The 57,671-nt window shown below is 63.7% G+C and carries 45 protein-coding genes, 1 tRNA gene, 1 pseudogene and 1 riboswitch (1 of these 48 running past the window's edge); of the genes and pseudogenes, 32 read left to right on the top strand and 15 right to left on the bottom strand.

Annotated features, from left to right (window positions below; genetic code table 11):
• Nucleotides 1–185: 185 nt before the first annotated feature.
• The 7 genes from AB5Y89_RS13080 (at nt 186) to cbl (ending at nt 6,328) form a co-directional block, all read left to right on the top strand.
• Nucleotides 186–262: transfer RNA gene (locus AB5Y89_RS13080), tRNA-Asp, on the top strand.
• A gap of 287 nt (nt 263–549) precedes the next feature.
• A complete protein-coding gene (locus tag AB5Y89_RS13085) occupies nt 550–1,551 on the top strand; it encodes a sulfate ABC transporter substrate-binding protein (protein WP_124245036.1) in 1,002 nt (333 codons plus the stop codon).
• Between the two features lie 39 nt (nt 1,552–1,590).
• Entirely contained in the window at nt 1,591–2,166 is a 576-nt protein-coding gene (locus tag AB5Y89_RS13090) for an alpha/beta hydrolase (RefSeq protein ID WP_124245035.1), read from the top strand.
• A 269-nt stretch (nt 2,167–2,435) separates the two neighbouring features.
• Nucleotides 2,436–3,275, top strand: coding sequence for a sulfate ABC transporter permease subunit CysT (gene cysT / locus AB5Y89_RS13095; RefSeq protein ID WP_039039454.1), 840 nt, complete (start codon nt 2,436–2,438; stop codon nt 3,273–3,275).
• On the top strand, nt 3,272–4,165 hold the full coding sequence (gene cysW / locus AB5Y89_RS13100; RefSeq protein ID WP_010672826.1) for a sulfate ABC transporter permease subunit CysW: 894 nt from the start codon (nt 3,272–3,274) through the stop codon (nt 4,163–4,165). Before cysT ends, cysW begins: the two co-directional genes overlap by 4 nt.
• Nucleotides 4,166–4,196: 31 nt before the next feature.
• Nucleotides 4,197–5,264, top strand: coding sequence for a sulfate/molybdate ABC transporter ATP-binding protein (locus AB5Y89_RS13105; protein ID WP_010672827.1), 1,068 nt, complete (start codon nt 4,197–4,199; stop codon nt 5,262–5,264).
• A gap of 116 nt (nt 5,265–5,380) precedes the next feature.
• Nucleotides 5,381–6,328 carry an HTH-type transcriptional regulator Cbl gene (cbl, locus tag AB5Y89_RS13110; protein ID WP_043156146.1) on the top strand — a complete coding sequence of 316 codons (948 nt, stop codon included), beginning with the start codon at nt 5,381–5,383 and terminating at the stop codon, nt 6,326–6,328.
• Between the two features lie 73 nt (nt 6,329–6,401).
• Here the strand turns inward: cbl and gbpA are convergent, their stop codons facing one another.
• Nucleotides 6,402–7,826 (bottom strand): N-acetylglucosamine-binding protein GbpA, encoded by a 1,425-nt coding sequence (gene gbpA, locus AB5Y89_RS13115; RefSeq protein WP_368223953.1) that lies wholly within the window; start codon nt 7,824–7,826, stop codon nt 6,402–6,404.
• A 60-nt stretch (nt 7,827–7,886) separates the two neighbouring features.
• Nucleotides 7,887–7,972: riboswitch (cyclic di-GMP riboswitch) on the bottom strand.
• A gap of 229 nt (nt 7,973–8,201) precedes the next feature.
• Nucleotides 8,202–9,881, bottom strand: a complete 1,680-nt coding sequence (locus AB5Y89_RS13120) for a methyl-accepting chemotaxis protein (RefSeq protein WP_171865518.1) — start codon at nt 9,879–9,881, stop codon at nt 8,202–8,204.
• A 295-nt stretch (nt 9,882–10,176) separates the two neighbouring features.
• Here AB5Y89_RS13120 and AB5Y89_RS13125 point away from each other — a divergent pair, with 295 nt between their 5' ends.
• The 7 genes from AB5Y89_RS13125 to AB5Y89_RS13155 all read left to right on the top strand — a co-directional run bounded on the left by AB5Y89_RS13125 (nt 10,177) and on the right by AB5Y89_RS13155 (nt 17,053).
• Nucleotides 10,177–12,027 (top strand): M3 family metallopeptidase, encoded by a 1,851-nt coding sequence (locus AB5Y89_RS13125; protein ID WP_323951563.1) that lies wholly within the window; start codon nt 10,177–10,179, stop codon nt 12,025–12,027.
• Nucleotides 12,028–12,427: 400 nt separating this feature from the next.
• Entirely contained in the window at nt 12,428–12,904 is a 477-nt protein-coding gene (locus AB5Y89_RS13130; RefSeq protein ID WP_029313677.1) for a murein L,D-transpeptidase family protein, read from the top strand.
• Nucleotides 12,905–13,025: 121 nt separating this feature from the next.
• On the top strand, nt 13,026–13,739 hold the full coding sequence (locus AB5Y89_RS13135) for an AzlC family ABC transporter permease (protein ID WP_319873414.1): 714 nt from the start codon (nt 13,026–13,028) through the stop codon (nt 13,737–13,739).
• Nucleotides 13,740–13,741: 2 nt separating this feature from the next.
• Entirely contained in the window at nt 13,742–14,077 is a 336-nt protein-coding gene (locus AB5Y89_RS13140; RefSeq protein WP_261998820.1) for an AzlD domain-containing protein, read from the top strand.
• Nucleotides 14,078–14,199: 122 nt separating this feature from the next.
• Nucleotides 14,200–15,726, top strand: coding sequence for a YjjI family glycine radical enzyme (locus AB5Y89_RS13145; protein ID WP_368223955.1), 1,527 nt, complete (start codon nt 14,200–14,202; stop codon nt 15,724–15,726).
• 37 nt (nt 15,727–15,763) lie between these two features.
• Nucleotides 15,764–16,612, top strand: a complete 849-nt coding sequence (locus AB5Y89_RS13150) for a YjjW family glycine radical enzyme activase (protein ID WP_221366623.1) — start codon at nt 15,764–15,766, stop codon at nt 16,610–16,612.
• Nucleotides 16,613–16,729: 117 nt separating this feature from the next.
• Nucleotides 16,730–17,053 carry a DUF1820 family protein gene (locus AB5Y89_RS13155; RefSeq protein WP_010672837.1) on the top strand — a complete coding sequence of 108 codons (324 nt, stop codon included), beginning with the start codon at nt 16,730–16,732 and terminating at the stop codon, nt 17,051–17,053.
• Between the two features lie 16 nt (nt 17,054–17,069).
• Here the strand turns inward: AB5Y89_RS13155 and AB5Y89_RS13160 are convergent, their stop codons facing one another.
• Together AB5Y89_RS13160 and AB5Y89_RS13165 are read right to left on the bottom strand one after the other, a co-directional pair.
• On the bottom strand, nt 17,070–18,002 hold the full coding sequence (locus AB5Y89_RS13160) for a LysR family transcriptional regulator (protein WP_221365844.1): 933 nt from the start codon (nt 18,000–18,002) through the stop codon (nt 17,070–17,072).
• A 58-nt stretch (nt 18,003–18,060) separates the two neighbouring features.
• Entirely contained in the window at nt 18,061–19,257 is a 1,197-nt protein-coding gene (locus AB5Y89_RS13165; protein ID WP_102949194.1) for an amino acid aminotransferase, read from the bottom strand.
• Nucleotides 19,258–19,649: 392 nt separating this feature from the next.
• Between AB5Y89_RS13165 and bcsG the strand changes: the two are divergent.
• The 7 genes and pseudogenes from bcsG (at nt 19,650) to bcsC (ending at nt 31,518) form a co-directional block, all read left to right on the top strand.
• Nucleotides 19,650–21,296, top strand: a pseudogene (gene bcsG / locus AB5Y89_RS13170) (cellulose biosynthesis protein BcsG).
• A gap of 14 nt (nt 21,297–21,310) precedes the next feature.
• Nucleotides 21,311–21,535 (top strand): cellulose biosynthesis protein BcsR, encoded by a 225-nt coding sequence (bcsR, locus tag AB5Y89_RS13175; RefSeq protein WP_010672842.1) that lies wholly within the window; start codon nt 21,311–21,313, stop codon nt 21,533–21,535.
• Nucleotides 21,532–22,194: a cellulose biosynthesis protein BcsQ gene (gene bcsQ, locus AB5Y89_RS13180; RefSeq protein ID WP_368223956.1), complete on the top strand. Its 663-nt coding sequence runs from the start codon at nt 21,532–21,534 to the stop codon at nt 22,192–22,194. The genes bcsR and bcsQ overlap by 4 nt, the downstream gene beginning before the upstream one ends.
• Nucleotides 22,191–24,758, top strand: coding sequence for a UDP-forming cellulose synthase catalytic subunit (bcsA, locus tag AB5Y89_RS13185; protein WP_368223957.1), 2,568 nt, complete (start codon nt 22,191–22,193; stop codon nt 24,756–24,758). Before bcsQ ends, bcsA begins: the two co-directional genes overlap by 4 nt.
• Nucleotides 24,755–26,980: a cellulose biosynthesis cyclic di-GMP-binding regulatory protein BcsB gene (bcsB, locus tag AB5Y89_RS13190; RefSeq protein ID WP_368223958.1), complete on the top strand. Its 2,226-nt coding sequence runs from the start codon at nt 24,755–24,757 to the stop codon at nt 26,978–26,980. Before bcsA ends, bcsB begins: the two co-directional genes overlap by 4 nt.
• 3 nt (nt 26,981–26,983) lie before the next feature.
• A complete protein-coding gene (gene bcsZ / locus AB5Y89_RS13195; RefSeq protein WP_232092733.1) occupies nt 26,984–28,093 on the top strand; it encodes a cellulose synthase complex periplasmic endoglucanase BcsZ in 1,110 nt (369 codons plus the stop codon).
• Nucleotides 28,078–31,518: a cellulose synthase complex outer membrane protein BcsC gene (bcsC, locus tag AB5Y89_RS13200; RefSeq protein ID WP_103260818.1), complete on the top strand. Its 3,441-nt coding sequence runs from the start codon at nt 28,078–28,080 to the stop codon at nt 31,516–31,518. Before bcsZ ends, bcsC begins: the two co-directional genes overlap by 16 nt.
• 28 nt (nt 31,519–31,546) lie before the next feature.
• Here bcsC and AB5Y89_RS13205 read toward each other — a convergent pair whose 3' ends face one another.
• The gene (locus tag AB5Y89_RS13205) at nt 31,547–31,822 is read right to left on the bottom strand and encodes a metal/formaldehyde-sensitive transcriptional repressor (protein ID WP_052814969.1); all 276 of its coding nucleotides are present in this window, start codon (nt 31,820–31,822) and stop codon (nt 31,547–31,549) included.
• 71 nt (nt 31,823–31,893) lie between these two features.
• Between AB5Y89_RS13205 and dmeF the strand changes: the two genes are divergently transcribed.
• Nucleotides 31,894–32,835 (top strand): CDF family Co(II)/Ni(II) efflux transporter DmeF, encoded by a 942-nt coding sequence (dmeF, locus tag AB5Y89_RS13210; RefSeq protein WP_103260817.1) that lies wholly within the window; start codon nt 31,894–31,896, stop codon nt 32,833–32,835.
• A gap of 15 nt (nt 32,836–32,850) precedes the next feature.
• Here dmeF and AB5Y89_RS13215 read toward each other — a convergent pair whose 3' ends face one another.
• Nucleotides 32,851–33,252, bottom strand: a complete 402-nt coding sequence (locus tag AB5Y89_RS13215) for a hypothetical protein (RefSeq protein ID WP_041211001.1) — start codon at nt 33,250–33,252, stop codon at nt 32,851–32,853.
• A 261-nt stretch (nt 33,253–33,513) separates the two neighbouring features.
• Here AB5Y89_RS13215 and pulA point away from each other — a divergent pair, with 261 nt between their 5' ends.
• Nucleotides 33,514–37,566, top strand: a complete 4,053-nt coding sequence (pulA, locus tag AB5Y89_RS13220; protein ID WP_263309278.1) for a pullulanase-type alpha-1,6-glucosidase — start codon at nt 33,514–33,516, stop codon at nt 37,564–37,566.
• Between the two features lie 194 nt (nt 37,567–37,760).
• Here pulA and AB5Y89_RS13225 read toward each other — a convergent pair whose 3' ends face one another.
• Nucleotides 37,761–40,202 (bottom strand): zinc/cadmium/mercury/lead-transporting ATPase, encoded by a 2,442-nt coding sequence (locus AB5Y89_RS13225; RefSeq protein ID WP_368223959.1) that lies wholly within the window; start codon nt 40,200–40,202, stop codon nt 37,761–37,763.
• A 254-nt stretch (nt 40,203–40,456) separates the two neighbouring features.
• On the opposite strand from AB5Y89_RS13225, the gene tpx reads away from it, so the two are divergent.
• Both tpx and AB5Y89_RS13235 read left to right on the top strand, forming a co-directional pair.
• Entirely contained in the window at nt 40,457–40,957 is a 501-nt protein-coding gene (gene tpx, locus AB5Y89_RS13230; protein WP_010672853.1) for a thiol peroxidase, read from the top strand.
• A 146-nt stretch (nt 40,958–41,103) separates the two neighbouring features.
• Nucleotides 41,104–42,324, top strand: coding sequence for a DEAD/DEAH box helicase (locus tag AB5Y89_RS13235; protein ID WP_368223960.1), 1,221 nt, complete (start codon nt 41,104–41,106; stop codon nt 42,322–42,324).
• Between the two features lie 96 nt (nt 42,325–42,420).
• Here AB5Y89_RS13235 and AB5Y89_RS13240 read toward each other — a convergent pair whose 3' ends face one another.
• From AB5Y89_RS13240 to AB5Y89_RS13250, 3 genes are all read right to left on the bottom strand, one after another.
• A complete protein-coding gene (locus tag AB5Y89_RS13240) occupies nt 42,421–43,980 on the bottom strand; it encodes a methyl-accepting chemotaxis protein (RefSeq protein WP_368223961.1) in 1,560 nt (519 codons plus the stop codon).
• A 151-nt stretch (nt 43,981–44,131) separates the two neighbouring features.
• Nucleotides 44,132–44,431, bottom strand: a complete 300-nt coding sequence (locus AB5Y89_RS13245; protein ID WP_010672856.1) for a hypothetical protein — start codon at nt 44,429–44,431, stop codon at nt 44,132–44,134.
• Between the two features lie 110 nt (nt 44,432–44,541).
• Nucleotides 44,542–46,146, bottom strand: a complete 1,605-nt coding sequence (locus AB5Y89_RS13250) for an ABC transporter substrate-binding protein (RefSeq protein ID WP_128318329.1) — start codon at nt 46,144–46,146, stop codon at nt 44,542–44,544.
• Nucleotides 46,147–46,320: 174 nt separating this feature from the next.
• On the opposite strand from AB5Y89_RS13250, the gene AB5Y89_RS13255 reads away from it, so the two are divergent.
• Complete coding sequence (locus AB5Y89_RS13255; protein WP_368223962.1) at nt 46,321–47,028, top strand: ParB-like protein; 708 nt, start codon at nt 46,321–46,323, stop codon at nt 47,026–47,028.
• A 48-nt stretch (nt 47,029–47,076) separates the two neighbouring features.
• On the opposite strand, the gene AB5Y89_RS13260 is transcribed toward AB5Y89_RS13255, so the two are convergent.
• A complete protein-coding gene (locus AB5Y89_RS13260; RefSeq protein WP_043155848.1) occupies nt 47,077–47,751 on the bottom strand; it encodes a CatB-related O-acetyltransferase in 675 nt (224 codons plus the stop codon).
• A 285-nt stretch (nt 47,752–48,036) separates the two neighbouring features.
• Here AB5Y89_RS13260 and AB5Y89_RS13265 point away from each other — a divergent pair, with 285 nt between their 5' ends.
• Nucleotides 48,037–48,465, top strand: a complete 429-nt coding sequence (locus AB5Y89_RS13265; RefSeq protein WP_010672859.1) for a DUF2753 family protein — start codon at nt 48,037–48,039, stop codon at nt 48,463–48,465.
• A gap of 2 nt (nt 48,466–48,467) precedes the next feature.
• Here AB5Y89_RS13265 and AB5Y89_RS13270 read toward each other — a convergent pair whose 3' ends face one another.
• The gene (locus tag AB5Y89_RS13270; RefSeq protein ID WP_201970080.1) at nt 48,468–49,217 is read right to left on the bottom strand and encodes an enoyl-CoA hydratase-related protein; all 750 of its coding nucleotides are present in this window, start codon (nt 49,215–49,217) and stop codon (nt 48,468–48,470) included.
• 89 nt (nt 49,218–49,306) lie between these two features.
• Between AB5Y89_RS13270 and AB5Y89_RS13275 the strand changes: the two genes are divergently transcribed.
• The 3 genes from AB5Y89_RS13275 to AB5Y89_RS13285 all read left to right on the top strand — a co-directional run bounded on the left by AB5Y89_RS13275 (nt 49,307) and on the right by AB5Y89_RS13285 (nt 51,168).
• Nucleotides 49,307–49,747 (top strand): copper chaperone PCu(A)C, encoded by a 441-nt coding sequence (locus AB5Y89_RS13275; protein ID WP_134997075.1) that lies wholly within the window; start codon nt 49,307–49,309, stop codon nt 49,745–49,747.
• A 92-nt stretch (nt 49,748–49,839) separates the two neighbouring features.
• Nucleotides 49,840–50,469 carry a TIGR04219 family outer membrane beta-barrel protein gene (locus tag AB5Y89_RS13280; protein WP_368223963.1) on the top strand — a complete coding sequence of 210 codons (630 nt, stop codon included), beginning with the start codon at nt 49,840–49,842 and terminating at the stop codon, nt 50,467–50,469.
• An 18-nt stretch (nt 50,470–50,487) separates the two neighbouring features.
• Nucleotides 50,488–51,168 carry an SDR family oxidoreductase gene (locus tag AB5Y89_RS13285; RefSeq protein WP_043155851.1) on the top strand — a complete coding sequence of 227 codons (681 nt, stop codon included), beginning with the start codon at nt 50,488–50,490 and terminating at the stop codon, nt 51,166–51,168.
• 192 nt (nt 51,169–51,360) lie between these two features.
• On the opposite strand, the gene AB5Y89_RS13290 is transcribed toward AB5Y89_RS13285, so the two are convergent.
• The 3 genes from AB5Y89_RS13290 to AB5Y89_RS13300 all read right to left on the bottom strand — a co-directional run bounded on the left by AB5Y89_RS13290 (nt 51,361) and on the right by AB5Y89_RS13300 (nt 56,056).
• Nucleotides 51,361–51,990 (bottom strand): 3'-5' exonuclease, encoded by a 630-nt coding sequence (locus AB5Y89_RS13290; RefSeq protein ID WP_319896357.1) that lies wholly within the window; start codon nt 51,988–51,990, stop codon nt 51,361–51,363.
• Nucleotides 51,991–52,185: 195 nt separating this feature from the next.
• Entirely contained in the window at nt 52,186–53,910 is a 1,725-nt protein-coding gene (locus AB5Y89_RS13295; RefSeq protein WP_319896356.1) for a proline--tRNA ligase, read from the bottom strand.
• Nucleotides 53,911–54,046: 136 nt separating this feature from the next.
• Nucleotides 54,047–56,056, bottom strand: a complete 2,010-nt coding sequence (locus AB5Y89_RS13300) for a methyl-accepting chemotaxis protein (protein ID WP_319885393.1) — start codon at nt 56,054–56,056, stop codon at nt 54,047–54,049.
• 232 nt (nt 56,057–56,288) lie between these two features.
• Between AB5Y89_RS13300 and ruvA the strand changes: the two genes are divergently transcribed.
• Nucleotides 56,289–56,903 carry a Holliday junction branch migration protein RuvA gene (gene ruvA / locus AB5Y89_RS13305; RefSeq protein ID WP_010672867.1) on the top strand — a complete coding sequence of 205 codons (615 nt, stop codon included), beginning with the start codon at nt 56,289–56,291 and terminating at the stop codon, nt 56,901–56,903.
• An 8-nt stretch (nt 56,904–56,911) separates the two neighbouring features.
• Nucleotides 56,912–57,671, top strand: partial view of a Holliday junction branch migration DNA helicase RuvB gene (gene ruvB, locus AB5Y89_RS13310; RefSeq protein ID WP_045523367.1) — the 5' portion only. 251 nt of this gene lie beyond the right edge of the window; 760 of the gene's 1,011 nt are visible here — the first part of the coding sequence; it begins with the start codon at nt 56,912–56,914; its stop codon lies beyond the right edge, outside the window.

Consider the following 57,671-nt stretch of genomic DNA (forward strand, 5'->3'; position numbering starts at 1 on the left):
CTGACCCCATGCCGAACTCAGAAGTGAAACGCTGTAGCGCCGATGGTAGTGTGGCATTCGCCATGCGAGAGTAGGACACTGCCAGGCACCCAATTAAACGGTGATGTGAAGAATCACATGACTGGCTGCGAGGATGACACCTCACAAACAAGCAGCAAAAGATTTAGCGAAAGCTAACCGAATGCGGAGCGGTAGTTCAGTCGGTTAGAATACCGGCCTGTCACGCCGGGGGTCGCGGGTTCGAGTCCCGTCCGCTCCGCCACTAATTTGAAAGGCCTTCCCTCACGGGAAGGCCTTTTTGCTATGCGCCTTCAGCATGCGAGTCAGCAAGCCCAGTCAACAGACTGGGCTTTTTCGTGCCTGCGATCTGACGGTGATGAGGGGCGAGTTGGGCGAGCAGGGGCATAGAGGGGGTTGAGCGAGGCTGTTAACGTGGGTTGGTGGTTGACCTAATATGCGTAAAAGAGATAAGCAAAGCGCTTTTTCTTTCTTCCTGATATATGTGGGAGGCGGCATTCTGTACTCAACCCAACGATATGGAGTATCACCATGAAACTGCGAATGACCGCTCTCACCGTTCTCTCCCTACTGGCTCTCGGTCAGGTCCAAGCCGCCGAGGTGCGGCTGCTGAATGTCTCCTATGACCCGACGCGGGAGCTGTTCCAGGAGTACAACAGTGCCTTTGCCAAGGAGTGGAAGGCCAAAACCGGCGACGATGTGGTGGTGAGCCAGTCACACGGTGGCTCAGGCAAACAGGCTCGTGCCGTGGTGGACGGACTGGAGGCTGACGTGGTCTCCCTGGCGCTGGCCTATGACGTCGATGCGGTGGCCAAGGCAGGTCTCACCGCCAGCGACTGGGAAGGGCGTTTGGCCAACAATGCCTCTCCCTATACCTCCACCATCGTCTTCCTGGTGCGCAAGGGGAATCCCAAGCAGATCAAGGATTGGGGCGACCTGGTGCGCAAGGATGTCGCCATCATCACCCCCAACCCCAAGACCTCCGGCGGTGCGCGCTGGAATTATCTGGCTGCCTGGGGCTATGCCCTGAAGAACAGCGGCACTGAAGAGGGCGCGAAACAGTTTGTCAGCGATCTGTTCAAGAATGTGAAGGTGCTGGACTCAGGGGCACGTGGCGCCACCACCAGCTTCATCGAACGCGGGCTCGGGGATGTGTTGCTGGCCTGGGAAAATGAAGCGTTGCTGGTGCTCAATCAGCCGGGCACCAGCGACAAGTTCGAACTGGTGGTGCCCTCGGTCTCCATCCTGGCAGAGCCGCCGGTAGCCGTGGTGGACAAGGTAGCCAAGAAGCATGGTACCGAGGCCGTCTCCAAGGCTTACCTCGAGTATCTCTACTCTGACGAAGGGCAGCGCATCATCGCCAAATACCACTATCGTCCGAGCAATCCGGCGATCCTGAAGGAGACAGCGGCCCAGTTCCCCAACCTGACGCTCTTTACTGTCAAGGATTTGGAAGGAGATTGGGACAAGGCACAGAAGAAACACTTCGCCCAGGGCGGATCGTTTGACCAGATTTACCAACCGGGCCGCTAAGAGACGAAGGCCCCTGTGACAACAGATAGGAGTACCACGATGAACAAGATCCTTCTGGTTCCCGGTCTGCACAACAGTGGGCCGGATCACTGGCAGAGCCGCTGGCACCAGCAATTTCCCCAGTGGCAGAGAATGATGGGTCTGCCCTGGGACAAGCCGGATCTCACGGTCTGGAGCGCAAAGTTGGCGAGCAAGCTCAGGAGCCGGCGCAGCCGGGTCCACCTGGTCGCCCACTCCTTCGGCGCTCTGACGGCCATCGCTGCCGCCAGACTGCAACCAGACAAGGTCTCCTCCATCTTCATCGTTGCCCCTGCCGATCCTGCCCGTTTCGGTATCCCGGATGAGGTGTTGGCGGGGTCCATCAAGGTCTCTGCCCAGTTGATCGCCAGCCGCAATGACCCCTGGATGAGTTTCGAGCGGGCAGAGTTCTGGAGCCGGCAGTGGCAGGTGCCCTTGTTCGATGCGGGGGCGGTGGGCCATATCAATGCCCAGTCCGGCCATGGGGAGTGGCACCAGGGGCTCGCTTTGCTCGGCACCCTATACCGCCGTGCCGAAATGGTGGTGGAGCCTGCTCCTGCCGAGTGGGGCAAGCAGGCTGCACTCAGTTTTCGATGAGGGCGCCTCGGATTGTCTCGGCACGATTTCCAGACAGGCTGGCAACTTGGCCAGCGTGACTGACTTTGCATGTTCCCGGTTTTACCGCTCCGTCTTTTAGGTCTTTTATTTATATAAAAGACCTTTTTTTATGCTTATCGCTCTAAAAGCCTTGTTCCACCATTGTTAGATAAAAAAGTGCTTAGCAAAGGCATTATTGGTGTTTGTTGTCCCTGGCCGCCGTGAGCAAAATCGTCACATCCAAAGTATTTATAACAAACGGATGCGTTATGCGATTAAGTTCTTATTCCGTCCTGCCAGGCTTGGGGCCAACGCTGGGCTTCAGTCTGCTCTATCTGGGCATACTGGTGCTGCTGCCGCTCTCGGCACTGGTGCTGTTTGCGGTGAACAACCTGAGCGCCGCCGAGTTCTGGCAGGTGATCGGCTCCCCCCGGGTGCTCGCCTCCTTTCGCCTGAGCTTTGGCGCCGCCTTCATTGCCGCCCTGCTCAACAGTCTGTTCGGTCTGATACTGGCCTGGGTACTGGTGCGCTATACCTTCCCCGGCCGCAGACTGGTGGATGCGCTGATCGACCTGCCCTTTGCCATGCCGACTGCCGTCTCCGGCATCGCCCTGTGCGCCATCTTTGCCCCCAACGGCTGGATTGGCCAATGGGTCGCTCCGCTGGGCATCGAGCTTGCCTACAACCCCATAGGGGTGGTCATTGCCCTGACCTTTATCGGGCTGCCCTTTGTGGTGCGTACCCTGCAGCCGGTGCTGCGGGAAGCGGAGAGCGAGCAAGAGGAGGCGGCCGCGAGCCTGGGTGCCAACCGCTGGCAGACCTTCATCCGGGTACTGTGGCCGACCCTGGTACCTGCGCTGCTCACCGGTTTTGCCCTGGCGTTTGCTCGCGGCGTGGGGGAGTACGGCTCTGTCATCTTCATTGCCGGCAACCTCCCCATGGTGTCCGAGATTGCCCCCCTGATGATCATGAGTCACCTGGAGGAGTATGACTACGCCGGTGCATCGGCCATTGCGTCCGTCATGTTGCTCATTTCCTTTGTGCTGCTGTTGCTCATCAACAAGTTGCAAGCCTGGAGCTGGGCTCGCATCGGAGGAAGCCGTATATGAACGCCTCTACTGCACATCTCGATCAGGCTCAGGAGTCCGCTCCGGCCACCCCGGCGCGTCATCCCCCGGTGACCCATGAACCGGTCTGGGTCAAATGGCTGCTGGTCACAGTCGGTCTGGGCTGGTTTGCCGCCTTGCTGCTGTTGCCGCTGGCCACCGTCTTCATCCAGGCGCTGAGCCCGGGTCTGGCCTTCTTCTGGCACGCCATCAGCGAGCCGGATGCCCTGAGCGCCCTGGGGCTGACCGCCCTGGTGACGCTCTGCTCGGTGCCCCTGAACCTGCTGTTCGGGCTGGCCGCCGCCTGGGCCATCGCCCGGTTCCGCTTCCCTGGCCGGCAACTGCTTATCACCCTCATCGATCTGCCGTTCTCGGTCTCGCCGGTCATCGCGGGCTTGATGTTCGTGCTGCTGTTCGGCAGTCGCGGCTGGTTTGGCGAGTGGCTCAGCGAGCACGACATCAAGATCATTTTCGCTACCCCGGGGATCATCCTGGCGACCACCTTCATCACTGTGCCCTTCGTGGTGCGCGAGCTGTTGCCCCAGATGGAGGCGCGGGGCCCGGAGGAAGAGGAGGCCGCCATCATGCTGGGGGCGAGCGGGTTGCAGATGTTCTGGCGGGTGACCCTGCCCGGAATTCGCTGGAGCCTGATGTATGGCCTGCTGCTCTGTACCGCCCGGGCGGTGGGGGAGTTTGGCGCTGTCTCCGTGGTTTCCGGCCACATTCGCGGCCAGACCAACACGCTGCCGCTGCACATCGAGATCCTTTACAACGAGTACCAGACCGGTGCCGCCTTCGCGGTGGCCAGCCTGCTGGCGCTGTTCGGGATCTTCACCCTGCTGGGTGAGACCCTGCTGGCCAGGCTGCGCGGCCAACCGACCCAGTCCCATTGATCCCGAATTAACGGTTATAGGAGAGGCATTCATGAGCATTCAGGTTCAAGGGCTCAACAAGCATTTCAATCAGTACGCGGCGCTGGCCGACATCAACCTCGATTTTCACGACGGTGAGCTGGTCGCCCTGCTCGGCCCCTCTGGCTGCGGCAAGACCACCTTGCTGCGGATCATCGCCGGGCTGGAGCAGGCGGACAGTGGCAGCGTCATCATCCGCGGCGAGGATGCCTCGGATCTCCATGTGCGCGAGCGCAACGTTGGCTTCGTGTTCCAGCACTACGCCCTGTTTCGCCACATGACGGTGTTCGAGAACGTGGCCTTTGGCCTGAGGGTCAAGCCGCGCAGCGAACGCCCGGACGAGGCGGCCATCCGCACCCGGGTCAAGGAGCTGCTGGACCTGGTGCAGCTTAGCCATGTCGCGGCACGCTACCCGACCCAGCTCTCCGGTGGTCAGCGCCAGCGGGTCGCCCTGGCCCGGGCCCTGGCGGTGCAGCCCAAGGTGCTACTGCTGGACGAGCCTTTCGGCGCCCTCGATGCCCAGGTACGCAAGGAGCTGCGCCGTTGGCTGCGTGAGCTTCACGACGAGCTGCATGTCACCAGTCTGTTCGTGACCCACGATCAGGAAGAGGCCCTGGAGGTGGCGGATCGGGTGGTGCTGATGAACGCCGGCAAGGTAGAGCAGATTGGCACCCCTGCCGAAGTGTATGATCAGCCCGCCAGTGCCTTCGTGCACAGCTTCCTTGGCAGCGTGAACCTGTTTCGTGGCAGGGTGGCCGGGCAGGGGCTTGGCATCGGTGAGCAGCAACTGGGTGGCCCCATCCCCTCCCATCTGGCAGAAGGGAGTGCGGCCATCGCCTATGTGCGCCCCCACGAGCTGGAGATCCTGCCCTCGGATGCTCCCGGTGGCATTCGCGCCACCATTACCCGCCTGCTGCCCATGGGGCCGCGCATCCGGGTGGAACTGCGTGGCGATGGGGAGACGGGAGGTGCCCACTACGAGGCCGAACTGAGCAAGGAGGCCGCCCGGGCCTTTGCCCCCGGCCAGGGGGTGCGTCTGGTGGCCAGGCAGGCACAGCTCTATCCCGACTACCAGATCTGAGGGCAAGCCGCGAGGTGCGGCCCTCTTTCAGGCTTGCTGCCGGGCTATGATCCCGGCAATCCATAACAAGAGGACGGTGGCACAAGCCACCGCCACTCAGCGCAGGAGGCGATGAGGTGAACTTTCAGCAATTGCGAATCATTCGGGAGGCGGCACGGCGGGATTACAACCTGACCGACGTGGCCAATGCCCTCTTTACGTCCCAGTCCGGGGTCAGCCGCCACATTCGCGAGTTGGAGGAGGAGCTGGGGCTCGCCCTCTTCATTCGCTATGGCAAGCGTCTGCTCGGCATGACCGAGCCGGGCAAGGAGTTGCTGGTGATCGCCGAGCGTATCCTGGGGGATGCCGACAACATCCGCAAACTGGCGAGCACCTTTGCCAATCGCGACTCGGGCCGGCTGCTCATCGCGACCACTCATACCCAGGCCCGTTATGCCCTGCCGAGGGTAGTGAAGGCGTTTCGGGAGCAATTTCCTCTGGTACAGCTGGAGCTGCGTCAGGGGAGCCCGGAGGAGATAGTGCGGCTGGTGCAGACCGGCGAGGTGGACATCGGCATCAGCAGCGAGCAGCTCGACAAGAGCGAAGGGGTGGTGGCCTTTCCCTACTACCGCTGGCACCACAATATCGTCGTGCCGGAGCAGCACCCTCTCACCGCCGAGCGGGAGCTGACCCTGGCCGCTCTGGCCCACTGGCCCATCGTCACCTATCAGGCCGGCCTCACTGGTCGGGCACGGGTGGATGATGCCTTTGCCGAGGCGGGCATAGTGCCGCAGATCCTGCTGACCGCCCAGGACTCAGACGTCATCAAGACCTATGTCGAGCTGGAGATGGGGGTGGGCATACTGGCGGACATGGCGTTCGATTCCCAGCGGGACAAGGGACTGGTGCAACTGGACGGCAGTCGGTTGTTTGCGCCGCACACCGCCTGGATTGGCCTCAAGCAGGGGCAGTTCCAGCACAACTTTGCCTGGCAGTTCATCCAGCTCTGCAACCCCGATCTGGCGCTGGCGGAGATCCAGGCCCGCGCCATGAGCAACGAGCCTCTGCTCGACTATCAGATCTGAACCGAGGGATGGATGAAAAACGGGGAGCCATGGGCTCCCCATTTTGTTGATGGTGTCATGTCGTGCCTGCGGCTCAGTTCACCTGGAGCCAGGCCTCCTGCCAGTGGGAGCCTACGCCCGGTTCATACTGGGTGGCCGTGCTCGCCCACTGGCTGCACCAGCCGCTGTAGGGGAAGGGTTTGCACTGATAGACCTTGCCGTTCTTCGGCTGCAGCACCCGGGTTCCGGCGGTGTAGGACTTGAGGCCGTCCGGGAAGGTGAACTGGTAATCGCCCCCGCTTGCCGGATCCTTGAACATGAGGTCCAGGGTCTGCTGCACCGCGTCACCACCGGCCTTGGGTTTGCCCTCGATCACCAGCTGATGGTGGCCTGCACTCAAGCCGGTCAGCGCCATGGAGAAACTCTGGCTGCCGTCCTTGATGTCGGCACTGCTCTGTCCCCTGGCGACACCGCCGTGGTCATAGAGGGTGTTGGTGATGGCGAGATCCCCCTGGGCCGTGACGGTGAAAGTCAGGGTGAGCTTGCCGTTGTCGAGAGGGTAGTCGCTCGCCAAACCGCTCACGCTGATCCCGTTCTCAACCGGGGGCTGCTGTTGCTCAAGCTGGATCTCGACCCGTTGCAGGTTGCTGCCAGCCTTGAGGTAGACCGGGTTCTGGCCATAGACGGGGTTGAACTGGCCGTCCGAACCTTGCTGGCCTGCACGGATCTGGCTCTGCTCGGCGTTGATCTTGCTCGCCAGGGCGTGGGCCCAGTTGTTCTTCTGGCCCTGCCCGGCGCTGGCGATAATCAGCTCGGTCTGGAGATCGGTGCGCTCGCCATTGGCATCGAACACCCGGGTTCTGGCTTTGTCACCTGCCACCAGGTCGATGGAGGGATAGATGGTCCCTCCCTGGCTCCAGGTCAGCGGGGGCTGGGTGCCATCCTTGAACCGGGCGTCGATCAGGTTGTAGAAGCTGTTGGCGGTATCCCCAACCTCCCACACCCCGAGAATGACCTGATAACCGGTACGTGCGGGCAGGGTGCACTGATGGGTCACCTGTTTGGGGGGCTGCACCATGTTGCCGTCGATGACGCAGAAGGGATTGAGATCGAACGCATCCCGGGTGAGGGGCTGGTTCGGGTTCCAGTCCTGCTTGGTGAGGTAGTAGCGCCAGTTGCGGGTCACGTGGTTGGCAGTGAAGGTCCAGCTGATGGCGAAGGGACCGGCCTGCACTTCACGCTTGGTCCAGCGATCGAGAGTCTGGGTGTTGAGCTCGCCGAATTGGGGGTGACCGGCCGAGGCTATCTGGCCGTCGGCGGGGCCGCCATCGGGGAAGCCGGAGGGGGCTTCCAGGCTCTGGGGTTCCCACTGGATGGCGCCACACTGGCTGTTGCCCCCTGTCTTGCACAGGTAGTTGCGCCCTTCGGGCTGGCTGATGTAGCCGTGAGCGAGCACGCCGCCACTGGCCAGCAGCGCCAGCGCTGCCGCGAGATGGGTGAGTCGGATATTTGCTGCCATACATTCCTCTGTTCGGTGATGTGGGCAGTCACGTTGGCAGGGTAGTTCCCCGAAACACGGTGCTGCAACCCCGCTATCCTGGACAGCTTGTCTTTAGACCGGAGGCTTTGCGTCCTGGCCTTTCAACCAGTTTGCCAAATGACTACAGAAAGGATCATGGTGCCGCCTGTGGCGACCACTCATCATGACTATATTTTGTTAAAAAATTAAGTGTAAAAATTGACAGTGCCATCTCATCGGAGCAGCGCATCAGCGGCAGATGGCTCCGTCGGGATCTGCGCGCTGGATCAGTGCGAGAGGGTTGCCCGGGAGAGGCTCCCGTGGCCATGACGGGAAAGGAGCCCCTGCAAGCCTGGCAGGGGCTCACGGGGCCACTCAGTGGCGGGGTTGCATGCCTGCTCGGGAAGAGGACGCCTGGGTCGGTCGCATCATCCTGTCCTGGGCTTGGGCGTTGTCCAGCTTGAACACCGCCAGTCGCTCGTCGAGGCTTCGGGAGAGACCGGCCAGCAGTTCGCTCTCCTGGGCCAACTGGGTGGCCGCCTGGGACATCTCTAGCGCCGAGTCGTTGATGCCGCTGACGTTGCGGTTCATGTCTTCCGCCACCATGCTCTGCTGCTCCGCCGCCGTGGCGATCTGGGTCGCCATGTCGCTCACGTGCTGGATGTGATTGACGATGAGGGAGAGATCCTGCCCCGCCTTCTCGGACTGGTTGACGCTGCTCTCCGCCAGCTTGCGGCTGGCGTCCATGGCGTTGGCGGCGGTGACAGCCCGTTGCTGCAACTGGGTGATGGTACTCTGGATCTCCTCGGTGGAGTGGCGGGTGCGACTGGCCAGTTGGCGCACCTCGTCGGCCACCACGGCGAAGCCACGGCCCTGCTCGCCGGCGCGGGCCGCCTCGATGGCGGCGTTGAGGGCCAGCAGGTTGGTCTGCTCCGAGATGGCGCTGATGACTGCCGTCACCTCGCTTATCTGCATCACTCCCTCCTTGAGCTGGTTGACCTGCGAGGTGGCCTGATCCACCTCGGTGGCCAGCGCCTGGATGCCGTGCACGCTGGCATGGACATCCTGGTTGCCGAGTCCGGCCTCGCTGGTGGCATCCTGGGTGTCGCGGGCCGTATTCTCGGCGTGACCCGCCACGTCGGCGATGGTGGCGCTCATCTCGTTCATGGCGGTGGCGAGCTGGGCGAGCTGATCCCGCTGACTGTTGACCGCCTGGTTGGTCTGTTCGGCGGAGGCGGCGATGCGCAGGGCGGCATCCGCCACGTTGCGGGCCCCCTGGCTCGCCTCCAGCAGGGCGCGGCGGATGGCATCCAGCCCCTGGTTGGTGGAGCTGGCGACGGCGCCGAGCTCATCCCTGCCCAGCACCGGGATGCTGACCACCAGATCGCCGGCCGCGACCCGGGCCATGGCCTTGTTGATCTCGGCCAGGGGATTGACGATGGAGCGGCTGATGGCGAGTCCCAGCAGCCCCATCAACAGGATCACCAGCAAGGTGGCGCCACCCATCCACTCATATTGCGACCACATGGTAGCCTCAATGTCCTGCAACAACACACCGGAGCCCAGGATCCAGCCCCAGGGCTGGTAGCCCGTCACCAGCGACATCTTCTGGGCCGCCTCGCCGGACGGGGAGACCCACTGATACTCCAGCCTGCCCTGGTGGCCGCCCTTGCCGAGATCCACCATGTGCTGCCAGTGGGACTCGGCAGGGTTGTTGCCCATCTGCTGGCCGACCAGCTCGGGTTTGGCGGGATGCACCACCACCCGACGATCTTCATCCAGCACGAACAGGTAGTTGTCCCCGTCAAAGCGCATGCTGTCGAGCATGGCCTTGGCCTGTGCCTTGGCCTGTTCCGGGGGGAGGGTGGCGGCCAGGGCCTGGATCCGGCTCATGGCCAGATCCAGCACCGCCTGCAGCCTGGCTTCCCGTTCACTCATCAGATTGCGGTGCAGGGCACTGGCCGAGATGAGCAGCAGTGCGATGAAGCCGACCAGGGCCAGTGAGAGCAGCAGCATCAGCTTGCGACTCACGGCAATATCACCGAGCTTGAACATAGACTTATCCTTACTTTCCCATGCGGGTCTGATTGTGGCCGAACTGCCGGCCGGACCTGATTGTTGTTATTTTTAACATATCATTAACTTTCAATGGGTTGCGGTGGAAAACAGCCAATTGAGCAGTTTGACAACCAGTATAGCCAGCAGACAGAAACCCTCGCTTTTGATAGCGTGATGGCGCGCATCCCGGCGCACAATTTGTCTGCTCAATTTGCAAGAAGTGTGAATGGGTTGGCATTTCACCAAAAAGGAGTGGGCGCCCCCGTGGTCGCCCCATAACAAGAGGGAAGTTATGAGTTCCATTGCCAGGAATTATCTCAATCAGCTCAATGCCGATTACCTGCAGGTGCACAGACTCAAGGAGGACCTGTTCTGGTCCACCTACATGGGCACCAGCGACGATCAGGCAGGCTTCACCGCGGCCGAACAGGCCTACAAGGCATTTTGTGCCGATCCTGCCCGCCTGCCGGTGCTGCGGGAGATGCATGCCCAGGCCGAAGAGGCGGGTCTCAGGCGCGGCCTGGGGGGCTGGATCGCCTTCTTCGAGTGCAACGTCATCGAAGATCCCGGTGCCTCCGCCCTGATGGACGAGCTGGTGGCCGCCGAGGCGGATCTCTTCGCCCGTCGCAAGGGGTTGAAGCTCACCTTGCTGGACGAGCAGGGCCGCCAAGTGCCTGGCAGTCTGCCCGCCGCCAGCACGGCGCTGGCCGCCAGCAGCGACGAGGCGGTGCGCCAGAGCGCGCTCGCCATGTTCCAGACCCTGGAGCAGTGGGTGGTCGACAACGGCTATCTTGACATCGTCGCGCTGCGCAACCGCTTCGCCCGTGCCATGGGCTATCGCGACTACTTCGACTACAAGGTGCACAAGAACGAGCAGATGAGCCCGGAGCAGCTGTTTGCCATTCTTGACGACTTCATCGCCCGCACCGATGCCCGCTTGCACCAGAGTCTGGCGGAGCTGAAAGCGGCCAAGGGGGAAGCAGCCCTGCTGCCCCACAACCTGCGCTACAGCGTGAGTGGTGACGTGACCCGCCAGCTCGACCCTTACGTGCCCTTCTCCCGGGCGCTGAAGGATTGGGTCGAGAGCTTCCGCCGCCTCGGCATCCAGTACCGCGGTGCCACCCTCACCCTGGATCTGCTGACCCGGGAGGGAAAATACGAGAACGGCTTCTGTCACGGCCCGGTGCCGAGCTTCTGGCAGGATGGGGAGTGGGTGCCGGCGGTGGTCAATTTCACCAGCCTGGCCAATCCGGCCCAGGTGGGCAGCGGCTGGAGCGGGCTCAACACCCTGTTCCACGAGGGAGGCCACGCGGCGCACTTTGCCAACGTCACCGGCAACGCCCCCTGCTTCTCCCAGGAGTTTCCGCCCACCTCCATGGCCTATGCCGAGACCCAGTCCATGTTCTGCGACAGCCTGCTGGACGACGCGGACTGGCTCAAGCGCTACGCCAGAAACGCGGCGGGAGAACCCATCCCCGATGCGCTTATCCAGGCCATGATTGAAGCGCGCCAGCCATTTCGCGCCTTCAACGAGCGCCAGATCGCGCTGGTGGCCTACTTCGAGCGGGATCTCTACGCCATGACAGAGAACGAGCGCACCCCGGCCGCCGTGCTGGCCCTGGCCCGCAAGTGGGAGCGCAAGATCCTGGGGGTGGAGAGCCCACGCCCGCTGCTGGCTATTCCGCACCTTCTGAACCAGGAGTCGGCCTGCGCCTATCACGGATATCTGCTGGCGCTGATGGCGGTGGAGCAGACCCGCGCCTATTTTCTGAGGCGCGACGGCTATCTCACCGACAACCCGCGCATCGGGCCGGATCTGGCCGCCCACTACTGGGGACCGGGCAACGGCATGACCCACGACGAGACACTGCAGAGCCTCACCGGCGAGGGTTTCAGTGCGGTGCCGCTGGCAGAGGCGTGCAACCGGAGTGCCGCCGAGGCGTGGCAACAGGCACAGACGTGCATGGCGGCGGCGCGGCAGCGCCCACCGGCAGGGGAGGGGACGCCCCTCGACGCCCATATCCGGGTGGTACACGGGGCCGAGCTCATCGCCGACAACAGCGAGTCCGAGGCGCGCATGCTGGCAGACTTCGAGGCCTGGATCCGGCGCCTTGAGGCCGCCGAACCAGTGACCCAGGCCTGAGCCCGGTGTTTCACCATCAAAGAGCCCCATCAGGGGCTCTTTTTTGTGGGTTGAGATGACCTGACCCCATGGTGCCAGCCGGGGATTGGCGGGTGGACAGGCTTGAGTGTCCCTGGCTGCGGCGCTGCCCGCTGGTTTTTCTTCATGCGCCATCTTCCTGGCCTTGACGACCTGCGCTGAGGCGCCCGGTTGCGGGCAAGAGGCGACGCCCTACCCTTGGCAGGGTGTCTGCATGGCGGGTTGACGGCCATTTCCCCCTGCTGGCCACAGATATGTTTCTCCCGATATATTGAGTATTCACGGCGATCCCATATCATGGCGCTCGCTCGCCACCAGAGGGTGGCGGCATTCAGATGATTTGCTAACAAGAGAGCCCAGAAGGCTCGCAGAGGGATGGATAGTGAGAGCCGTATTGCTGTGTTTGCTGGGGCTGTGGCCCGCGTTGAGTTTTGCCACTCTGTCCGCCGATATGGTGGTGGTGAAGAAGTCGAGTTACAGCCTGACCCTGATGAAGGATGGCAAGGAAGTGAAACGCTACTGGATTGCCCTGGGCCCGGCTCCCAAGGGACACAAGCAGCGTGAAGGGGATCAGCGTACCCCGGAAGGTCGCTATACCCTGGACTACAAGAAGAGCAACTCCGGTTTCTACAAGGCCATTCACATCAACTACCCGAATCTGGACGACATCAAGCGCGCCAACGAGCTGGGTGTGAACCCGGGCGGCATGATCATGATCCACGGCCAGCGCAACAGCCTGGGGGATCGCAGGGTGCAGCCGTCCAACTGGACCAATGGCTGCATCGCGGTGCTGAACCACGAGATGGACGAGATCTGGAACGCCATCGAGCCCGGCACTCCCATCATCATCGAGCCCTGATCCTGTCTGCCAACGCCCGCTCTCATGCGGGCGTTGCATTTGTCGCAGACCATGACGTGACACTGCCTCCTGCGCCGTGCTAGTTTTTCCGGTTCGCATTGGCTGTGACAAGGATGATCCCATGATGTCGGAAACCCGCCTCCCTGTGCCCGAGCGCACGGGGGCGCTCTGGTGGCGTGCCACCCTGGATATGCTCCCGCTCTCCATTTCCGTCATCCCCTGGGGAATACTGTGTGGCGCCCTGGCGCTTCAGGCGGGTATGAGCCCGCTCCAGGCACAGCTGATGTCGCTGCTGGTCTATGCGGGGGCGGCCCAGCTCTCGGCCACCACCTTGTTCGGGGCGGGGACGCCGCTGCTGCCCATCATGGGCTCCACCATGGTGATCACCTCCCAGCATCTGCTCTATGGCTTCACCTTCCGGCGCGACGTGCTGCCGCTCTCCCTGCGCTGGCGGGCCAGCCTCGCCTTCTTCCTGACCGACGAGATGTTTGCGGTGGCGCTGAAAGACAGGGAGCGCAGCGGCGCCTTCAATCCCGCCTATGCGCTCATCGCGGGCTTTGTCTTCTATCTGTTCTGGAACATGGCGACCCTGCTCGGCATCGCTGCCGGTCAGTACATTGACGGGCTGGATCAGATGGGGCTGGACTTCGCCATTGCCGCCACCTTTATCGCCATGACGCTCCCCGCCATGAAGAACCTGCCCATGGTGGCGGCCACTCTGGTGAGCGGCGGGACGGCGCTCGTCACCAAGCCGCTGCTGGCGGAGATCCACATCATCGTCTCGGCCCTGGCCGGCATGGTGGTGGGCTATGTGCTGCACCGGATGAGGAGGTGATCATGGGCTGGCTGATGATAGGGCTGCTGGCCCTGATCACTTTCTTCAACCGTTTTGCCTTCTTCTCGCGGTTGACCCGCTATCAGCCGGGGGCCGAGATGGGGGCTTTCCTCAGCTTCTCGGCCCAGTCGGTGCTGACCGCCATCTGGCTGCCCATCGTCTTCAGCTATGAGCCCGATCACGGGCTGGACTGGGATCCGGACTACCTGGCCGCCACCCTGCTGGTGACGGTGCTGACCCTGCTGCGCCTGCCTACCCTGGTGGTGGTCGTCGTCGGCATGGGGGGCTTCTTCCTGCTGCGCTGGCTGGGGGGCGTGGCCCTGTTCTGGCCCTGGTGAAGGATGTGCCGTGATCCTGCATGGCGGATGTCTTGATGGGATATCCGCCCTGTTGGGAATGTCACTTCAAAAAAGACCTCCCAAGTGTGAGGATTTTGGTTCCACCCGCCACGGAGTGAACCATGTCCTTCACCGAAACCTGCCAGCGCATCGTGCGCGACCCCCTGCTGTCACCGGCCCAGAAGAGCCACGCCCTGGCGCTCGCCGCCGAAAACGCGTTGCCTTACCCCGAGTTGCCTGCCGCCGTGCAGGATGCCATGGCACAAGGGGTGCTGTGCGACATGTTCGAGGGACACGCTCCCCACAAACCGCGCTATGTGCTGCCGGATTACGAGCGGTTTCTGCGCCAGGGCTCGGCCTGGCTGGAGCTGGCGCCCCCCCTGGACTTCGACGAGGCCCTCGATGCCCTGCGCATCCTCTACCATCACGTGCCCTCCGTCACCGGCATGCCGGTCTGGCTGGGGCGCCTCGATCACCTGCTGCTGCCCTTCGTCGGTGAGCTGGATGATGAAATGCTCCATCGCAAGCTGAAGGCCTTCTGGATCTATCTGGATCGGGTGCTGCCGGATGCCTTCATGCACGTCAACATCGGCCCCGACGACAACCGGATCTGCCGGCTGATCCTGCGCATCGACAGGGAACTCCAGCAGGTGGCGCCGAATCTCAGTCTGTTCCACGACCCGGTGCAGACTCCGGACAGCCTGTTGCTGCAAGGGGTCGAGAACATCTCGGCCTGCAGCAAGCCCCACATCGTCAACTATCCGCTGCACAGGGACACCTTCGACGAACGCGGCTTTGGCATCGTCAGTTGCTACAATGCCCTGCCCCTGGGGGGCGGTGCCAATACCCTGGTGCGCCTTTCCCTCAAGGGCGTGGCCGGGCAGAGCGCAGGGGTTGAGGATTTCATGGCGCGCACACTGCCTCACTATTGCGAGCAGGCCTCGCGGCTCATCGAGGCGCGCGCCGCCTTCCTGCACCGGGAGTCGGGTTTCTTCGACAGCTTCCTGGTGGAGGAGGGGCTGATCGAGGAGACGCGCTTCGTCCCCATGTTCGGCATCTTTGGCATGGCGGAGGCGGTGAACCTGCTGATGGAGAAGGGAGGCTTGCCGTGGCGCTATGGCCATGACGATGAGGCCAACCAGCTTGGCTATCGCATCTCGGCCCGCCTCTCCGAGTGGGTGGCCAGGAGGGGCCAGACCCATGCCTGGGGCGGCCGCGCCCTGCTCCACGCCCAGGGGGGACTCAGCGTGGACAGGGGCGTGACCCCGGGGGTACGGATCCCCTATGGCGAGGAGCCGGATCCCGCCAGTCACCTGCTGGCCCTGGCGCCCCACCACGGCTTTTATCACTCCGGGATCAGCGAGATCCTGACCCTGGATCCCACCATACGCCAGAACCCGCAGGCGCTGCTGCAACTCTGCAAGGGGGCCTTCGCCCTCGGCATGCGCGAATTCAGTGCCAACGTGGCGGACAGCGATCTGGTACGGGTGACCGGCTACATGATCCGCAAGCGCGATGTGGCCCGCTTCGCGGCAGAAGGCTCGCGGCTGCAGACCACCTGCCTCGGCGCCGAGGCGAGCGAGCTGACCGGGATCCGCCAGCGGGCACCGCGGGTGGTGGCTATCGAGACCCTCTTGAATGAGCACTGAGAACGGCAGGCAGAAGGGGGCCGAGTTCAGGGCGACGGTGAGCCGCTGGCTGCCCTTCTCCTGCGTGGACGGCCCCGGCAACCGGCTGGTGCTGTTTTTGCAGGGCTGCAACTTCCGCTGCCCCGGCTGCCACAACCCCCACACCATGGGGTTGTGCGATCACTGCGGTGACTGCGTGCCCGGTTGCCCGGGCAGAGCCCTGGCGATGCAGGAGGGGCGGGTGAGCTGGCAAGCCGAGCTTTGTGCCCACTGCGACCGTTGCCTCGATGTCTGCCCTCGCCACGCCAGCCCCAAGACGCGCCAGATGTCGGTGGCCGAGGTGCTGGCCCTGCTGCGCCGCTATGGCCCGCTGCTCACCGGCGTCACCGTCTCCGGCGGGGAGGCGACCACCCAGTTGCCGTTCGTGATCGCCCTGTTCACGGCCATCAAGGCTGCGCCGGATCTGGCCCGTCTCACCTGCCTGCTCGACAGCAACGGATCCCTGGGGGAAACGGGTTGGCAGCGGCTGTTGCCGGTGCTGGATGGCGCCATGATAGACCTCAAGGGGTGGCGCGAGCCTGTGCATCTGGCCCTGACCGGGCGGGGCCGCGAGCGGGTGCTGGCATCGCTGCAACTGCTGGCGCAGGCGGGCAAGCTGGCGGAGGTGCGGCTGTTGCTGGTGCCGGGGCGGAGCGATTTTCTCGATGCCACCGGCGCGCTGGAGGAGGCGTTGACGACCTTCTTGCTGTCGCTGGGGCCCGTGCCCATCCGCCTCAACGGCTTTCGCCACCACGGGGTGCGAGGGGAGGCGCTGTCATGGCCAGAAGCCGGGTCGGCTGACCTGACTGTGCTGGCCAACGCATTGAAGGCCAAGGGATTTGGGTCGGTGATGCTGCCTGCGATCTGAGCTCTGCGGCACGTCGGGATGCTGAGACCCGATATGACGCAACTGTGAACTCTGTCTATAGGGGCTGTCCGAGGGGACGGCTAGAATGGGCAAACCGTCCATCACCAACAGATACCCATGAGTGAATCCAACGCCCTTTATCGAGTGCAGTTCATTTGTCACAGCGAGCGTTACGAAGTCTATGTAAGAGAGGTGAATCAGGGCCAGCTGTTCGGCTTCATCGAGATCGCCCACTTCGTGTGGGACAACCACACGGCGCTCATCGTCGACCCCAGCCACGAGAAGCTGAAGAGCGAATTTGCCGACGTCACCCGCACCCTTATTCCCATGCACCACGTGCTGCGGGTCGATCAGGTGCGCAAGCAGGGGGCCGCCCGCATCACCGAACTGGGCAACAACGTCACCTCTTTCCCAGGCCCCATCTATACCAAGAAGCCCTGAGTCCTGCCACCAGGCATCATTGTGGGGCGTCCAGCTCCCGGGCCAGTTGCATGATGCGCTGACGGAACCAGCGCAGGGCGGGATCTTCCCCCAGGGGGCCATACCACACCAGGCTGTGGGTCACGGCGCCGTAATCGAAGGGAACGGGGCGGCTCACCAGCCCCTGGGTACAAGCCCGGGTAGCCCAGCCCTTCACGGCCGTGAGAATGAGATCGCTCTGGCGCAGCAGGGCGGCGGCGCTGCCAAAATCCGGCAGGGTGGCCCCCAGTCTGCGCCGTACCTGGCGCTGGGCCAGACTCTGCTCGAAGAAGGGATCGGCCAGCTCCTGATCGCGAATGGCGATGTGGCGCCAGCTCAGGTAGGCATCGAGATCCCAGGGGCACATCAACGCCGGATGTTCCGCGCGCATCAGGCAGACCAGCTCGTCCTCCCGCAAGGTTTCCCAGACGAGGCCGGACTGATTGACCCCGGGCTGGCTCTGATCGTGGGGCAGGATCACGAAGTCGAGCTTGCCCGCCGCCAGAGCAGCCAGTCCCTGCTCGTCCTTGTTACGCACGACGGGCATCAGCCCCGGCACCTCCTGCATCAACTGACCCAGTACGGCCCCCATGGGCCAGATCATGCTGCTCTCCCGCATCGCCAGGTTCAGCTCCCCCTGCCAGTTGGCAGGGGCAAATCCTTCCTGGCTGGTGAGGCCGTTGAGCTCCCCCAGCAGGCGGCGCAGCGTCGGGCCGAGGCGTTCGGCAAACGGGGTCAGCAGCAACTGGTTGCCCTGGCGGTAGAGCAGTTGATCCCCCAGCAGTTCGCGCAACTGGTTGAGGGTCTTGCTGACAGTGGAGGGGGTGGTGCAGAGGCGCTCGGCGCTGCGGGTGACACTGCGGGTGTCGAGCAGCAGATGCAGGGTCACCAGGTGGCGACCGCCGAGGCGGGAGAGGGCAATGAGATCCATCACGGTTCCACGGGCAAGGGGACAAATGAAAAGCCCCGCCTGAGCGGGGCTTGCGGGCTTAGCCCTTGAGCACGGCGGCCATGGCGTCGGCCACGTAGTCGACGTTGCGGCTGTTGAGGCCCGCCACGCACATGCGACCGGAGCGCACCAGGTAGACGGCGAACTCTTCCCGAAGGCGGTCCACCTGCTCCGGCGTGAAGCCGGTGTAGCTGAACATGCCGCGCTGGTTGATGAAGTAACTGAAGTCGCGGCCCGGCACCTTGGCACTCAGCACCTCGAACAGCTTCTGGCGCATGGCCTTGATGCGGGTGCGCATCTCGGTCACCTCACCGACCCACATGGCGTGCAGTTCGGGCTGGCTCATCACAGCCGCGGTGATCTGACCGCCGTGGGTGGGGGGGCTGGAGTAGTTGCGGCGCACGGTGGCCTTCATCTGGCCGAGCACCCGGCTCGCCTCTTCGGCATCCTGGCAGATGACCGACAGGCCGCCGCAGCGCTCGCCGTAGAAGGAGAGGTTCTTGGAGAAGGAGTTGCTGACGAAGAAGCTGACACCGGCGGCCACCATGGCGCGGATGGCATAGGCATCCTCTTCCAGCCCGTCACCGAAGCCCTGATAGGCGATGTCCATGAAGGGGATCAGGTTCTTCTCGACCACCAGGGCGATCACCTGGTCCCACTGGGCACGGGAGAGATCCACCCCGGTCGGGTTGTGGCAGCAGGGGTGCAGCAGCACGATGCTTTTCGCAGGCAGGCTGCTCAGGCAGTCGATCATGGCGTCGAACTGCACGCCGCCGGTGGCCGCATCGTAATAGGGGTAGTCGTGCACCTTGATGCCGGCCCCCTCGAACATCGCCTTGTGGTTGTCCCAGGTGGGATTGCTGACCCACACCTCGGAGGTCGGGAAGTAGCGCTTGAGCAGATCGGCACCGATCTTCAGGGCGCCGGAGCCGCCGATGGTCTGGATGGTGGCGATGCGACCCGCCTTGACCGCTTCATGCTCGGCGCCAAACAGCAGGTGCTGCACCGCGGTGCGGTAGTTGGCGGCGCCTTCCATCGGCTGGTAGGGGCGCGGGGCCGGGGCGGCGGCGCGCTGCGCTTCGGCCTGCTGCACCGACGGCAGCAGCGGAATGCGGCCCTGCTCGTCGTAATAGAGGCCAATCCCCAGGTTCACCTTCTGCTCGCGGGTATCTTTATGGAAGGTCTCGACTAGCGTCAGTATGGGGTCGCCAGCATAGGCATCGACGTGTTCAAACATGGGGGGTCCTTGAAGTTGACTGTCCAATTCGGCCGGCCATCAGCCGGGCCGATATGATGGCGCAATCCAGAGGTGGCCTCAAGTTGTTCGAGATGGCGACAGGGCTGACAAAGTCTGTCGCAGTGGTAAGCGCGGGGCCCTTGTCAGGATCCTGCATCCCGTCTGCACGTTCCCCCCATTTTGTCAGAGAAGGCTGCCTTATCGGGATCGTTTGGATAATATATGGATACATACGGCCCCTCTCACTCCCCTTACACCCATCCGGGGAAGTCAGGTTCAGCGCCACCTGAGACAAATTAATAGTTGCATAATAGTCAGGCTATTATTTTGACAACCATTGCAGTGTGCCCGGCCCCTTCGGGGGGCCCACGATAACAGGTGACTCATCGCCGATGACCCGACACGTTTCTGATGCCGATTCTCCCTGGCTGGACTGGCACGGCCTGGGTGGCTGGAATGTCTATTTTCTTGCCAAGTTCGCCCTGCTCTGGGGGGGATATCTCAACTTCCACCCCCTGATCAACCTGGTGTTTGCCGCCTTCCTGATCTTTCCCCTGCCAAGGGCCGGGTGGCGCCGTGCGCGGCACTGGCTGGCGTTGCCGGTGGGGGCGGGGATCTTCTATCACGATACCTGGTTGCCGGGGATAGAGAGCATTCGTGCCCAGGGCAGCCAGGTCTTCTCCTTCACCCTGGACTACTGGCTGGAGCTGCTCGGGCGCTTCATCAACTGGGAGATGGTGGGTATCGGCTTCGTGATGCTGACCCTCTACCTCTTCATCGCCCAGTGGCTGCGCTTCACCCCCTGGATCCTGCTGGCGCTGCTCTGGCTCTGGGTCTCGCCCCAGGTGAGCAATCCCTTCGCGAGCAGCAAGGGGGCGAGCGAGCACGCCCTGAACACGTCCCGGGAGGAGACCCGCTCTTCAGTGCTGCCCATGGAGGAGCAGCTTGACCAGAGTGCCCCGCCGACCAACGAGAACCTCAACGCCTATCTCGATGACTTCTATCGGGAGGAGCAGGAGAGACTGGTGCACTTCCCGGAGAGCCTGCCAGCCCAGGCGACCCCCTTCGATGTGCTCATCATCAATGTCTGCTCCCTGGCCTGGCATGACGTGGAGGCGAGCGGCCTGACCGGGCATCCGGTCTGGTCCCACTTCGACATTCGCTTCAACCGCTTCAACTCCGCCACTTCCTAAAGCGGCCCGAGCTCCATTCGCCTGCTGCGGGCCAGTTGCGGGCAGACCAGCCACCAGGGGCTCTATGTGACGGCGCCGAAGCAGTGTCTGCTGTTCGAGAATCTGGCCCAGCTCGGCTTTGCCAAACAGGTGGCCATGGATCACTCGGGGGATTTTGGCAACTACCTGACCGGCCTGCAGCAGTATGCCGGGCTGGATGTGACCCCCATGGACAAGAAGGTGCTGGCCCATGATCTCGCCTCCTTCGATGGCGAACCCATCTATCGCGGGGATGCCCTGTTCGGCCGCTGGCTGAACGAGCGGACACAGAGTCAGGCGGCACGCAACGTCACCTTCTTCAACCTCATCGCCCTGCACGATGGCAACCGCTATGTGGCGAGCCGCCAGATAGCGCCCTACAAGGAGAGGCTCAAGACCCTGCTGGATCAGCTGGACGACTTCATGACGACGCTGGAGCAATCCGGCCGCAAGGTGGCCGTGGTGATGGTGCCTGAGCACGGCGCCGCTCTCACCGGCGACAAGATGCAGATGGCCGGGCTGCGGGACATTCCCAGCCCGAGCATCACCCAGGTGCCGGTGGGGATTGCCCTGCTCGGTACCAAGGCGCCCCATGAAGCGACCCGCAACGTGGACACCCCCAGCAGCTTCCTGGCGGTATCAGAACTGGTCTCCAGGCTGGTGGGGAAGGATGTGTTCGGGAGCGAGACCATCGATTGGGATGCCCTGCTGGGCGACCTGCCGCAGACCCCGCCGGTGTCCGAGAACCAGGGCTCGGTGGTGATCGAATATCAGGGCAAGTACCACATCAAGCTGGGGCAGGGGGACTGGGTCCCCTATCCCCAATGAGACCGGAAGTGACGATGCGCAGCGAACGGCAATCAGACATGCAGACCCCCTTCGGGGTCCCAGTGGAGGGCACGGTGATCAATGACGTGGCCATGGTCCAGCAGGCCTTTGGTGTCAGCCTCTCCTACCAGGATATTGCCGCCAGGGAGCGGCTCGCCGCCTTGTGCGCACGCTTCCCCCTGCTGGCGGAGGTGGCAGTGAAAGGGCCCGAGGGGACTGGCGAGGGGAGGTCTGCATGAAGGTGATCGCCCTGCAGGGGATCCGGGGAGGTGTGGGGACCACCGCCATCGTGGCCGGACTGGCCCAGGCTGCCCATGAGCAGGGGGCAAAGGTGCTGGCGGTGGATCTCTGCCCGGACAACCAGCTTGGCATCCACCTTGGCCTGCCCCATGACGATCCGGGAGGCTGGAGCCGGCTGACCCAGCCGGCGCGGGAGTGGCGCGGTGCGCTTCACCGCCGGGAGGAGGGACTGGATCTGCTCTCCCATGGCGGAGGGGAGGGGACGTCGGCCGAGTGGCTGGCGGGAATCGATGGCTATGATCTGGTGCTGCTGGATCTGCCCCTGGGCATGGCCCCCGTCATTCCCTGCAGGCGCTTGCTGGTGGTCAATGCGGATGCCAACTGCCATGTGCGGCTTCACCGCCACCCCTGGGCGGCCGATGAGCGTCTGCTGGTGACCCAGTTCTCCAGCCAGCGGGCCCTGCAGCAGGGGCTGCTGGATCTCTGGCTGGCAGGGGGGCTCCCTCTGCTCAATCTTCATCTGCACAGGGACGAAGCCATGGCGGAGGCCATGGCCGCCAAGCTGCCGGTCGGCCGCTATGCGCCCACCAGTCTGGTTGCCCACGAGCTGGCCGCCCTGGCGACCTGGTGTCTGGCAGAGGGGGAGGCGCCCCGATGAGAGTGCGGCTGCTGACGCCGGCTGCGGGCCTCTGGTGCTCGCAGCGCTATCGCGCACTGCGCGAGCGGGGGGCTTCCCGCCCGGGGGCGGCCGCATTGACCCTGGGCTGGCTGCTGGCCTGGGTTATCTTCCCCCTCGAGCGTCATGGCTGGCAATGGGTGCTGGGCCATGCCCGGGGGCTCTATCCCCAGCTGACGCACCCCCGGGTGGGGGATCCCCTGCGCGTTCTGTTGCAGAGCCTCTGGATGATAGTGCGTCGCCCACAGCCCATCCCTCTGCGCTGGCCTGCCTCCTGGCAGCGGATCTGGCATAGGGGCACTCAGGCTCTCGGGGCCTTCCTGGCCCGCCAGGAGGAGAAAGGGCTGGCCGCCGCCAGGGCAACGCCCCGCGAGGCGCGCTGGAAGAGCGTGCTGCTCTGCGTGGTGGCCGGGAGCCTCTCCCTGCTCTGCGTCACCCAGCCGTTCACCCTGCAGGCGCAACTGGTGTTCGTCCTCTTGCTGGCGGCCATGGCCTTCATCCTGCGGGCCGTGCCGGGCCGTTATCCCATGCTGATGATGATGGTGCTCTCCCTCACCATCTCCTGCCGCTACATCTGGTGGCGCTACACCTCGACCCTCGACTGGTTCGATCCCGTCAGCCTGGCCTGCGGCCTGCTGCTGCTGGCCGCCGAGACCTATGCCTGGCTGGTGCTGCTGCTCGGCTACTGGCAGACCGCATGGCCCCTGCACCGCCCTCCGGCACAACTGCCGGCGGATCCGGCCCAGTGGCCCAGCGTGGATCTGATGATCCCCACCTACAACGAGGATCTCGCCATCGTGAAGGGGACTGTCTACGCCGCCATGGGGCTCGACTGGCCCGCCGACAAGCTGACCATCTGGCTGCTTGACGACGGGGGGCGGGCAGCGTTTCGCGACTTCGCCGAGGAGGCCGGGATCCGCTATGTGGCCCGGTCGACCCATGAGCACGCCAAGGCGGGCAACATCAATCACGCCCTCAAGATGGCCACCGGGGATCTGGTCGCCATCTTCGACTGTGACCACCTGCCGACCCGCTCCTTCCTGCAGATGACGGTGGGCTGGTTCTACCGGGATCCCCGTCTGGGCGTGGTCCAGACCCCCCACCACTTCTTCTCCGCCGATCCGTTCGAACACAACCTGCAACGGTTTCGCAAGATGCCGAACGAGGGGGCTCTCTTCTACGGCCTGGTGCAGGATGGCAACGACATGTGGGATGCCAGCTTCTTCTGCGGCTCCTGCGCCGTCATCAAGCGCACTGCCCTTGACGAGATCGGCGGCATCGCGGTGGAGACGGTCACCGAGGATGCCCACACCTCCCTGCGGCTGCACCGCCTCGGCTACACCTCGGCCTATATCCGGATCCCGCTGGCGGCGGGGCTGGCCACCGAAAGCCTCTCTGCCCACATCGGTCAGCGCATCCGGTGGGCGCGCGGCATGGTGCAGATCCTGCGTCTGGACAACCCCCTCTTCGGCAAGGGGCTCAAGCTGGGGCAGCGGCTGTGCTACTTCAATGCCATGCTGCACTTCCTCTCGGGCATACCGAGGCTCATCTTCCTGACGGCGCCGCTCGCCTTCCTGATCCTGCACGCCTACATCATCTATGCCCCGGCGGCGGCCATCGCCCTCTACATGTTGCCGCACATCTTCCACAGCGCCCTGACCAACTCCCGGTTGCAGGGCAACGTGCGGCACTCCTTCTGGGGCGAGGTCTATGAGACGGTGCTGGCCTGGTACATCGCCAGGCCGACCACGGTGGCACTGTTTGCACCCCACAAGGGGACGTTCAACGTGACCGCCAAGGGGGGGATGACGGAGGAGGTGTTCCTCGATCTGTCGGTCTCCCGCCCCTATCTGCTGCTGATCCTGCTCAATCTGTGCGGGCTGGGGTTCGGCCTCTGGCGCATCGGCACCGGCCCTGCCGACGAGGTGCCGACCCTGATCCTCAGCATGATCTGGACCCTCTACAACATGACCATACTGGGCGGCGCCCTGGCGGTGGCCTTCGAGTCGCGGCAGGTCCGTGCCAACCCCAGGGTGGAGATGGTGATGCCGGCGGCCATCAGGCTGGCGAACGGTCACCTCTACCCCTGTACCGTCAGGGATTACTCCAACGGGGGGGTCGGGGTGCTGCTCGAGGCGCCCTTGCCCCTGGCCGACAAGGAGAGGGTCTGGTTGCTGCTGCGCCATGACCAGCGGGAGCAGGCGTTCGCCGCCAAGGTGCAGCGGGTGTTCGGCTGCAAGCTGGGACTGGAGCTGGAACCCATGGCGCAGGCGCAGCATGCCGAGTTCATCCAGTGCACCTTCGCCCGGGCCGATACTTGGTCCCTGTGGCAGCAGCGTCTGGGCAAGGATCGCCCCCTCCACAGCCTGCTCGACATTACCCTGCTCGGCTGGGGGGCTTACTGGCGTCTGGCCCGTACCTCACCCATCGGCTTTGTTTGTATCCTCCTCGAGAAGCTGGCTCGCTGGCTCCTCTCCTTCGTTCCCCGTCGCGTCTCCCCAGATTTCCGGGCCGGGACTCCGACCTCACAGACAGTGAAAGGATGATGAAACCACAACGCTACCTTATTCCTCTCCTGCTGATGGCGCAGGGTGCGACCGCCGCCGAGGCCGTCGGCCCCCTGCCGCCCGTTCCCGCTCCGGTGCGCACCCAGGGGATGAGCTTCGAACAGATGGCATCATCGCCAGGCACCCTCTCCCTGCGCGGCAATGCGCCAGACGGACTGGCCGACTTCACCGTGCGGCGGGACGAGGTGGTGACCCGGGCCACCCTGGATCTGAACTTCACGCCATCGCCCTCCCTGCTGCCGCTCATCTCCCAGGTCAAGGTCTATCTCAATGACGAGCTGATGGGGGTGACGGCCCTCAACCAGGATCAGATGGGGACGATGACCCATGCCAGCATCGAGCTGGATCCCCGCTATGCCAAGGATTTCAACCGCCTCAAGGTGAGCTTCGTCGGCCACTATCGGAAAGTGTGCGAGAACCCGGCGAGCGATACCCTCTGGCTCAACGTCAACCGGGACAGCAAGCTGACCCTGCAGTTGCAGACCCTGCCGGTGCGCAACGAGCTCTCCTTCTTCCCCATGCCGTTCCTCGACGTGCGGGACAATGGCAAGCTGACTCTGCCCATGGTGTTCACGGGCTCAGTGCCCCCGGAGCAGCAGCAGGCGGCGGCGGTGCTGGCCTCCTGGTTCGGCACCAAGGCCCAGTGGCGGGGCCAGCATTTCCCGGTGCTCATCAACCAGTTGCCCGATCGCAACGCCGTGATCTTTGCCACCAATGACGCGCGTCCCGATTTCCTGGTGGACTATCCCGAGGTGAAGGGGCCCACCATCGACATGATCAGCTCCCCCGACAACCCCTATGTGAAGCTGCTGCTGATCCTGGGGCGGGATCAGCAGGATCTGCTGACGGCGGTGCAGGGGCTGGCGCGAGGCGATGTCATGCTGCGTGGCCAGAGCGTCATGGTGGACGAGGTGAAGCCGCTCTCCCCGCGTCAACCCTACGACGCCCCGAACTGGGTGCGACTGGATCGCAAGATGCGCTTTGATGAGCTCACGGAGTACCCGGACCAATTGCAGGCAACGGGACGCACGCTGTGGCCCATGAGCCTGACGCTGCGCCTGCCGCCGGATCTCTATCTGCTGGGGGAGAACGGCATCAGGACGGAGCTGAAGTATCACCACACCTCGCCCACCCTGCGCGACGGTTCCCGGCTGGATGTGGGGGTCAACGGCCAGCTCATGAAGTCGTTCACGCTCGAGCCCGGCGAGATCAAGAGTGAGCGGTTGCTGACCCTGCCGCTCTGGTTTGCCGACGACGGCGACACCATGGCGCTGCGCATGCCCGGGCTCAAGACCACCCAGGCCAACAGCCTGAGCTTCTCGTTCGAGTATGCCCAGCAATACATGGGAGGAACGGAGGATGGCCGTTGCGACCTGGTGATGCCGCCAGCCCATCAGGTGCGCATCGACGAGGGCTCCACCATCGACTTCACCGGCTATCGCCACTTCATCGAGATGCCCGACCTCAAGGCGTTCGCCTATGCCGGCTTCCCGTTCAGCCGGATGGCGGATCTCGCCGACACCCAGATTGTCATGCCGGCCAGACCCCATCCCGGGCAGATCACCACCTTGCTCGATGCCGTCGGTGCCATCGGGGCTGAGACCGGGTATCCGGCGCTCTCCCTGCAGGTTCTGGACGACTGGGAGCGGGCGCGCACCGCGGATCGGGATACCCTGCTCATCGGCACCCTGCCGGAGGAGTTTCGAGGGGATCTGGCTCCCGACGCCCTGCTGCAATCCACGCGCAGCTGGGTCAACGAGCCAACCCGCCAGCACAAGGGGGATCTGCTGCACACCATGGCCGATCGCCAGCCCCAGGCCCGAGTGGGCATGACGGGCAACCGGGCCATCGCCGTCATCCTGGGGCTGCAATCGCCGACCCATGATCAGCGCAGCCTGGTGGCCTTGCTGGCGGATGGACCGGCGGGGGTCACATTGCTCAATGATGCCCTGCAGACCCGGACCCTGCGCGATCAGGTGGCAGGCTCGGTGGCCATCATCCGGGAATCCGGGGTGAAGAGCCTGGTGGTGGGGGATCGCTACGAGGTGGGCTACCTGCCGTGGTGGGAGCGTCTCTGGCAACTGTTTGCCCGTTATCCGGTGCGTCTTGCCGGGCTGACCCTGCTCTGCATGCTGGTACTGGGCTGGGGCCTGCGGGTGCTGCTTGCCAGTGCCAGCCGCCGCCGTCTGAAGGAAGATTAAGAGATGACTCAGATGAAAAATGTCTGTGGTGCCCTGCTCCTCTGGGCCCTTTGTTCCCTCCCGGCGGAGGCCGTCTGCCACTGGCCGGAGTGGGATCACTTTCGCCAGCACTACATCAGCGAAGAGGGCAGGGTCATCGACCCTGCCGACGGGCGCCGCATCACCACCTCGGAAGGCCAGAGCTATGCCCTCTTCTTCGCCCTGGTCAACGATGACAGGGAGACCTTTGCCCGCCTGCTCGACTGGACGGAGCGGCAGCTCGCCCGCGGGGATCTGACCGGCTTCCTGCCATCCTGGCTCTGGGGCAGGCAGCAGGACGACAACTGGGGCGTGCTGGACGCGAACAGCGCGTCGGATTCGGATCTCTGGATAGCCTACAGCCTGCTGGAGGCGGGTCGCCTGTGGGACAACCACAGCTACTCTGCCCTCGGCACCCTGTTGCTGCGCCGCATCGCCCGGGAAGAGGTCGCCACGCTGCCGGGTCTCGGCCCCGTGTTGCTGCCCGGGGCGAAAGGCTATGAGGGGGAGGGACGCTGGACTCTCAATCCCAGCTATCTGCCTCCACAACTGCTGGCCAGATTCGCCTCCTTCCAGGGGCCCTGGGGCGAGATGCGGGCCCTCTTGCCCAAGCTGTTGCAGGAGAGTGCGCCCCGTGGCTTTGCCCCGGACTGGGTGGACTGGCAGGCCGACAAGGGATGGCAGGTGACGGCGGACAAGGGCGACATCGGTGGCTATGACGCCATCCGCGTCTATCTCTGGCTCGGCATGTTGAGCGAGGAGGATCCCGCCAGGGCTTCCCTGGTGGCCCATTTTGCCCCCATGCTGGCGCAGCTGACCGAATCGGGTCATCTTCCCGAGCGGGTCTCCAGCCAAAGTGGTCAGGTTCAGGGCAAGGGGCCGAGCGGCTTTGCCGCCGCCCTCCTGCCCCTGTCACGGGGCTTGCCGGCGCAGGTCACCTTGCGCAAGCAGGTCTCCGATCACGGGCTGGATGCGGATGCCTACTACGGCAGCGTGCTGACCCTGTTCGGCGCAGGCTGGGATCAGGGGCGTTATCGCTTTGCCGCCGACGGTACCCTGCAGCCGGATTGGAGCGAATCATGTCAGGCAGAGTGACCCTGGGGTGCCTGTTCGCCTGCCTGATGAGCGGAGCCCTGGCGCAAGGGACGGTACAGCCGGTGGCCTGGCTGCTGGAGCAGGTCAGGATTGGCGAGGCCCGTGGGCGGGAAGATCTCGTCAGCAACAGCCTCTATTCCCTCTCCCTGGTGGAGCCTGATCATCCGGAGCTGCTGGCAGCCCAGGCCCGTCAGGCCCTGCGCCAGGGCAAGGTCAAGGAGGCCGGGGCACTGCTGGCCCGCCTTGGCAAGCAAGACCCCGACTCTGCGCTCTATCGTCAGGGCATGGCCAATCTGGCCCTGAACGAACCGGCCAGGCGCCAGCAACTGCAACAAGCCAGGCTGCTGACCAGCGCCGGCAGGCTGGAGGAGGCCGAGCGTCTCTATCGCTCCCTGTTCTCAGGTGACTTGCCCCCCAATCTCGACGTGGCGGTGGATTATGCCCTGTTGCAGACACGGATCCCGGCCATGAAGGCGAAGGGGCTGGCGGCCCTGGAGGCACTCAACCGGCAATATCCGGGTGAGCCCAGAGTGCGGGGCGGGCTGGCTCGCCTCTATCTGGCGGAGGGTCGGCGCCAGGGGGCGCAGAACCTGTTGCGCGAGATGGCGCGAGATCCCTATCAGCGGGACGAGGCCGCCGAGATCTGGCTCGCGGACATCGAATCCCTGCCCATCGGTCCCGGGAGCATCGCTGCCTTGCAGGAGTACATGGTGCTCTTTGGCGAAGGGGATACCACCAAGGCGGAACAGCTGCTCGCGGCCCAGGAGGAGAAGTGGGCCTCGCCCGCCTATCGTGCACGCCAGTCGGCGCTCGCAAGCACGGCGGGAGGTGGTGCCTCCATCTCCCGCTTGCAGCGTGCCCTGGCTGCCAACCCGGGGGATCCCGAACTCATGGGGGCCCTCGGGCAGGCCTACTCCCGCAACGATCAACGAGCGCTGGCCATCGCCCAGTTTGAATGGGTGCTGGCACACCCCGAGGTGACCGACAAGGACAAATGGCGCAGCCTGCTGGCCACCAACCGCTACTGGCTGCTGGTGAGCCAGGGGCGCAGCGCCCTGGAACGGGAGCAGTGGGATGAGGCGGCGACCCTGTATCGCCGTGCCATCGCCCAGGATGGGCGTGAGCCCGAAGCCTGGCTGGGGCTCGGAGACAGCGAGCGTGGCCGCCATCGCGATGCCGACGCGGAGTCCGCCTACCGCAAGGCGCTCGCCATGGGGAGCGCGCGGGAGCGGGCACTGGCCCGCCTGTTCGATCTCTACAAGGAGCAGGATCCGGCGCGGGCCCTGGCCCTGCTGGAGCAGCAGGGCCCCCCCGGGATGCAGGCCGAAGGGCGGCGGCTCAAGGCCGGGCTGTTGCAGGAGGAGGCCGATCAGCTCGATCGGGCCGGCAAGGTGGCGGCGGCGCTGCGCCTTCGCGAGCAGGCACTCGCGCTGACCCCGGAAGAGGTGTGGCTGGCCTATCGAGTGGCCGATACCCGGGCCCGCCTCGGGGAAGCCGGGAGCGGGGAGCGGCTCTTGCGGGAACGGCTGGCGGCGCGGCCCCAGGACGCCACCCTGCGCTACGCCACCGCCCTCTATCTCTCGGGGCAGGACAAGACGGTGGAGGCGAGAGGGGTGCTGGCCGCCATCCCTAGGTCCGGCTGGACACAGGACATGGATGCGCTGGATCGGCGCCTCGCCCGCGGCGAGGTGCTCGCCAGGGCGAGGGCGAGTCACGAGGCCGGGGATGATGAGGGGGCCGAACGCCTGCTTCAGCCGTTGCAGCCGGATGAAGAGGCGAGCCTGATGCTGGCGGAGTGGGCCACGGATCGGGGGGCCTATGCACTGGCGGAGCAGCGCTATCAGGAGGTGCTTGCCCGCACGCCGCAACAGCCCGAGGCCAGGCTCGGCATGGCCGAACTGGCCAGGGCCAGGGGCGATCTGGCAAAGGCCCGTCACTGGCTGCCCGCCTGGCCGGTCAGCCCGCTGCCCCCGGAGGGGGCCAACTACTACCGCCGGGTAGCCAATCTCTATCAGGCGCTGGGAGAGGGCGAGACAGCCCGCGCCATCTTCACCGACTACGAACCCCTGGTGGCGATGCAACCGGCCTCCCAGCAGACGGCGCTGTTCTGGCGCGATGCCGCCCGCCAGCGCGTTGCCGAGCATGATGTGGAAGGGGCTCTGGTGCGGGATCGCAAGGGGCTGGTGGCCGCAGGTCTGGCCCCCCGCGAGGATCTGGAGGGGGGCGAGCTGACCCGGCTGGCACGCAGTCAGGATGGGGAGGGGTGGCTGGCATCCGGCCTGCGCAGCGATCTCGACAGGCACTACCGGCAGAGCCAGACCACCTTCTCCCTCGACAGCGATTACTGGGGCTCCAGCGGTACCGGGGGCTACTCGGATCTGCGGGCGCTGACCCAGATGGCGCAACTGGATACGCCGCTGGCCGGTGGTACCGCCTTCGGCCGCCTTGAACTGGTCGACATGGATGCCGGAGATCTGCCGGACTCCCCTTACCGGGCGCAGTTCGGTACCTGTGTGGCCAGGGACTGTCGCGGGGACGCGCACCAGCAGAGCCGGGGGACCACCCTGGCGGCAGGCTGGCAGCGGGGGGCCTGGGCGTTCGATCTGGGGACCACGCCCCTCGGTTTCGAGGTGGTGGACTGGGTTGGTGGCGCCACCTTGACCGGTGACTGGCACACGCTGGGGTGGGGGATGACCCTCTCGCGTCGGCCCGTCAGCAGCTCGCTGCTCTCCTATGGGGGAACGGTGGATCCGGGCACGGGCATCAGCTGGGGCGGGGTGCGGGCGAACGGGATGCGCCTCGATCTCAGCCGGGATCTGGGAGGGGCCGTCGGGTTCTGGGGCAGCGCCCAGCAGCACCTGCTGACCGGCAAGAACGTGCCCGACAACTGGCGCACCCGGCTCATGGGAGGCGGCTACTACAAGCTGGTCAACGAGACCCATCGCCGTGCCAGCGTGGGGCTCAGCACCATGCTGTGGCACTACCAGCAGGATCTGGGGGGCTATACCCTGGGGCAGGGGGGTTATTACAGCCCGCAGGGGTACTTCTCGCTCTCGGTGCCGGTCAGCTACCGGCAGCGTACCCCGGACTGGTCATGGGAGCTGGGGGGATCGGGATCCTGGTCCTACGCCCGAACCGACGACAGCCGTCGCTACCCGCTGGAAGGCCTGCTGCCCGCCGGTTTGCCAGACAGAAATGCGCCTGTGAAAGGGGGCAGTAGCAGTGGATTCGGCTACACCCTGAATGGCGTGGTGGAACACAGGCTGACGGAACACTGGCGCATCGGTGGCCGGGTGGACATCCAGCAGGCGGATGACTATGCCCCCAGCCATGTCACCCTGTTCCTGCGCTACACCTTCAAGCCCTGGCAAGGGGATCTCGACATGCCGCCAAGGCCTCTCACTCCCTACGCGGACTTCGACTGACAGAGGCGCCCGTCATCACCGGGCGCCCTTATTTCAGATAGGAACGCAGTACCCTCACCACCTGATCCAGATCGTCCAGCCGCTCGGCATGGGTCGCCTCCTCGGCGCCAAGATGCTCGCGCATGTGCCCCTCCAGCACCTCCAGCATCAGGCCGTTGACGGCGCCGCGGATGGCGGCGATCTGCTGCAGGATGGCGGCGCAGTCTGTTTCCTGTTCCAGGGCGCTCTCCAGGGCGCCGGTCTGCCCCTTGATGCGCCTGACCCGTGCCAGCAACTTCTTCTTGTCGTGAACCGTGTGTGACATGCAGGATCCTCTCGATCAATAAAACTATACTGGGGTATAGTATATAGCATCCTCGTTTTCAGGAGAAATCCATGCCATCCCTCGCCTCATCCCACTGCCACCACCCCGTCGTCCACGAAGGGAATCCCCTGGCCGAACAGAAGACCCGCTGGGCCGTGCTGCTCACCGTCGTCATGATGGTGGCGGAGATCGGTGGCGGCTGGTTCTACAACTCCATGGCGCTGCTGGCCGACGGTTGGCACATGAGCTCCCATGCCCTGGCCCTCGGCCTCTCGGTGCTGGCCTATCGCGCTGCCCGCCACTTCGCGCGGGATCACAGGTTCAGCTTCGGTACCTGGAAGATAGAGGTGCTGGGGGGCTTCAGTAGCGCCCTGCTGCTGGTGGGGGTGGCGGGGTTGATGCTGTTCGAGTCGGTGGCCAGGTTGCTGGACCCCAGCCCCATCCATTATCAGCAGGCGATCGGCATTGCCCTGCTGGGCCTGCTGGTGAATCTGGCCTGTGCCTGGCTGCTCAGGGACGATCACGGCCATCACCATGGTCACGACCACCATCACGGTCATCACGACCACTCGCACGATCACCACCACGGCCATCAGGATCTCAACCTGCGCGCCGCCTACCTCCACGTGCTGGCGGACGCGGCCACCTCGGTGCTGGCGATTCTGGCGCTGGTGGGAGGCATGTTGTGGGGGGCGGACTGGCTGGATCCCCTGATGGGCATCGCCGGGGCCGTGCTGGTGGCGGTGTGGGCCAGGGGGTTGCTGCGTGATACCGGGCGCGTCTTGCTGGATGCGGAGATGGATGCGCCCCTGGTGGACGAGATCCGCGAGGTGATTGCCGAGCTGCCTGGCGCCGAGATCCGCGATCTGCACGTCTGGCGGGTGGGGCAGATGCAGTATGCCGCCGCGATGTCGTTGCAGATGGCGACCCCGGTCCCGGCACAGGCGATCCGCGAGCGCCTCGCCATCCACGAGGAGCTGGTGCACCTGACCATCGAAGTGTCTGCCGACTGACACCCCTGGCGGGTGTCAGCGGGGAGGCTCGCTCCCCTGATCCTGCCAGAGGGAGCCCAGCATCAGCCTCAGCAGCAGTCCCGGCGGGTCGTCGAGCAGGCGGCCCGGCTCCAGCAGCAGGTGGCCGTCGGCATGAAAGCCCAGGCTGGCGTGAACCTTGCCTTCCTCGCCACACACCTGGAGGAGGCCGTTCAGGGAACCCCCCTCGCCGGGTTGACAGCGCAGCCGCAGCTCCCGTGGTTCCCCCAGCAGGGTGAAGGCGCGGGCGAGGGGCGGGCTCTCTTCATAATCCGGCCAGTTGAAGAAGTGATAGCGTTCGGCGAGCACGCCGGCCTGCTGGCAGAACTGATCGAACAACTGGGCAATGCCCTGATACTCCTGGTCCAGCCGCCTGGCCTGCTCCTCAATCCGTTTCATCACCCAGCCCCCTCTATCCATTTGATTGGACATTGATTTCGTCACTCGCTCCCCTCTTCTCGCTGGTATGGGCCGAAAGCGGTGCCAGGTCTGTGAGCGCGATCGAATTTTCGTTATGAAAACGTTATCTTGTTGATGCGGATTGGTTTTTTTTGCCCATCCGCTCACATTTACGGCAATTCCCGCTGATTAATATGACACCGCTCGGCAATGACCGGGTACTCGGATATCGAGACTAACTACAGCGGGAATTATAAAAAAATGGATATGAAAAAGACCAAAGTGGCGCTGGTAACAGCCTCACTGCTCGCGCTTTTGTCAGGCTGTAACGACAACAGTTCTTCTGCTCCTGCCCCTCAGGATGAGCCCGTCGCTCGTCTTCCCAACGTCCAGCCCCCGGCCGAACTGCTGACGGCCGGCCCCGACGAAGCGGTCATCGCCCTGGTGGATACCCAGACCAGCGCGGCGCGCGGTGTCACCGGCCCGTTCGCCAGCCACAGCCTGCACCTGTGGAACAACGATGCCTGCAACTCGACCTCGGAGGGCGGCCTCAACACCGGTTGGGATGACAAGAGCAAGACGCCGTCCGCGGCGGACAGTTTTGGTCCGGCCTGGGTCGTGCCGCTCTCCAAGATGGAAGGCTGCATCAACTTCATCGCCCGCAATGGCGATCTCGCGAACCTGACCGGCAGCGACATGAAGGTGGTCTTCAGTGATCACCCGGATCGCACCGTGGCCATCGTGGCCGGCAAGAACGAGATCTTCGGCAGCCGGGCGGAAGCCTTCACAGCCGCCTTCGGCGTGGCGGGGGCCAGTGCCCACCTCATCGACGACAACACCCTGATTTGGCAAGGGGGCAAGGACAAGCCCTATGTGCGCCTCTACTACACAGAGTCAGGCACCATCACCGCAAACAGCGAGGGTGTATTCGATTTCCCCTACCTCAAGCTGACCCCGACCAGCCTGACCGAAGAGCAACAGGCCAAATACCCGCACCTCAAGGATGCCGCCGCCTTCGCCCTGCCTGCGGGGAAAGATCTCAAGCCCCTGCTCAAGGGTGAGCTGGTCGCCATCGGGACCGATGCGGACGGCATCCTGCAGGGGGCGACCCTGGTACAGAGTGCCGGTGCCCTCGATGCCCTTTACAGCGAAGCGGCCACCAAGCTGGCCTACGGCGCCGTGGTGGAGGGGGGCAATGTCACCTTCCGGCTCTGGGCGCCGACCGCCAAGTCGGTCAAGCTGGCGCTGTTCGACGAGCAGCACAAGTCGCTTGGCGAGCGCGCCATGACCCTGGACGAGGCCAGCGGCAGCTGGAGCGTGCAGGGGGGCAGCGATCTTGTCGGCAAATACTACCGCTACGATATCCAGGTCTATCACCCGGTCAGCCGCAAGCTGGAATCCTATCAGGTGACCGACCCCTACTCCCTGAGCCTGGCGATGAACTCCGAGTTCAGCCAGGTGGTGGATCTCGACGATCCGGCCCTCAAGCCGGAAGGCTGGGACAGCCTCAAGGCGCCCCACAGCCAGAAGAACCCCGCCGACATCACCATCTATGAGGCCCACGTCCGGGATCTGACCGGCAACGACGAGTCGACGCCGGTGGATCACCGCGGCAAGTTCCTCGGGCTGACCGACAGCGACAGCGTGCCCGTCACCCACCTGAAATCCCTGGCCAAGAGCGGCGTCAGCCACCTGCACCTGCTGCCGGTGTTCGACATCGCCACCGTCAACGAGGATCCGGCCAAGGTGGCCAACATCGGTGATGACTTCAGCAAGCTGTGCGAGGTCAATCCCGAGGTCAAGAACTCCAGGTTTGCCAGCCACTGTGGTGGCGGCGAGACCATCGAAGCCGTGCTCGGTGATCTGCAAGCCAGCGACAGCAAGGAAAACCCCGTGGTGCAGGAGCTGTACGGCTACCTGCGCGGGGTGGACTCCTTCAACTGGGGCTATGACCCCTACCACTACACCACCCCGGAAGGCTCCTACGCCACCAATGCGGAGGGGACGACCCGGATCAAGGAGTTCCGCGAGATGGTGCAGGCCATCAAGCAGAACATCGGCATGAACGTGGTGATGGACGTGGTCTACAACCACACCAACGAAGCGGGTCTCGGTTCCAAATCCGTGCTCGACAAGATTGTGCCCTGGTACTACCAGCGCCTCAATCCGGAGACCGGTTCGGTGGAAAACTCCACCTGCTGCTCCAACACGGCGCCGGAACACGCCATGTTCGCCAAGCTGATGGATGACTCTCTGGTCACCTGGGCGCGGGACTACAAGATCGATGCCTTCCGCTTCGACCTCATGGGCCATCACCCGAAAGATCAGATGGTGCAGGCCCTGGCCGAGGTGAAGAAGGTCAATCCGGACATGTACTTCTACGGCGAGGGGTGGAACTTCGGCGAGGTACAGGATGACAAGCGCTTCGTGCAGGCGACCCAGAAGCACCTGGCCGGTACCGGCATCGGCTCCTTCTCCGACCGGCTGCGTGATGCGGTGCGCGGCGGCAGCCCGTTCGACGGCGGCGAAGCCATTCGCAAGACCCAGGGCTTTGGCAACGGCGCCCTGGTGGATGCCAACGAGCTGGACGGCGTCGATCTCGCCACCGCCCTGCATCAGTCCGATCTGGTGCGCCTCGGCATGGCGGGCAACCTCAAGGAGTTCGTGCTGACCGACAAGGACGGCATACCGAAGAAAGGCTCCGACATCGACTACAACGGTCAACCGGCGGGCTATGCCCAGGATCCGACCGAAATTCAGAACTATGTCGACAAGCATGACAACCAGACTCTGTTCGACAACCTGGTGTACAAGGCACCCGCCGGGGCCGACCTGGTGCGGATGCAGGGGGTCTCTCTGGCGACCGCCATGCTGGGTCAGGGCATTCCCTTCACCCACGCGGGTGTCGAGCTGCTGCGTTCCAAGTCCATGGAGCGGGACAGCTATGACTCCGGTGACTGGTACAACCGGGTCGACTACGGCTTAAGTGACAATAATTTTGACAAAGGGCTGCCGCGCAAGGACAAGGACGAGGCCAACTACGAGCTGATCGAGCAGGTGCTCGGCCAGCACGCCAAGCCGGGTTCGGCCGAGATGCATCAGATGGTGAACTTCTACCAGGAGCTCTCCGAACTGCGTCAATCCTCTCGTCTGCTGCGTCTTGGCAGCGGCGCCGAGGTGATCAAGCGGGTCGACTTCCGCAACACCGGCCCTGAGCAGATCCCGGGTCTCATCGTGATGAGCGTGGATGACGGGGTGGGCGCCGGTGCGGATCTGGATCCGGCCATCGACGGCCTGGTGGTGATGATCAACGCCACCAATCAGCCCCAGAGCATCGGCGATTTCCGTGACGGCAAGGATCAGCCCATCGATCTGACCGGCATGGTCCTGAGCGGTGCCCACCGTGACTCCGACAGCATCGCCAGCGGTGCGGCCAATGACAGCGGTCAGCTGACCCTTGGCGCCTGGTCGGCGGCGGTGTTCGTCAAGCCGCAGAGCGGTGCCCAGGGCGCGGGGCTGCCGGTGAGCAAGAAGACGGATCTGAGCACCTTGCCTCCCTTCGGTGACACCGAGGTGTTCGTGCGCGGTTTCCTGAATCAGTGGGATCCGGTCAACAAGATGAACTTCAGTGGCAACTTCATCTATGAGTTCACCACCGAGGTGACGGCGGATCAGCTGGGGTCGACCCAGGTGAAGATCGCTGGCAACGAGTGGAGCGGCCCCGTCAATTACGGCAAGTGCAGCGATACCGACCAGCTTGCGACCGGCCAGGTCAATACGCTCTGTGCCAATGGCGGGGATCTGCCGTTCAACGTGGAGAAGGCTGGCACCTACAAGTTTGTCTTCACCGCCATGAACAAGGACAAGCCCACCCTGAGTGTCAGCTACACCGAACCGGCGCAGAGCTGCAAGGTGCTGGATACCGTCGCGGGCAATCCGCTCGGCTTCCCGCTCTATGTGCGCGGCAGTCTGAGCGACTGGAACGCCCAGCCGGCCTACCAGCTGAGCTACAAGGGGATGGAAGGTAACCTCGCCATCTATCAGGCCGCCTTCAACTACGCGGGCAGCTTTGACTTCAAGTTTGCCAACGACGATGGCAACTGGAGCAAGCAGTTCTTCGTGAAGGATGCCGGTGGCACCCTGATCGCACTGGAGCCCGAGCAGGTTTACCCGCTCCAGCACGGCGATGGTGGCATGGGCAACAACAGCATCACGCTGGAACAGGGTCTGTGGAGCTTCCTGGTGAAGGTTGACCCGACCCAGACTTCCGGCGAGGTGGGCAGCGTCATCATCCAGGAGTGCAGCGCCAAGTAAGTCTTTCCCATCGAGCCCGGGGCTGGCTCGGCAGCCCCGGGTTGAATTCCGCCTCGCCAAGGGCGGGATAACACCGAGAGAGTAAGCAAAGCGCGACTGCCGACCGGCAGCCGCGCTTTTTCTTTGCTCGTGGGCGAGGCAATAAAAAAACCGCCCCGTTGGGGCGGCTGTTGGTTGTACCGTTAACGGCCGGCCTAGCGTTTTCGCAGCAGGCGCAGGGCGTTGGCGGTGACCAGGGCGGTGGCGCCGGTGTCGGCCAGCACCGCAATCCACAGGCCGGTGATGCCGAGCAGGCTGGTGACCAGGAAGATGGCCTTGAGCCCCAGCGCCAGCGCGATGTTCTGGTGGATGTTGGCCAGTGCCGCGCGGGAGAGCCGGATCATGGCGGCGACCCCGCCGAGCTGGTTGTGGGTCAGCGCCGCATCGGCGGTTTCCAGCGCCACGTCGGTACCGCCTCCCATGGCGATGCCGATGCTGGCCCGCTTCATGGCCGGTGCGTCGTTGATGCCGTCGCCGATCATCGCGACCTTCTGGCTGAGGCCGAGCTTGGCGATTTCATCGACCTTGCCCTCCGGCAGCAGGCCGGCGCGCCAGCCCATGCCGAGCTCGGTGGCGATCGCCTCGGCGGCGAGGGGGTTGTCCCCGGTCAGCATGATGCTCTTGAGACCAAGCTGGTTGAGCTCTTGCAGCGCCGCAGCCGCTTCCGGCCGGATCTGGTCGCGCAGGGCCAGCAGGGCGGCCGGGGCGGCGTCGGGCTGACCGAGCACCACGACTGTCTTGCCTTGCAGCTCCAGGGCGGCGACCCGGCCCCGTGTTGCGTCATCGAGGGAGGCGACCCGACTCGGCGCCAGCAATTGCCAGAGGGCGCCGTCGATGCGACCCTCTACCCCCATGCCGGGCAGGGCGCGCAGATCCTGGGCCGCCGCCAGGGCAAGACCCCGCTTCCCTGCCGCCGTCACCACGGCGCGGGCCAGCGGGTGGTGGGAGCCCTGCTCGATGGCGGCCGCCAGCGCCAGCAGTTCGGCCTCCGGCTGGCCATTGAGGCTCACCAGTTCGGTCAGCTGCGGCTTGCCCAGGGTCAGGGTGCCGGTCTTGTCGAAGGCCACGGTATCGATGTGGGCGAGGCGCTCCAGCGCGGCGCCCCCCTTGATGAGGGCACCCTGCCGGGTGGCTGCCGCCAGTGCCGAGGTGACCGCCGCCGGGGTGGATATGACCAGGGCGCAGGGGCAGCCGATCAGCAGCAGCGCCAGCCCGCGATAGACCCACTCGTCCCAGCTCTGGCCGAAGGCGAGCGGCGGTACCAGCACCACCAGCAGGGCGACCAGCATCATGGCCGGGGTATACCAGCGACTGAAGCGGTCGATGAAGCGCTCGATGGGGGCGCGCTGGGTCTCGGCCTCCTCGATGAGATGCAGGATGCGGTCGATGGCGTTGTTGCCGGGTTCGGACACCACCTCGAGGCGCAGCACCCGATCCGCCGCCAGGCTGCCGGCGGGGACCTTGTCACCCTGACGGCGCTCCACCGGGATGGATTCGCCGGTCAGGGCGCTCTCGTCAAAGGCGCCGAGGGGGTCGAGCAGGCGGGCATCGGCGGCCAGGCGGGCGCCCGGGGCGATTTCGATGATGTCGCCGGGACGCAGCTGGTCGGCAGCGACCTCTTCGCGCACCTCGCCCTCGGCAGTGGTGCGGATGCGCAGCGCCTTGTCGGGCACCAGCGCCATCAGGGCGGTGACCCCGGCGCGGGCGCGGCCGGCAGCGTAGGCCTCCAGATGTTCCCCCAGCATGAACAGCAGCAGCACCATGGCCGCTTCGGCCGTTTCACCGAGGAACAGGGCCCCCACGGCGGCGACCGTCATCAGGGTCTCGATGGCGAAGGGGGAGCCGCTTCTGGTCAGCGCCCATGCCTTGCGGGAGATGGGCCACAGCCCCCAGAGGGTGGCCAGGGTAAACAGCGGCTGACCGAGCTGGTTCGGCAGCAGGGCCGCCATCCCCATCAAGCCGGCGAGCGACAGGGGCTGCCAGTATTTGCCGAGCAGGTTGCTGACTCTCTGCATCAGCGGGCTGCGGCCCGGTTCGCTGCGAGCCGTGTTCTGAGCGCCCCCTTTGAGCTGGAAGCCGGCGGCCAGCACGGCGGCGGTAACGGGGTCGGGGGAGAGGCCGGGGGCCAGATCCACCACCAGCTTCTCGGTGGCAAACAGCACGCGGGCCTGCTGTACGCCCTCCACCCGGCTGACGGCGGTCTCTATCTTGCGGGCACAGCTGGGACAATCCATGCCTAGCACCTGCCAGCTATGGCGGCGGCTGTTCTGCTCGGTGCTAGCCAGCGGCGGCTCGGTCGCGGCGCCCGTGTGGGCGTGCTCGTGCCCCTGCTCATGATGATCGTGATCGTGGTCGTGTTCGTGGCCGTGGGCTGTGTCGGTGGCGCAAGCGCCTCTGGGGGGCTCTTCATCACCCGGGCCGTCTGCGCCACTTTGCCCCTGATGATCGTGGCGGGTCGGGTTGGCGACACCACTGGTCTGTGCCCCGTTGTCGCAGCAGTGGCTGGTGTGGCTGTGCCCGGCCTGTGGGGTGGCGGCCTTGCTGACGGCCTTGATGGGGGCGGCGGCGTGTTGATGGCTGCAGCAGGATTTGCTCATGATGCGTTCCTCTTGAGGGATCCCGCCCCTGCGGGATCCTGGATGACTGCGCCGAGTGTAAACCTTGGTGTAAAGTCCAAGGTCAAGCCCTCTTCTCCTCTTTGTTCGGGGCCATGACAGTGGCCGCTGATCTGCCCCTGGAGCAGGGGGGACGCAAAGGGATGCCAAATCCCTTTCATTAGCGGGTGTTTGTCATCCCGTGGCGGGCCTATACTGGGGACCCTGGATCCCACATCAATCATCAAGGACCTAACATGAGCAATACCGTCACCCTGCAAGGCAACCCCGTCTCCGTCTCCGGCCACTTCCCCGTTGCCGGTGAGCAGGCCAAGCCCTTCTCCCTGGTTGCTGGCGATCTGTCCGATGCGACCCTGGCGACTTTCGCCGGCAAGCGCAAGATCCTGAACATCTTCCCGAGCGTCGACACCCCGACCTGCGCCACTTCCGTGCGCAAGTTCAACGAGCAGGCAAGCGCCCTGAACAACACCGTCGTGCTGTGCATCTCTGCCGACCTGCCGTTCGCCCAGGCCCGTTTCTGCGGCGCCGAGGGTCTGGACAAGGTGGTGAACCTCTCCACCCTGCGTGGCGTCTCCTTCCTGCAGGACTACGGCGTGGCCTTCTCCTCCGGCCCGCTGGTGGGTCTGGCTGCCCGTGCCATCGTGGTACTGGATGAGCACGACAAGGTGCTGCACAGCGAGCTGGTGGCCGAAGTCGCCGACGAGCCGAACTACGCCGCCGCCCTGGCCGTTCTGTAAGTCGCGCCACAGGCTGATTGCCTGACGGCCTGCCCCGTTCACACGGGGCAGGCCGTTTTTATTGCGCTCCCGAACCTTTTACTTATGGGGTGGGTCTGGCTAGACTTCGCCTCCACATCCTCGTTCAGCCTGTATCTGCGATCCCCATGACGTTTGACGAACTCGCCCTTGACCCCGCCCTGTTGCCCCTGCTGCCCGCAGCGCTGGAAAAACCGACCCCCATTCAGCAGCTAGCCATTCCTGCAGCCTTGTCAGGACGGGATCTGCTTGCCCTGGCCAGGACCGGCAGTGGCAAGACCCTGGCATTCGGCCTGCCGCTGCTGCAGAGGCTGGACGCAGCCAGTGACCGGGTACAGGGATTGGTACTGGTCCCCACCCGGGAGCTGGCAAGCCAGGTGAGCGCCGCCCTGCAGGAGATTGCCGACGGGTTGGGGGTGCGCCTTCTGACCCTGTGTGGCGGGGTGGCCCAGGAGTGGCAGGAGCGGGAACTGGCTCTCGGCCCCCAACTGCTGGTGGCGACCCCCGGACGGTTGCGGGACTTGCTGGCCCAGCAGACGCTGGGGCTGGGTGCCCTGCGCATGCTGGTGCTGGATGAAGCGGATCGCCTGCTGGAGATGGGGTTCTGGCCCGATATCCAGTGGCTGATGAAGGCGATGCCGGAGGCGCGGCAGCAGATGCTCTTCTCCGCCACCTTGCCGGTCGAGCTGGAGAGCCTGGCCTCGGGCCTGCTGCAGGATCCGGTGCGCATCGAGGCCGAGCCGCTCAACAGCCTGGTGAGCGACATCGAGGAGCGGCTCTATCTGGTCAACAGGAGCAGCAAGGTGCCTGCGCTGATCGCCCTGCTGGAGGCCGGAGAGTGGCCCCAGGTGCTGGTCTTCATCAGTGCCAGGGACGACGCGGACGGGGTGGCCAAGAAACTCGCCAGGGCTGGCATGACGGTGGCAGCCCTGCACGGAAACAAGGATCAGGCCGCGCGGGAGCAGGCGCTGGCGGATTTCAAGGAGGGCAGGGTGCGGGTGCTGGTGGCCACGGATCTGATGGCGCGCGGCATCCACGTGGAGGCATTGCCCGTGGTGATCAATCTGGATCTGCCGGAGCATGCGCCCGTCTACGTGCATCGTATCGGTCGTACCGCCCGTGCCGGGCAGAGCGGTCTGGCCATCTCCCTTACCTGCCACGGTGATGGGGAGGCGCTCGAGGGGATCCGGGCCCTGACCGGTCGGCCCCTGCCCCTGGCGGCGCTGGCAGGTTTCCCGGTGACCGACAAACCCGCCAGCGGGGAGAGCAAACGGGCGCCAAGAGACAAGCAGGCGAACCGTCGCACCCAGGGCAAGCGCAGCATCAAGCAGTTCAAGGGCAAATCCTGAGACGGACTTCTTGCCCCCGGCGGGAGCCTGTCGTCGTGAAGGAGAGGAGAGATCGGCAGCGCGCCCGGGGGCGCGCCAAACTACACGGCAAGGGGGTCAGTCGTGGAACTGGTTGATCAGGCGGGAGAGGTTTTGCAGCCGCTCCACCAGCAGGGTGATGCCATCGAGGGCCTGACGGCTGTTGTCCGCGGTGTGGCTCGCCAGTTGGTGGATCTGGTGGATCCCCTGATCCAGGGTGCTGGTGACATCCGCCTGCTGGCTCACCGCCTGAGCTATCTCGTCGCTGGTGTGGGTCACCCGGGCCAGCATCCGGTTGATCTGGTCGAGCACCTCGGCGGTGGCCCCCATGTGCTGCTGGCAGAGCACTGATGTCTGGGCCCCCTGCTCCATGCCATCGGACAGTTGCCGGGTGCTCTGCTGCAGCGCCCCTATCATGTCGCTTATCTCGCCGGTGGAACTGCGGGTCTTCTGGGCCAGGGCCCGTATCTCGTCGGCTACCACCGCAAAGCCGCGCCCCTGTTCACCGGCCCGTGCCGCCTCGATGGCCGCATTGAGGGAGAGCAGGTTGGTCTGATCCGCAATCTGCCCGATCACCTCCAGAATGCCGTTGATTTTCTGGCTGTCCTGGGTCAGGCGCGCCAGCACGCCCTGGCTGGCGTCCAGCTCCTGATGAAGCCTGTCGACCGAATCCCGGGTGGTGGCCAGCGCCTGCTGGCCACTGGCGGACACCTGCTGGACCTCGCCCACCAGCGCATTGGCCTGGTGGGCATTGTCAGCCACATCGCGGATGGACTGGCTCATCTGGGTGATGGCCGCCGCCAGTTGCTCGCTCTGGGCCCGCTGCTGTTGCAGGTGAGTGTCTATGGTCTGGATATGCCCCCTGTCATCCTCCGCCGCCTGCAGGATCTGCTGGTTGGTGTCCGCGCTGCGACCTACCACGGCGCGCAGCTCCGCCTTCTTCATGCGCAGCAGCAGTTCAAGGGCGGCCAGGCTGTCCTGACGCCTGGCATAGAGTACCTGGCAAAGGGCGCTGCCCTGCTCCTCGCCCGCCGTGGCCAGCAGTCTGGCCAGCCGCCGTTGCAGATGCCAGCCATGTCCCATCTGGGCCAGCAAGCAGAGCAGGGTGATGACGCCCCACCCCGGCTGGCTGGTGACCAGACTGGCCCCCATGCCGAGCAGGGCGGTGCCAGAGAGCAGCAGACACAGCTGCCCCGGCTCCAGGGTCAGCCGGGTCAGCCAGGGCAGTGCCTTGCCGTCACGGATCCGGGCATAGAGCTGCTCTGCCCAGGCGATGTCGTGATCCTGGGGACGGGTGCGGACAGACTGGTATTCGATGATCTGCTGCTGATCGTTGAGAATCGGCGTGACGTAGGCGTTGACCCAGTAGAACTGACCACTCTTGGCGCGGTTCTTTACCAGCCCCATCCAGCTCTTTCCTTGTTGCAGGCGGCGCCACATGTCGGCGAACGCGGCCTTGGGCATGTCGGGGTGGCGGACCAGATTGTGGGGCTCCCCTTCCATTTCGGTCGCGCTGTAGCCCGCCACATCGCAAAAGTGCTGGTTGGCATAAGTGATGTGACTGGCGGGATCCGTGGTCGAGATCAGTGATATGTGATCGGGGAAACGGATCTCCCCTTCGTGCCGGGTTGTGGTCATGTGCGCATCCTGAATGAGCCAAGTAACTGATAAAATTATTTTTTATTTTTGTGATTGTTACGGCGTCATTGTAGATGCGGACTGTTACACCACCTTGGCTTGGGTCAATAAATCAACACGGGAAAGGCTGAAAAAAGTCGTAGATGGCGGCTCAGCCGCGGGGAGTGAAGTCGTGGATCTCCCCCGTCCTCGGCTTGAAGCGGGGGTCATTGTCTTCTGCGCTGGCGACCCAGGCCATGGCCTGGCAGAAACTCTCCTGCTTGGCGAAGGCATCCCGGGCCTGATCGATGGCTCGTTCGGCATTGCGCCGCTCCATCTTGCTGGCCTTGCGGTCGCTGAACTGCTTCTGCTGGCTCAACATCCATTCGAGGAAGGCCTGGCGGCATTCGGTTTCATCGGCGGCCTTGGCGGGAAGGGCAACAAACAGGGCAATCAGGAGCAGAGCACGCATGGCAGGATCGGATCACGGGGTTGATGAATGAAAAGAGGCGGCATTTTATGCCGGGAACTTGAACAGGAACAGTGCCAGGAGGGGTCAGATGTCCCGACCCCTCCCCGGACTCAGTGTTTGACGAGGTAGAGCTGACGGCTGTAGGCCACGTCTTCCGGGTTGTTGATGGGATACCCCTTGAGCCAGGGCTTGATGAGCCGGGCATTGGTGTACTGGTAGATGGGGGCGATGGGGGCCTCCTTCTGCAAGATGGCCTCGGCCTCATCGAACAGGCGGGCCCGTTCTGCGGGATCCTGACTGTTGGCCGCCTGCGCCAGCAGCTTGTCGTAAGCCGGGTTGGCGAACCGGGCCATGTTGCCGCTGTGGCCCGATCCCCAGAGCCCGAGGAAGGCGGAGGGGTCGTTGTAATCGGCGACCCAGGAGGAGCGGATCACCTCGAACTGGCCGCTTTGACGGCTGTCGAGATAGGTCTTCCACTCCTGATTGGTGAGCTCGACCCGGGCCCCCAGCTTCTGTTTCCACAGGTTGGCGATGGCCAGCGCCATCTTCTTGTGAATTTCTGCCGTGTTGTAGAGCAGGGTCAGCTTGAGAGGATTGCTTGGGCCGTAGCCCGCTTCTTTCAGCAGGGCTCTGGCACGCTCGTCCAGCGCCTGCTGACTACTGGTGGAGAGCAGATTGGGCTTGGGGTCGAAGTCGGCGGTCACGTCCGGGGTGAAGTGGTAGGCCGGTTTCTCCCCGGTGCCCAGCACCTTGTCGGCAATCAGACCCCTGTCGATGGTGTAGGAGAGCGCCTGGCGCACCCGCACATCATTGAGGGGCGGGCGCTGGGTGTTGAAGGCGTAGTAGTAGGTGCCGAGCTGTTCCGGGGTATAGACCTCCCCCGGGATCTGGGCCATCAGGCTCTGGTACTGCTCCTTGGGGAAGGATTCGGTGATGTGCAGGTCCCCGGCCAGATAGCGGTGGGTGGCCGCGCTCTCCTGGTTGATGGGCACGAAGGTGACGCGGGTCAGCACCGTGTGGGCGCGATCCCAGTAGTAGGGATTGGGCGTCAGCTCCAGTTTCTCGTTCACCACCCGGTGACTCAGCACGAAGGCGCCGTTGCCCACCAGCTTGCCGGGCTGGGTCCACTGGTTGCCATATTGTTCCATGCTGGCCCGGTGCAGGGGCGACAGGCTGGGATGGGTCAGCAGGCTCAGGAAATAGGGCACCGGCTGGGAGAGGGTCACCTTCAGGGTATGGTCATCGACGGCCTCCACCCCGAGCGCATCGGGGGCCAGCTTGCCTGCCACTATGTCGTCCACCTTGTCGAAGCGGGCGAGCTGGGCGAACCAGGCGAAAGTGGCGGCTTCCCTGGGGTCAACCAGCTTGCGCCAGCCATAGACGAAGTCGGCGGCGCGCACGGGGTCGCCGTTGGACCAGCGGGCATCCGGCCTCAGGTGGAAGGTGAATGTCTGGTTCCCCTCGTTGTCCCAGCGGGATGCCACCCCGGGCAGCACCTTGCCGTCCGGCCCCTGGGTCAGCAGCCCCTCGTAAAGGTCTCTGAGGACCTGCAGCTCCGGCAGTCCCACCAGCTTGAGAGGGCTCAGGCTCGCCGGTTCATCCTTGAGATGACGGACGACGGCCTGCTCGGCGGCGAGTGGGGTGCCGGGTGGCACATCGGCAGCCTGGACGCAGGCACAGCCCAGCAGGGCCAGCAGGGGGCTCCATCCTTTCATGGTGAATCCTTCAAAATGTGTGAAGCGGGGAGAAAACTCGGCGAGAATGCATCGCCGGCAGATGGGAAATCATGATATCCCCTTTGCTGGTCAGACCGCCAGCATGAGTCCCATTGATATCCGATGCGGCTGTCAACGAAGGGGCGCCGTGAGCGCCAGGAAAAGGAGAGAATGATGAGAGCATGGATCTTGTTGGCCTGCGTGCTTAGCCAGGGCGCCTGGGCGTTGGCCCCGTGCGAGAAGAGCAGCCCGGTGGGAAGCTGGTGCGAGGTGAACATCGAGGCGCTGCACCCCACCCAGGGCGGTGTGGGGCAGTTGCAGGTGGATACCACTGCCCGGGAGCTGGCGGACAAGAGCGAGAAGCAGCTCGACAAACTGATGAAAAAGAAAGAGATCCCCATCGTCATCGCGCCGGATGGGGGTTACTGGCTGGTGGACAGGCACCACCTGACCAAGGCGCTGTGGCAGCAAGGGGTGAAGCAGGTCAGGGTCAAGGTGATTGCACGGTTGCAGGACAGGGCCAATTTCTGGAGCCAGATGCAGAACAACCACTGGGCCTGGCTCAAGGATGAACGGGGTCAACCCCTGACTCCCGAGCAGTTGCCCGGTCATATCGGTGAATTGCCGGATTACCCCTACCGCACCCTGGCGGGGCTGTTGCAGGATGCGGGCTACTTCAGCAAGAAGGATCAGGTCTACTTCGTCGAGTTCGCCTGGGCCAGCTGGCTCGGCCAGCAGATGGCCTGGCAGCCGATCGATGAGGTCAACCTCGCGGATCGCCTCGCCGAAGCCAAACGGCTGGCGTGCAGCAGCAAGGCGGCGGATCTGCCTGGTTACCCCGGCAAGCAGTGTCGCGTCAATCCGTCACAAATTGCGAAATGAGCAAATATATTCACAAGAGAGGGCGACACCGGGTCGCCCTTTTTGTATTCAGCGCCCAGTGAGTGGGCTCGAATGCTCTTGCCACTGCTTGGCCGCTTGCTCTAGCAGGGACACTTCCCCTTGCTGGATCCAGGGGAGCAGCGCCTGTACCTTTTCATCGGGCCAGTCCCACCAGGCCAGCGCCTGCAGTCGCACGATGTCGTCATCGCCGAAACGCATTCGCAGGACTTTGGCGGGCGTCCCTGCGACCATGGCGTAGGGGGGGACATCCTGATTGACCAGCGAGCGCGCTGCAATGATGGCACCATCACCAATACTGACTCCGGGCATAATCATCGTGTCCATGCCGATCCAGACATCATTGCCTATGCGGGTATCGCCAGCCGGTCGATAACTGCGCTTGAGTGCCTCCATCTCCAGAAACGGATAAGTACTGATGAAGTCGGTATTGTGGGTATGGTTGCCCCCCATCAGGATCTTCACACCTGCGGCGATCTGCACGTAGTCGCCGATGTGAAGTCTGTCGATGTGCCATAGCGGTTCCCAGCCAGTGTCGGGATGGCGGCTAAAGCTGTCGCCATGTAGATAGCGTACGGCGGCGTCTTCGAACGGACCGTCCCAGGCGCCGGAGTAGTAGCTGTGCTTCCCCTTGAGACAGATGTTGGGATTGGTCACAGTCAGGTGCAGATATTCGACCTGAGACCAGTGCTTGCAGGGTTTCATCTTGGTATTCCCTCTTGTTGATGGATCTGGTTAGTGGCGTTCGATAGAGCGCAGCTAATAGATCCAGACCAGCATGCGGGGGATGCAGAGCAGGGAGCAGCCCAGCATTTGAGGGAGACGAGGCGTCATGAGTGATGCATGCAGTTGAATATCGAGGGTGAGGATCGTAATCGAGACGCCCCCAGGTTGCCAAGTGCTATAAAAACCAGCACAAAGGGTCTGGTTGATATTTGTTCTCGATTGGCCATGATACAGACTCCACTCGTGTCGGCAAAGGAGAGGAACATGGAACATCAGAACTGGCAACGTTACATGCTGGAGGCGGAGAATGCCCTTGGCATGGGGGCTCTGGGCACGGCGATCTGCCTCTATCAGCAGGCCCTGGGGGAAGTCTATGAGCTGGCCTCCGGGGATCTGGACGAACTGGCCAGCATGCGGGTCGCCACCTGTCACCGCATGGCCGACTTCTGGCGTGCCATGGAAGAGCCCGCCTATGAACTGCGCTACCTCAAGCTCGCCTCTGAGCTGGTCACCGCCCTGGTGCCCCAGTGCCCCAACCGGGAGTGCGAATCCCTCATCAGCGAGCTGGGCTGCTGTCGCGCTGCCCTGCTCTCCTTCTTGAAGCGCCACCCCAATCCGGAGATTGCCCGGCTTATCCAGGTGCAGGACAGGGTGCAGGGCTGCGAGCTGATAGGCCGGTTCCGTCTCAACTGAGTTCAGCGCCGTTTTTGCAGCTTGCTGGCGATGCGGCTTTGCGCCTCTTCCCCTTGCAGGGCCTGGGCGAAGGCGCGCGCTTCCAGGTCGATGACGAAATGCACCGCCTGTTTGAGCTCCTGCTTGAGCAGCGCCTTGCTCTTCTGGAGCGCCATCGGCGGCTTGGCCGCCAGTTTCAGTCCCTGCTCCCGAGCGAAGGGGAGCAGGTCCGCCGGGGCCAGCACCCGGTTGGCGAGCCCGAGACGCAGCGCCTCTTCTCCATCGATGGCCTCTGCCAGCAGCAACAGTTCCGCCGCCTTGAGGTGACCGACGGCGCGTGGCAGCAGCAGGCTGGCGGCAAACTCCGGCACCAGTCCCAGCTCGACGAAAGGCAGCTGCAGCCGGGCGTTGTCAGCCAGATAGACCAGGTCGCAGTGCAGCAGCAGGGTAGTGCCTATGCCGACTGCCGGGCCGCCCACGGCGGCGATCACCGGTTTGGGGAAGTCGGCCAGGGTGTGCAGAAATTGCAGGATGGGATCGTCCGGCTCAAGGGCGTGCTTGCCAACAAAGTCGGCCAGATCGTTGCCGGCGGTGAAGCACTCCGCCTGGCCCTGCAACAGCAGCACATGGACCTCTTCGTCCCGGGCGGCCTGGCGCAGTGCGTCGGTCAGCGCCAGATACGTCTCCGTGTTGAGGGCATTGCGCTTTTCCGGTCGATTGAAGGTCAGGGTGAGCAAGCCGTCCTGCTGTTCGGCCAGAATTGTGAGGGCCATGTCTGAATCCTTGTTGTCGGGGGCTGTCAAAAGCTTGCCACAGGGGTAAGCTTTGTCTCGTTTAACAACATCATAAAAGGATTTCAACCATGTTTAAACGTGCGTTTTATTCCACCATGGCACTGCTTCTGGCCGCCCCGGCCCTGGCCAAGGTCGACGCGGTCGATGGTTATGTGCGCCTGCTGCCCCCTGGCTCGCCGAACACGGCGGCGTTCATGGTGCTCAGGAACGATGGAGACAAACCGGTGAAACTGGTGGCGGGAGCGTCTCCTGAGGCGGGCCGTGTCGAGCTGCACACCCATTTGCACGAGAACGGCGTCATGAAGATGCGCCAGGTGGAGAGTATCGAGATCCCGGCCAAGGGGGAGGCCGTGCTCAAGCCCGGCAGCCTGCACATCATGTTGTTCGACATCCATACCCTGTCCCAGGGCACGCCCTTCCCGCTGACCCTGACCCTGGACGATGGGCAGACGCTGTCACTGAGCCTGCCCGTGAAGCCGGTCGAACCCATGAAAGGGATGAAGCACTGACATTTATGGACGCTTGTTCAGCTTTTTACTCTAGGTATTCCTTGCCCAGCGGGTAAAATGATGGCCTTTCCAGTCCAAAATGGAGCGAAGTGATGAAGAAGACCCTGATTGCCGGCACTGTGATGGCTCTGCTCAGCCATGGGGCCATGGCCGCCAATGACTGGCGTTTTGCGGCGGGTGCCGATCTGTGGAATGCCCAGGGAAGTGGCCAGGTCAGCAGCGTGGGTGCCGATGGCAGCTACGACGAGAACTACAACTGGAGCGGCTACCTGCAACTGGAGCACGGCATCCTGCTGCTGCCCGACGCCAAGTTCGAAATGTCCGACTTCAGCAGCAGCGGCGGCAGCTTCAACAACGATCTGCTGGCTTACGACCTGAGCCTCTACTATCGCCTGTTCAACAACGATCTGTTCCAGATCGATCTGGGTCTGACCGGTCGTCGCTACGACGGTGATTTCAACACCCAGCACTACTCCTATGACAAGGATGTGCTGATGGCCTACACCGGGGGTGAAGTACGCATCCCGGGGACCGGCTTTGCTGCGTTTGGCGATATGCGGGTGCAGGATGCCGACAACTACGACTACCGTCTGGGCGGCTCCTACAAGTTCTCTTCCGTGCCGCTCAAGATCCGCGCCGGCTGGCGTGAGGCCGAGATGGACTTCGATCGCGTCGATCAGACCATCGACGGCTGGTTCATCGGTGGTGAATTCACCTTCTGATCTCCCTGAGGAGCACACATGGGCCACATCATAGTGACTGGCGCGGGGTCCGGACTGGGCCGCGCCCTGACCATAGGGCTGGTTGAACGCGGCCATCAGGTTTCCATGATGGGTCGCCGTTACCAGAAACTGCAGGAGCAGGAGGAGCTGCTCGGCAAGGCGGTGATCGGCATTGCCGCCGATCTCGCACACCACGAAGAGGTGGATGTCGCCTTTGCCGCTGCGGTGGAGTGGGGCGGCCTGCCCGACATGGTGATCCACTGTGCCGGTGTCGGCGAGTTCGGCCCGGTGGGTGTCTACACCGCCGAGCAGATCCGCCGGGTGGTGGAGAGCAATCTCATCTCCACCATACTGGTGGCCCAGCAGACGGTGCGCCTCATCGGCGACAATGGCGGCGTGCTGGCGAATGTGCTCTCCTCCGCCGCCCAGACCGGCAAGGCCAACGAGAGCCTATATTGCGCCTCCAAATGGGGGATGCGCGGCTTTCTCGAATCCTTGCGGGCCGAGCTGAAGAGTGCTCCCCTGCGACTGGTGAACCTCTATCCGAGCGGGATCCGCAGCGAGTTCTGGGAGAATTCGGATCACGTGGATTCGAGTGGTTTCATGACGCCAGAAGACGCGGCAGCCTACATGCTGGATGCGCTGGCCGCGAGAAGCAGCTGCCATGTGACCGATCTCTTTATCGGTCGCAATGCCTGAAGCGCCGTGAACCGGCCCCGTCGCCAGATGACAAGGAAAAAAAGCGCGCCATTTGGCGCGCTTTTTCATTGATGTGCAGTGCTAAATTATCTGCTTGCCTGCCTCTCTTTACGCCGGGCCATCATGGATGTGAAGGCGGGTAAATTCAGTGCCGACATGGCACGGATGATTGATGATGCATCTCGGCACATATTATTTCCGAGTCGCATATTCCCGCAGGAAGGATGGAATCACCTGTTTTGGCTTCTTGCCAAGGGTCAGCAGCAATTCAAAGTCCGGGTCGATAATGCCATGTCGACACGCCAGCTCTTCCAACAAGGCAAGCCAGAGGTGAGCCGTCACCTCGGCATCCGCCAGGGCACGGTGAAACACCCCGTCATTGGGCAGGCTCCGGTATTGCACCAGGGTACCCAGCTTGTGATCCGGGGCATCGGGAAACAGGCGCCTCGATAGCAGCAGGGAACAGGCGAACTGGCCGCGGTATTGCGCCGGCAATCGCTCTATTTCCGCATCCAGAAAGCGCTTGTCGAAGGAGGCGTTGTGGGCGACCAGATTGTCATCACCGATAAAGTCGACGAAATCCGCCATCACCTCGTTACAGGGGGGAGCCTGTTTCAGCATGGCATTGCTGATCCCGGTATATTGCTCGATGAAGCTGCTCACACTGAAGCCCGGATTCATCAATGCCGAGAAACGCTCACTGATATGGCCATCCTTGATTCTGACGGCACCGATCTCGATGGCTCTATCCCCTTGTCCGGGTGAAAGCCCTGTGGTCTCGAAGTCGAGCACGACAACGGTATTGGCTGAGGCGATGGACATAACTTCTCGGGCAAGCTGGGTAAAGAGCGCCAGTCTAGGAAATCAGCCGTGCCGTGTACAGGGCAATGCAGTTATCTCATTGGTTCACGCTGGAGACGCATTTTTGTGCATCATGGCTGAAAGCCATATAAAAAGCCCCGAGTGCCGTGGCACTCGGGGCTTTCCTATGAAAAGTGAAAGGTGGTGTCGGCGTTATCAGCGACCCAGCTTGGCCTTGAGCAGGGCAACGATCTCGCCGATGGCCACTTCCTGCTTCTCGCCGGTGCGGCGGCACTTGTACTCCACCACGCCGTTGTCCAGACCACGGTCACCGATGACGATGGCGTGGGGCACACCGATCAGCTCCATGTCGGCGAACATCACACCCGGGCGCTCCTTGCGGTCGTCAAACAGCACGTCCACACCGGCGGCTTTGAGCTCGGCGTAGAACTGTTGCGCCTGCTCGGCCACGCGCTCGGATTTGTGCATGTTCATCGGCACGATGGCCACTTCGAACGGGGCGATGGCATCCGGCCAGATGATGCCGTACTGGTCGTTGTTCTGCTCGATGGCCGCAGCCACCAGACGGGAAACCCCGATACCGTAGCAACCCATCTCCATGGTGACGGACTTGCCGCCTTCGTTCAGCACGCTCGCCTTCATCGCTTCGGAGTACTTGGTACCCAGCTGGAAGATGTGGCCCACTTCGATACCGCGCTTGAGCAGCAGTTTGCCCTGGCCGCACGGGCTCGGGTCGCCTTCTACCACGTTGCGCAGGTCGGCAACCTCAAAAGAGGTGATGTCGCGATCCCAGTTGGCACCGGTCAGGTGGAAACCGGTCTCGTTGGCGCCGCAAACAAAATCGCTCAGATGGGCGGCGCTGCGATCGACGATGATGCGACCGGCAAAGCCGACCGGGCCGATGGAGCCTGCATCGCAACCGGCGGCCGCTTTGATCTGCTCGTCATTGGCGAAGGTCAGCGGGTTAGCCACGCCAGAAAGCTTCTCGGCCTTGATTTCGTTCAGCTCGTGGTCGCCACGCAGTACCAGAGCGATGACGGCCTGTTTTCCGTGCTCGTCTTCCTCGGCCAGTACCAGCAGGGTCTTGGCGATGGCGGTCGGCGCCACGTTCAGGAAAGCGGCCACTTCGTCGATGGTGTGGACGGCCGGGGTGGCCACCTTGGTCAGGGCTTTGGTTGCGGCAGCGCGCTCGCCAGCCGGTGCCAGGGCTTCGGCCATCTCGATGTTGGCGGCGTAATCGGATGTATCGGAGAAGGCGATCAAGTCTTCACCGCTCTCGGCCAGCACCTGGAATTCGTGGGAGCCGGTGCCCCCGATGGAGCCGGTATCGGCCTGCACCGGGCGGAAGTTCAGACCCATGCGAGTGAAGGCGGTGCAGTAGGCCGCATGCATCTTCTCATAGGTATCGACCAGGGAGGCCTTGTCGATGTGGAAGGAGTAGGCATCCTTCATCAGGAATTCGCGGCCACGCATCACGCCGAAACGGGGGCGCACTTCATCGCGGAACTTGGTCTGGATCTGGTACAGATTCAGCGGCAGTTGCTTGTAGCTGTTCACTTCGTAACGGACCAGCGCGGTGATCACCTCTTCGTGGGTCGGACCCAGCACGAAGGGGCGGTTGTGACGGTCGGTCAGGCGGCACAGTTCGGGGCCGTAGTCATCCCAGCGGCCGGACTCCTGCCACAGCTCGGCGGGCTGTACCACCGGCATGGATACTTCGACGGCACCCGCATTGTTCATCTCTTCGCGGACGATGTTTTCAATCTTCTTCAGGACCCGCAGGCCGGTCGGCAGCCAGGCGTACATGCCGGAAGCGAGTTTGCGGATCATCCCGGCGCGCAGCATCAGCTGGTGGCTGACAACTTCAGCGTCGGAGGGGGTTTCCTTGAGAGTGGAAAGCAGATATTGGCTGGTACGCATCGCGGTAGACCTTCGCTAGTTCGGGCGGCTTGGCCCTGGAAAATTTCAAGTGCGGAATTTTAACAGGCGAAGCCCCCCGGCCCAAGGGCTAAATTCAGCGGCGCTGGGGGGAGGGCGGGGCCTTGCCCCGCCCGCACTAGACCCGAAATTGCGACAGCAACTGCTGTTGCTGCTGGCTGGCCTGATGGAGGGAGGAGGCCAGTTGCAGGCACTCCTGGGCTTCCTGTTCGCCCGTCTGGGCCTGCAGGCTGATATCCGAAACCTTGCCCGTGGTGTGCCCCAGGGTGTGGGAGAGCTGGCTGGTCGCCTCTGCCACCTGTTGCACCATGTCGGCGAGCTGATCGATGGCCTCTTCTACCTTGAACAGGATCTGCTTGGTGTTGTCGGAGTCCGCCATACCCGATTCCACGGTTTTCAGGTTGCGTTGCATCATCAGATAAGCCTGCTCTGTCTGCTGCTGGATGCTGTTGATCACGTCCGTTATCTCGGCACTGGAGGTGGCGGTGCGATTGGCCAGGGTGCGCACCTCGTCGGCCACCACGGCAAAACCGCGCCCCATCTCGCCCGCCCGGGCGGCTTCGATGGCGGCATTGAGTGCCAGCAGGTTGGTCTGCTCCGAGATATTGCTGATGGTGGAGATGATCTGGCCAATCTGCCCTGCCTGCTCCTTGAGGGCGTTGATGGCGGTGGCACATTCACCCACCTCCATGACCACCCGCTGCATGCCGGCGGTGGCGGAGGAGACATACTGGCTGCTTTGCGTGGTGAGCTGGCGCACCTCGTTGGCGTTGTGTGCCGCCAGGTTGCAGTTGTCCGAGATGGTGGTGGCCACCTGCACCATCTGCTCGCTGTCGTGGTGCAGCGCCTGGGCATGCGCTGCGGTCTGGCGGCTGCTCTGGCTGATGGCCTGGACCCGGTTGACCGAGGTGTGCACGTGCTGGTTGATGTGCTGGTTGTTGTCCATGGTGGCGCTGATCATCTTCTGCAGCTTCTCGATGAAGCGATCCACGCTGCCGGCCAGGGAGCCAATCTCGTCGTCGCGTGAGAGGTTGATGCGGGCATTGAGATCTCCCTCCCCGGCGGCGATGTCCTGCATGCGCTTGTCGACCTGGAGTAGCGGGCGAACAATGGTGCGTACCAGCCAGAAGCCGCAGCAGGTGACGATCAGCAGGCTGAGCAGCAAGCCCCCCAGGATGAGTCCCCTGGTGTAGTCGATGATGGCGTTGAGCTGGTGAACCTGATCCTCGACGGTGGCGTCCCCCTGGGCCTCGACCTCGACCAGCGCCAGCCTGAGCTGGTCGGCACTGTGTTCGTAACGGGCCAGCTGGTTCTGATAAGCGCTCAGGGCTGTGGTCCATTCACGGATCAGGCGGGCATTGTCGGCTTGCAGGGCACGATACTGGGTGGAGAGCATTTGGCCTGCAAACTCCCCGTCGCCGGGCACATCGAACTGGCCGGTTGCCAGCATGCCGTCAACCGCGTCCTGATAGAAGCGGGTGGCTTGTGCCAGCTCGGCCTGGATGGCAGGAGTAGGGCCTTCGCTCTGCATCTTCTCCAGCGCATAGAGCTGGCGCAGGAATCCGATGTTGGCCTCCATGCCGCCATCGGCCGCCTGCCAGCGGGTCGCGAGGCCGCCGTTCCAGCTGATGGCCTGATCCGGTGAGCGGGTGAGGCTCTCGACGGCCTCGTCACCGATCACCTCCAGCCTGGTCGAGAGGCGTGACATGCGTTCCGAACTGGCACGCAGCGCCTCATCGGCGCTCGTGAAGGTGCGATAGAGGGTCAGCAGCTGTGCCTGCTCTTGCTGATAGGTCTGCTCATGCTGCTTCAGCGTGGTAATGGCCGCCGCATCGATGAGCCCGCCTTGCTCCACCCGGCGCAAAGCGTCGCTGGCCGCCTCTTTTGCCCGTTGCAGCTCCGGTGCGTCGAGGGGGATCCCCGAGAGCATCTTCTGGATATAGAGCGACTGGTTGCCGAGTTCGATGGAGCCCTCCATGGCACCATCTGCCGTCTGCCAGGCGGCACCCAGGACGTAGGAGAGCAGATCAGCCAGCCGCTGGCTGCCATACCAGCCGATCGCCCCCATGCCCAGGGTGCAGCCGAGCAGAATGGTGAGTCCGAGGTTGGATGTGGTGACGATTTTCATGATTCAAGCCTTCCCTGGTGCCGAACAAGACCATTTCAGTGTTCAATCAATGACGAAGATGTGCCATCCCTGATGGAAAATAAAGTGACAGACTGTGTTCTGAACGAGGGAAATGGCTGGGTATGAAGAGCTGGTCATCCCATGATCTGCATGGACCTATGCTGGATACTTATCCAGTTATTCTTTATGCTATGACCCAATTTGCGAGAGTCTGCGTGGCGAGGAAAAGAACATGATCGGTCGCTTGAGAGGCGTCATCATCGAGAAGCAACCCCCCGAGGTGTTGCTGGAAGTCGGAGGGGTGGGATATGAGGTTCATATGCCCATGAGCTGCTTCTATGATCTGCCCGAACTCGGGAAGGAGGCCGTCATTCACACCCACTTCGTGGTGCGTGAAGATGCCCAGCTGCTCTACGGCTTCAACCACAAGCAGGAGCGGGCGCTGTTTCGCGAGCTGATCAAGACCAACGGGGTCGGCCCCAAGCTGGCCCTGGCCATTCTCTCCGGCATGACGGCCACCCAGTTTGTGATGAGCGTCGAGCGCGAGGAGATAAGCTCCCTGGTCAAGTTGCCCGGCGTGGGCAAGAAGACCGCCGAGCGCCTGGTGGTGGAGATGAAAGACCGCCTCAAGGGCTGGGTCAGCCACGATCTCTTCTCCCCGGCCGAAATCACCCTGCCCGCGAAAGAGAGCCCGCTGCGTGCCCCGGATGCGAGCGAGGAGGCGGCCAGTGCACTGGTGGCCCTCGGCTACAAGCCGCAGCAGGCCAGCCAGATCGTCAGCAAGGTAGCCGCCGACGGCATGTCGGTAGAGGAGATCATTCGTGAATCCCTGCGCAGCCTGGTGTGAGGTAGACAATGATTGAAGCGGATCGCCTCATCTCGGCTGGTGCCGCCCGTGAGGACGAGATCATCGATCGGGCCATCCGGCCCAGAAAGCTGGCCGATTACACCGGACAGGATCACGTCTGCGATCAGATGGAGATCTTCATCGAGGCCGCCCGCCAGCGCGGGGAGGCCCTCGATCATCTGCTGATCTTCGGGCCTCCCGGCCTTGGCAAGACCACGCTGGCCAACATCGTCGCCAACGAGATGGGGGTCAACATCAAGACCACCTCGGGCCCCGTGCTGGAGAAGGCTGGCGATCTGGCGGCACTCCTCACCAACCTAGAACCGAACGATGTGCTCTTCATCGACGAGATCCACCGTCTCAGCCCGGTGGTGGAGGAGGTGCTCTATCCGGCCATGGAGGACTACCAGCTCGACATCATGATAGGGGAGGGGCCAGCGGCCCGCTCCATCAAGCTCGATCTCCCTCCCTTCACCCTGATCGGTGCCACCACCCGGGCCGGCTCCCTCACCAGCCCCCTGCGTGACCGGTTTGGCATCGTGCAGCGCCTCGAGTTTTACAACGTCAAGGACCTGACCGACATCGTCTCTCGCAGCGCCCGTTGCCTCGGGCTCGACATGACGGAAGACGGCGCTCTCGAGGTAGCCCGTCGCTCCCGGGGGACGCCGCGCATTGCTAACCGTTTGTTAAGGCGGGTACGGGATTTTGCCCAGGTGAAGTCAGACGGGCGAATTGACGGACCCATTGCGGCCCGAGCCATGGACATGC

This window comes from Aeromonas sp. s4 (genome assembly GCF_040907855.1).
GTDB lineage: Bacteria > Pseudomonadota > Gammaproteobacteria > Enterobacterales > Aeromonadaceae > Aeromonas > Aeromonas caviae.

Coding starts and splice junctions, on each gene's coding strand:
- AB5Y89_RS13085 (WP_124245036.1), top strand. CDS start 550: ATGAAACTGCGAATGACCGCTCTCACCGTTCTCTCCCTACTGGCTCTC.
- AB5Y89_RS13090 (WP_124245035.1), top strand. CDS start 1,591: ATGAACAAGATCCTTCTGGTTCCCGGTCTGCACAACAGTGGGCCGGAT.
- cysT (WP_039039454.1), top strand. CDS start 2,436: ATGCGATTAAGTTCTTATTCCGTCCTGCCAGGCTTGGGGCCAACGCTG.
- cysW (WP_010672826.1), top strand. CDS start 3,272: ATGAACGCCTCTACTGCACATCTCGATCAGGCTCAGGAGTCCGCTCCG.
- AB5Y89_RS13105 (WP_010672827.1), top strand. CDS start 4,197: ATGAGCATTCAGGTTCAAGGGCTCAACAAGCATTTCAATCAGTACGCG.
- gbpA (WP_368223953.1), bottom strand. CDS start 7,826: ATGGCAGCAAATATCCGACTCACCCATCTCGCGGCAGCGCTGGCGCTG.
- AB5Y89_RS13120 (WP_171865518.1), bottom strand. CDS start 9,881: ATGTTCAAGCTCGGTGATATTGCCGTGAGTCGCAAGCTGATGCTGCTG.
- AB5Y89_RS13125 (WP_323951563.1), top strand. CDS start 10,177: ATGAGTTCCATTGCCAGGAATTATCTCAATCAGCTCAATGCCGATTAC.
- AB5Y89_RS13135 (WP_319873414.1), top strand. CDS start 13,026: ATGATGTCGGAAACCCGCCTCCCTGTGCCCGAGCGCACGGGGGCGCTC.
- AB5Y89_RS13140 (WP_261998820.1), top strand. CDS start 13,742: ATGGGCTGGCTGATGATAGGGCTGCTGGCCCTGATCACTTTCTTCAAC.
- AB5Y89_RS13145 (WP_368223955.1), top strand. CDS start 14,200: ATGTCCTTCACCGAAACCTGCCAGCGCATCGTGCGCGACCCCCTGCTG.
- AB5Y89_RS13155 (WP_010672837.1), top strand. CDS start 16,730: ATGAGTGAATCCAACGCCCTTTATCGAGTGCAGTTCATTTGTCACAGC.
- AB5Y89_RS13160 (WP_221365844.1), bottom strand. CDS start 18,002: ATGGATCTCATTGCCCTCTCCCGCCTCGGCGGTCGCCACCTGGTGACC.
- AB5Y89_RS13165 (WP_102949194.1), bottom strand. CDS start 19,257: ATGTTTGAACACGTCGATGCCTATGCTGGCGACCCCATACTGACGCTA.
- bcsR (WP_010672842.1), top strand. CDS start 21,311: ATGCGCAGCGAACGGCAATCAGACATGCAGACCCCCTTCGGGGTCCCA.
- bcsQ (WP_368223956.1), top strand. CDS start 21,532: ATGAAGGTGATCGCCCTGCAGGGGATCCGGGGAGGTGTGGGGACCACC.
- bcsA (WP_368223957.1), top strand. CDS start 22,191: ATGAGAGTGCGGCTGCTGACGCCGGCTGCGGGCCTCTGGTGCTCGCAG.
- bcsB (WP_368223958.1), top strand. CDS start 24,755: ATGATGAAACCACAACGCTACCTTATTCCTCTCCTGCTGATGGCGCAG.
- bcsZ (WP_232092733.1), top strand. CDS start 26,984: ATGACTCAGATGAAAAATGTCTGTGGTGCCCTGCTCCTCTGGGCCCTT.
- bcsC (WP_103260818.1), top strand. CDS start 28,078: ATGTCAGGCAGAGTGACCCTGGGGTGCCTGTTCGCCTGCCTGATGAGC.
- AB5Y89_RS13205 (WP_052814969.1), bottom strand. CDS start 31,822: ATGTCACACACGGTTCACGACAAGAAGAAGTTGCTGGCACGGGTCAGG.
- dmeF (WP_103260817.1), top strand. CDS start 31,894: ATGCCATCCCTCGCCTCATCCCACTGCCACCACCCCGTCGTCCACGAA.
- AB5Y89_RS13215 (WP_041211001.1), bottom strand. CDS start 33,252: ATGAAACGGATTGAGGAGCAGGCCAGGCGGCTGGACCAGGAGTATCAG.
- pulA (WP_263309278.1), top strand. CDS start 33,514: ATGGATATGAAAAAGACCAAAGTGGCGCTGGTAACAGCCTCACTGCTC.
- AB5Y89_RS13225 (WP_368223959.1), bottom strand. CDS start 40,202: ATGAGCAAATCCTGCTGCAGCCATCAACACGCCGCCGCCCCCATCAAG.
- tpx (WP_010672853.1), top strand. CDS start 40,457: ATGAGCAATACCGTCACCCTGCAAGGCAACCCCGTCTCCGTCTCCGGC.
- AB5Y89_RS13235 (WP_368223960.1), top strand. CDS start 41,104: ATGACGTTTGACGAACTCGCCCTTGACCCCGCCCTGTTGCCCCTGCTG.
- AB5Y89_RS13240 (WP_368223961.1), bottom strand. CDS start 43,980: ATGACCACAACCCGGCACGAAGGGGAGATCCGTTTCCCCGATCACATA.
- AB5Y89_RS13245 (WP_010672856.1), bottom strand. CDS start 44,431: ATGCGTGCTCTGCTCCTGATTGCCCTGTTTGTTGCCCTTCCCGCCAAG.
- AB5Y89_RS13250 (WP_128318329.1), bottom strand. CDS start 46,146: ATGAAAGGATGGAGCCCCCTGCTGGCCCTGCTGGGCTGTGCCTGCGTC.
- AB5Y89_RS13255 (WP_368223962.1), top strand. CDS start 46,321: ATGAGAGCATGGATCTTGTTGGCCTGCGTGCTTAGCCAGGGCGCCTGG.
- AB5Y89_RS13260 (WP_043155848.1), bottom strand. CDS start 47,751: ATGAAACCCTGCAAGCACTGGTCTCAGGTCGAATATCTGCACCTGACT.
- AB5Y89_RS13265 (WP_010672859.1), top strand. CDS start 48,037: ATGGAACATCAGAACTGGCAACGTTACATGCTGGAGGCGGAGAATGCC.
- AB5Y89_RS13270 (WP_201970080.1), bottom strand. CDS start 49,217: ATGGCCCTCACAATTCTGGCCGAACAGCAGGACGGCTTGCTCACCCTG.
- AB5Y89_RS13275 (WP_134997075.1), top strand. CDS start 49,307: ATGTTTAAACGTGCGTTTTATTCCACCATGGCACTGCTTCTGGCCGCC.
- AB5Y89_RS13280 (WP_368223963.1), top strand. CDS start 49,840: ATGAAGAAGACCCTGATTGCCGGCACTGTGATGGCTCTGCTCAGCCAT.
- AB5Y89_RS13285 (WP_043155851.1), top strand. CDS start 50,488: ATGGGCCACATCATAGTGACTGGCGCGGGGTCCGGACTGGGCCGCGCC.
- AB5Y89_RS13290 (WP_319896357.1), bottom strand. CDS start 51,990: ATGTCCATCGCCTCAGCCAATACCGTTGTCGTGCTCGACTTCGAGACC.
- AB5Y89_RS13295 (WP_319896356.1), bottom strand. CDS start 53,910: ATGCGTACCAGCCAATATCTGCTTTCCACTCTCAAGGAAACCCCCTCC.
- AB5Y89_RS13300 (WP_319885393.1), bottom strand. CDS start 56,056: ATGAAAATCGTCACCACATCCAACCTCGGACTCACCATTCTGCTCGGC.
- ruvA (WP_010672867.1), top strand. CDS start 56,289: ATGATCGGTCGCTTGAGAGGCGTCATCATCGAGAAGCAACCCCCCGAG.